Annotated in this window: 54 protein-coding genes, 1 tRNA gene and 1 riboswitch (2 of these 56 only partly in view); of the genes, 44 read left to right on the top strand and 11 right to left on the bottom strand. The window is 62.9% G+C overall.

Going from position 1 to position 57671, the window contains the following annotated elements; translation table 11 throughout:
* Both FFS45_RS16885 and FFS45_RS16890 read left to right on the top strand, forming a co-directional pair.
* A protein-coding gene (locus FFS45_RS16885) for a hypothetical protein (RefSeq protein WP_137955774.1) crosses the window boundary here: on the top strand, nt 1-444 show its 3' portion. Its footprint begins 300 nt before the window's first position; the window shows 444 of its 744 coding nt (coding positions 301-744); the start codon falls outside the window, past its left edge; its stop codon occupies nt 442-444.
* 59 nt (nt 445-503) lie between these two features.
* Entirely contained in the window at nt 504-1172 is a 669-nt protein-coding gene (locus FFS45_RS16890) for a flagellar basal body L-ring protein FlgH (protein WP_137955775.1), read from the top strand.
* A gap of 44 nt (nt 1173-1216) precedes the next feature.
* On the opposite strand, the gene FFS45_RS16895 is transcribed toward FFS45_RS16890, so the two are convergent.
* The 5 genes from FFS45_RS16895 to FFS45_RS16915 all read right to left on the bottom strand — a co-directional run bounded on the left by FFS45_RS16895 (nt 1217) and on the right by FFS45_RS16915 (nt 6045).
* Nucleotides 1217-1960, bottom strand: a complete 744-nt coding sequence (locus tag FFS45_RS16895; protein ID WP_137955776.1) for a response regulator — start codon at nt 1958-1960, stop codon at nt 1217-1219.
* A 113-nt stretch (nt 1961-2073) separates the two neighbouring features.
* Nucleotides 2074-2595 carry a hypothetical protein gene (locus FFS45_RS16900; RefSeq protein ID WP_137955849.1) on the bottom strand — a complete coding sequence of 174 codons (522 nt, stop codon included), beginning with the start codon at nt 2593-2595 and terminating at the stop codon, nt 2074-2076.
* A 160-nt stretch (nt 2596-2755) separates the two neighbouring features.
* Nucleotides 2756-3202 (bottom strand): hypothetical protein, encoded by a 447-nt coding sequence (locus FFS45_RS16905; protein WP_137955777.1) that lies wholly within the window; start codon nt 3200-3202, stop codon nt 2756-2758.
* 321 nt (nt 3203-3523) lie between these two features.
* A complete protein-coding gene (locus FFS45_RS16910) occupies nt 3524-4297 on the bottom strand; it encodes an SDR family oxidoreductase (RefSeq protein ID WP_137955778.1) in 774 nt (257 codons plus the stop codon).
* Complete coding sequence (locus FFS45_RS16915) at nt 4294-6045, bottom strand: ABC transporter ATP-binding protein/permease (protein WP_137955779.1); 1752 nt, start codon at nt 6043-6045, stop codon at nt 4294-4296. Before FFS45_RS16915 ends, FFS45_RS16910 begins: the two co-directional genes overlap by 4 nt.
* A 362-nt stretch (nt 6046-6407) precedes the next feature.
* Nucleotides 6408-6519: riboswitch (TPP riboswitch) on the top strand.
* Between the two features lie 208 nt (nt 6520-6727).
* Here FFS45_RS16915 and FFS45_RS16920 point away from each other — a divergent pair.
* The 29 genes from FFS45_RS16920 to tatC all read left to right on the top strand — a co-directional run bounded on the left by FFS45_RS16920 (nt 6728) and on the right by tatC (nt 28883).
* A complete protein-coding gene (locus tag FFS45_RS16920) occupies nt 6728-7882 on the top strand; it encodes an FAD-dependent oxidoreductase (RefSeq protein ID WP_137955780.1) in 1155 nt (384 codons plus the stop codon).
* Between the two features lie 84 nt (nt 7883-7966).
* Nucleotides 7967-8164, top strand: coding sequence for a sulfur carrier protein ThiS (thiS, locus tag FFS45_RS16925; protein ID WP_137955781.1), 198 nt, complete (start codon nt 7967-7969; stop codon nt 8162-8164).
* 55 nt (nt 8165-8219) lie between these two features.
* The gene (locus FFS45_RS16930) at nt 8220-9035 is read left to right on the top strand and encodes a thiazole synthase (RefSeq protein ID WP_137955782.1); all 816 of its coding nucleotides are present in this window, start codon (nt 8220-8222) and stop codon (nt 9033-9035) included.
* Entirely contained in the window at nt 9032-10156 is a 1125-nt protein-coding gene (gene thiE / locus FFS45_RS16935) for a thiamine phosphate synthase (RefSeq protein ID WP_137955783.1), read from the top strand. Before FFS45_RS16930 ends, thiE begins: the two co-directional genes overlap by 4 nt.
* Before the next feature lie 97 nt (nt 10157-10253).
* Entirely contained in the window at nt 10254-11075 is an 822-nt protein-coding gene (locus FFS45_RS16940) for an ABC transporter ATP-binding protein (RefSeq protein ID WP_137955784.1), read from the top strand.
* Nucleotides 11072-11839 (top strand): lipid asymmetry maintenance ABC transporter permease subunit MlaE, encoded by a 768-nt coding sequence (mlaE, locus tag FFS45_RS16945; protein WP_137955785.1) that lies wholly within the window; start codon nt 11072-11074, stop codon nt 11837-11839. The genes FFS45_RS16940 and mlaE overlap by 4 nt, the downstream gene beginning before the upstream one ends.
* 93 nt (nt 11840-11932) lie before the next feature.
* Complete coding sequence (gene mlaD / locus FFS45_RS16950; RefSeq protein WP_137955786.1) at nt 11933-12478, top strand: outer membrane lipid asymmetry maintenance protein MlaD; 546 nt, start codon at nt 11933-11935, stop codon at nt 12476-12478.
* Nucleotides 12479-12489: 11 nt separating this feature from the next.
* A complete protein-coding gene (locus FFS45_RS16955; RefSeq protein ID WP_137955787.1) occupies nt 12490-13497 on the top strand; it encodes a VacJ family lipoprotein in 1008 nt (335 codons plus the stop codon).
* A gap of 121 nt (nt 13498-13618) precedes the next feature.
* Complete coding sequence (locus tag FFS45_RS16960; RefSeq protein WP_137955788.1) at nt 13619-14248, top strand: ABC transporter substrate-binding protein; 630 nt, start codon at nt 13619-13621, stop codon at nt 14246-14248.
* A complete protein-coding gene (locus FFS45_RS16965) occupies nt 14245-14550 on the top strand; it encodes an STAS domain-containing protein (RefSeq protein WP_171029667.1) in 306 nt (101 codons plus the stop codon). The genes FFS45_RS16960 and FFS45_RS16965 overlap by 4 nt, the downstream gene beginning before the upstream one ends.
* Nucleotides 14551-14719: 169 nt before the next feature.
* Nucleotides 14720-15652, top strand: a complete 933-nt coding sequence (locus FFS45_RS16970; protein WP_137955790.1) for an ABC transporter ATP-binding protein — start codon at nt 14720-14722, stop codon at nt 15650-15652.
* Nucleotides 15649-16416, top strand: a complete 768-nt coding sequence (locus FFS45_RS16975; RefSeq protein ID WP_137955791.1) for an ABC transporter permease — start codon at nt 15649-15651, stop codon at nt 16414-16416. Before FFS45_RS16970 ends, FFS45_RS16975 begins: the two co-directional genes overlap by 4 nt.
* A gap of 14 nt (nt 16417-16430) precedes the next feature.
* The gene (locus tag FFS45_RS16980; RefSeq protein ID WP_074262648.1) at nt 16431-16670 is read left to right on the top strand and encodes a BolA family protein; all 240 of its coding nucleotides are present in this window, start codon (nt 16431-16433) and stop codon (nt 16668-16670) included.
* A gap of 111 nt (nt 16671-16781) precedes the next feature.
* Nucleotides 16782-18044 (top strand): UDP-N-acetylglucosamine 1-carboxyvinyltransferase, encoded by a 1263-nt coding sequence (gene murA / locus FFS45_RS16985; RefSeq protein WP_171029669.1) that lies wholly within the window; start codon nt 16782-16784, stop codon nt 18042-18044.
* Nucleotides 18041-18739 (top strand): ATP phosphoribosyltransferase, encoded by a 699-nt coding sequence (hisG, locus tag FFS45_RS16990; protein ID WP_137955793.1) that lies wholly within the window; start codon nt 18041-18043, stop codon nt 18737-18739. Before murA ends, hisG begins: the two co-directional genes overlap by 4 nt.
* 99 nt (nt 18740-18838) lie before the next feature.
* Nucleotides 18839-20161, top strand: a complete 1323-nt coding sequence (gene hisD, locus FFS45_RS16995) for a histidinol dehydrogenase (protein ID WP_137955794.1) — start codon at nt 18839-18841, stop codon at nt 20159-20161.
* Nucleotides 20162-20279: 118 nt separating this feature from the next.
* A complete protein-coding gene (gene hisC, locus FFS45_RS17000; RefSeq protein ID WP_137955795.1) occupies nt 20280-21350 on the top strand; it encodes a histidinol-phosphate transaminase in 1071 nt (356 codons plus the stop codon).
* A gap of 94 nt (nt 21351-21444) precedes the next feature.
* Complete coding sequence (gene hisB / locus FFS45_RS17005; RefSeq protein WP_117338061.1) at nt 21445-22032, top strand: imidazoleglycerol-phosphate dehydratase HisB; 588 nt, start codon at nt 21445-21447, stop codon at nt 22030-22032.
* Between the two features lie 115 nt (nt 22033-22147).
* Nucleotides 22148-22768, top strand: a complete 621-nt coding sequence (locus tag FFS45_RS17010) for a MarC family protein (protein ID WP_137955796.1) — start codon at nt 22148-22150, stop codon at nt 22766-22768.
* Nucleotides 22765-23406, top strand: a complete 642-nt coding sequence (gene hisH, locus FFS45_RS17015; RefSeq protein WP_137955797.1) for an imidazole glycerol phosphate synthase subunit HisH — start codon at nt 22765-22767, stop codon at nt 23404-23406. The genes FFS45_RS17010 and hisH overlap by 4 nt, the downstream gene beginning before the upstream one ends.
* A 209-nt stretch (nt 23407-23615) precedes the next feature.
* The gene (gene hisA, locus FFS45_RS17020) at nt 23616-24368 is read left to right on the top strand and encodes a 1-(5-phosphoribosyl)-5-[(5-phosphoribosylamino)methylideneamino]imidazole-4-carboxamide isomerase (protein ID WP_137955798.1); all 753 of its coding nucleotides are present in this window, start codon (nt 23616-23618) and stop codon (nt 24366-24368) included.
* A 136-nt stretch (nt 24369-24504) separates the two neighbouring features.
* The gene (hisF, locus tag FFS45_RS17025; protein ID WP_137955799.1) at nt 24505-25278 is read left to right on the top strand and encodes an imidazole glycerol phosphate synthase subunit HisF; all 774 of its coding nucleotides are present in this window, start codon (nt 24505-24507) and stop codon (nt 25276-25278) included.
* Nucleotide 25279: 1 nt separating this feature from the next.
* A complete protein-coding gene (gene hisI / locus FFS45_RS17030) occupies nt 25280-25690 on the top strand; it encodes a phosphoribosyl-AMP cyclohydrolase (protein ID WP_171029670.1) in 411 nt (136 codons plus the stop codon).
* A complete protein-coding gene (locus tag FFS45_RS17035) occupies nt 25687-26052 on the top strand; it encodes a phosphoribosyl-ATP diphosphatase (RefSeq protein ID WP_090693607.1) in 366 nt (121 codons plus the stop codon). The genes hisI and FFS45_RS17035 overlap by 4 nt, the downstream gene beginning before the upstream one ends.
* A gap of 125 nt (nt 26053-26177) precedes the next feature.
* On the top strand, nt 26178-26573 hold the full coding sequence (locus FFS45_RS17040; RefSeq protein ID WP_137955800.1) for a hypothetical protein: 396 nt from the start codon (nt 26178-26180) through the stop codon (nt 26571-26573).
* A 43-nt stretch (nt 26574-26616) separates the two neighbouring features.
* Nucleotides 26617-26982: a histidine triad nucleotide-binding protein gene (locus FFS45_RS17045; RefSeq protein WP_137955801.1), complete on the top strand. Its 366-nt coding sequence runs from the start codon at nt 26617-26619 to the stop codon at nt 26980-26982.
* Nucleotides 26983-27257: 275 nt separating this feature from the next.
* On the top strand, nt 27258-27497 hold the full coding sequence (tatA, locus tag FFS45_RS17050; protein WP_137955802.1) for a Sec-independent protein translocase subunit TatA: 240 nt from the start codon (nt 27258-27260) through the stop codon (nt 27495-27497).
* Between the two features lie 38 nt (nt 27498-27535).
* A complete protein-coding gene (gene tatB, locus FFS45_RS17055; RefSeq protein ID WP_137955803.1) occupies nt 27536-28066 on the top strand; it encodes a Sec-independent protein translocase protein TatB in 531 nt (176 codons plus the stop codon).
* A gap of 34 nt (nt 28067-28100) precedes the next feature.
* Complete coding sequence (gene tatC / locus FFS45_RS17060; protein WP_137955804.1) at nt 28101-28883, top strand: twin-arginine translocase subunit TatC; 783 nt, start codon at nt 28101-28103, stop codon at nt 28881-28883.
* 175 nt (nt 28884-29058) lie between these two features.
* On the opposite strand, the gene FFS45_RS17065 is transcribed toward tatC, so the two are convergent.
* A complete protein-coding gene (locus FFS45_RS17065) occupies nt 29059-30276 on the bottom strand; it encodes a Do family serine endopeptidase (protein WP_137955805.1) in 1218 nt (405 codons plus the stop codon).
* Nucleotides 30277-30295: 19 nt separating this feature from the next.
* Here FFS45_RS17065 and FFS45_RS17070 point away from each other — a divergent pair, with 19 nt between their 5' ends.
* The 9 genes from FFS45_RS17070 (at nt 30296) to FFS45_RS17110 (ending at nt 50251) form a co-directional block, all read left to right on the top strand.
* Nucleotides 30296-31042: a Nif3-like dinuclear metal center hexameric protein gene (locus FFS45_RS17070; RefSeq protein WP_137955806.1), complete on the top strand. Its 747-nt coding sequence runs from the start codon at nt 30296-30298 to the stop codon at nt 31040-31042.
* Between the two features lie 207 nt (nt 31043-31249).
* Nucleotides 31250-31870, top strand: coding sequence for a ubiquinol-cytochrome c reductase iron-sulfur subunit (petA, locus tag FFS45_RS17075; RefSeq protein ID WP_137955851.1), 621 nt, complete (start codon nt 31250-31252; stop codon nt 31868-31870).
* Entirely contained in the window at nt 31871-33250 is a 1380-nt protein-coding gene (locus tag FFS45_RS17080) for a cytochrome bc complex cytochrome b subunit (protein WP_137955807.1), read from the top strand. It abuts the gene before it with no gap.
* 23 nt (nt 33251-33273) lie between these two features.
* Nucleotides 33274-34041 (top strand): cytochrome c1, encoded by a 768-nt coding sequence (locus FFS45_RS17085; protein ID WP_137955808.1) that lies wholly within the window; start codon nt 33274-33276, stop codon nt 34039-34041.
* Nucleotides 34042-34135: 94 nt separating this feature from the next.
* Nucleotides 34136-34747 carry a glutathione S-transferase N-terminal domain-containing protein gene (locus FFS45_RS17090; protein ID WP_006052302.1) on the top strand — a complete coding sequence of 204 codons (612 nt, stop codon included), beginning with the start codon at nt 34136-34138 and terminating at the stop codon, nt 34745-34747.
* A gap of 87 nt (nt 34748-34834) precedes the next feature.
* Complete coding sequence (locus FFS45_RS17095) at nt 34835-35353, top strand: ClpXP protease specificity-enhancing factor (RefSeq protein ID WP_137955809.1); 519 nt, start codon at nt 34835-34837, stop codon at nt 35351-35353.
* 582 nt (nt 35354-35935) lie between these two features.
* On the top strand, nt 35936-37750 hold the full coding sequence (locus tag FFS45_RS17100) for a ShlB/FhaC/HecB family hemolysin secretion/activation protein (protein WP_137955810.1): 1815 nt from the start codon (nt 35936-35938) through the stop codon (nt 37748-37750).
* Entirely contained in the window at nt 37747-49458 is an 11712-nt protein-coding gene (locus tag FFS45_RS17105; RefSeq protein WP_137955811.1) for a hemagglutinin repeat-containing protein, read from the top strand. Before FFS45_RS17100 ends, FFS45_RS17105 begins: the two co-directional genes overlap by 4 nt.
* A 7-nt stretch (nt 49459-49465) precedes the next feature.
* Complete coding sequence (locus FFS45_RS17110) at nt 49466-50251, top strand: hypothetical protein (protein WP_137955852.1); 786 nt, start codon at nt 49466-49468, stop codon at nt 50249-50251.
* Nucleotides 50252-50503: 252 nt separating this feature from the next.
* Here the strand turns inward: FFS45_RS17110 and FFS45_RS17115 are convergent.
* Nucleotides 50504-50579: transfer RNA gene (locus FFS45_RS17115), tRNA-Thr, on the bottom strand.
* Nucleotides 50580-50707: 128 nt separating this feature from the next.
* Between FFS45_RS17115 and FFS45_RS17120 the strand changes: the two genes are divergently transcribed.
* On the top strand, nt 50708-51856 hold the full coding sequence (locus FFS45_RS17120) for a class I SAM-dependent methyltransferase (protein WP_137955812.1): 1149 nt from the start codon (nt 50708-50710) through the stop codon (nt 51854-51856).
* Between the two features lie 38 nt (nt 51857-51894).
* Here FFS45_RS17120 and FFS45_RS17125 read toward each other — a convergent pair whose 3' ends face one another.
* On the bottom strand, nt 51895-53205 hold the full coding sequence (locus FFS45_RS17125) for a TIGR03862 family flavoprotein (RefSeq protein ID WP_137955813.1): 1311 nt from the start codon (nt 53203-53205) through the stop codon (nt 51895-51897).
* A gap of 381 nt (nt 53206-53586) precedes the next feature.
* Between FFS45_RS17125 and FFS45_RS17130 the strand changes: the two genes are divergently transcribed.
* Complete coding sequence (locus tag FFS45_RS17130; RefSeq protein WP_137955814.1) at nt 53587-53796, top strand: DUF1059 domain-containing protein; 210 nt, start codon at nt 53587-53589, stop codon at nt 53794-53796.
* Nucleotides 53797-53858: 62 nt separating this feature from the next.
* Here FFS45_RS17130 and FFS45_RS17135 read toward each other — a convergent pair whose 3' ends face one another.
* On the bottom strand, nt 53859-55145 hold the full coding sequence (locus FFS45_RS17135) for an MFS transporter (RefSeq protein ID WP_137955815.1): 1287 nt from the start codon (nt 55143-55145) through the stop codon (nt 53859-53861).
* Nucleotides 55146-55304: 159 nt separating this feature from the next.
* Here FFS45_RS17135 and FFS45_RS17140 point away from each other — a divergent pair, with 159 nt between their 5' ends.
* Nucleotides 55305-55493, top strand: a complete 189-nt coding sequence (locus FFS45_RS17140; protein WP_137955816.1) for a hypothetical protein — start codon at nt 55305-55307, stop codon at nt 55491-55493.
* 60 nt (nt 55494-55553) lie between these two features.
* Here the strand turns inward: FFS45_RS17140 and FFS45_RS17145 are convergent, their stop codons facing one another.
* Nucleotides 55554-55874, bottom strand: a complete 321-nt coding sequence (locus tag FFS45_RS17145; RefSeq protein WP_137955817.1) for a DNA-binding protein — start codon at nt 55872-55874, stop codon at nt 55554-55556.
* Nucleotides 55875-56265: 391 nt separating this feature from the next.
* On the opposite strand from FFS45_RS17145, the gene FFS45_RS17150 reads away from it, so the two are divergent.
* Nucleotides 56266-57096: an SAM-dependent methyltransferase gene (locus FFS45_RS17150; RefSeq protein WP_137955818.1), complete on the top strand. Its 831-nt coding sequence runs from the start codon at nt 56266-56268 to the stop codon at nt 57094-57096.
* A 36-nt stretch (nt 57097-57132) separates the two neighbouring features.
* On the opposite strand, the gene FFS45_RS17155 is transcribed toward FFS45_RS17150, so the two are convergent.
* On the bottom strand, nt 57133-57671 hold the 3' portion of the coding sequence (locus FFS45_RS17155) for a DUF1415 domain-containing protein (protein WP_137955819.1). Its footprint extends 28 nt past the window's final position; 539 of the gene's 567 nt are visible here — the last part of the coding sequence; its start codon lies beyond the right edge, outside the window; it ends in the stop codon at nt 57133-57135.

Here is a 57671-nt window from a genome sequence, read left to right on the forward strand (position 1 = left end):
TCGCTCGGCATGAGCATGAAGACGAGCGAGAGCCTGACCGTGGCGTGCCGCTGGGCACATCGCTCGGCCGATGGCTGGCAGGTGTCGCAGGCGGTCGTGGACGGTGCACCGGCGCAGGACCATGTGTTGCGTTTCGCGCGGGCCGACGGCGAAACGGCGTTGCGTCTCTACGAGATTTCCTTCGTGGTCGACGATGTCATTGCCGACGATCTGCGCGAGGCGCTCGCCGACCGCTACGGGCCGCCGCGGCTCGTGACGAAGACCACCTCGGCGGCCGGCGGCGCGGCCCCGGTGTACGTCTGGGAAAACGCCGTCAGTTCGATCACCTTGTGCTTTTTGCCGTCCACCCACAACGGCACGCTGACCTATTTGCTGAAAGATCCGGACGCGTGGGTGAAGTCGCTTGTGCGCCAGTGGCAGGCGAGCAGTCCCGAAGCGGGTTGAGGCGCCGCGTGGGTGCCGACACCGATTTGACTCACTTTCCCTCCGGCGGAGGAACCTCTATGACCACGCTACGCCTCATGGCCGCACTCGGTGCGGCGCTCGCTGTAGCAGCCTGCGCAAGCCACCCGGATTCGATCGTCGACACGCCGATGCTGCCGCCGCTCGTCAGCCCCCCGCTCAACGTCAATACGCAAGGTGCGATCTATCAGGCCGGCTCCTCGCTGTTGCTGTACGAAACGCCGCGCGCGCAGCACGTGGGGGACGTGCTTACGATCCGTCTGTCTGAGTCGTATAACGGCAATAGCAGCGCCAATACGACAGCGAGCCGCAACAGCGACATCACGGCGACGGCCGCGGATCAATCGACCAGCGCCGCTGCGCGGCTCGCGCGGCTCTTCAATATCGGCTCGGCGGCGACGGACTTCAAGGGGCAGGGTGCGATGACCGACACCAACGGCATGACCGGCACGCTGGCCGTGACGGTGATCGGCACGATGCCGACCGGTAATCTGCTGGTGGCGGGCGAGAAGCTGATTGCGATGAACGGTAATCACGACCGCCTGAGACTGTCCGGGATCGTCAATCCGAAGGACATCGAAGCAGGCAACTATGTGTCGTCCACCAAGATCGCGAATGCGAAGATCGAGCAGGCCGGCCAGGGGATTGTGAGCGATTCGACTACTGTGGGCTGGCTGCAGCGAATGTTCCTGAGCGTGCTGACGTTCTAGTTCCAGGAGGGCCGCCGCAAGCGTGGCGGCCTTCGCTTCCAGCGTTATGCGTCGGCGAACGGCGCGCAGCGCTCGGCGGCGCCGATTTCCCCATCGGGGACGAACACGTAGCCGCGTCCCCACACCGTTTGCACGTAGCGCGGCTCGGACGGATCGACTTCGATCAGCCGCCGCAAGCGCCAGATCGATACGTCAAGGCTGCGGTTACGGTGCGCCTCGCTGTTGCCATGCAGTTTCTCGAGCAGTTGCGCGCGGGTAAGCACCGTCATGGCGTGCGTGACGAACACCTTGAGCATCGCAAATTCGCTCGAGCGCAGCGGAATACGCTCGCCGTCGCGGCGCAGTTCGCGTCCTGGGAAGTTCACTTCGAAACGTCCGAAGCGATAGGGTGCCCGGTTTTCCGGCGCGCCGGGTGCGATCGCGCCGCGCCGGCGCAGCACCGTGCGGATTCGTGCGACCAGTTCGCTCGGTTCGAACGGCTTGCCGAGGTAGTCGTCCGCGCCGAGCTCGAGACCGATCACCCGGTCGATCACGTCGGCGCGCGCCGTCAGCAGGATCACCGGAATGTCGTCACCGGCCAGACGCAGCGCGCGCAGCGCACTGATGCCGTCCAGCTCCGGCATCATGATGTCGAGCACGACCAGCGCGGGCCGCTCGCTTTGCAGCTTGCGCTGCAAAGCCATGCCATGCTCAAGTACGGCTACCGAGTAGCCGCGTCCCTGCAGATATTCGCGCACGAGATCGCGCACGACGGGATCGTCGTCGACGACCAGAATGGATTGGTTCATTCAACCAATCTTAAGAGATACGCTGGAGTGCTGATAGCGGGTAATGCTTTCGAAACCTTTCCGGGGTAACCGCAAGCAAGCGTCTGTGCAAGGTTTGCGGGCAGCGCGCGACCTCAGTTGATCTGCGAGGTCTGAAGAGTGGGCGGGCGCAACTCGGTCCGGTCGACCACCATCTTGTCGATCATGCCGCCCAGCTTGACCGATGCATTCGAGAAACGGTCCGTGCCGAGCTGGCCCGTCTGATACCGGGCCGTGACGAGAATGTGGCCTTGTTGAAGCAGTGTCAGATCGATCACCGAAAGATATTGTATGGGACTGTCGCTGAACGAACGTCGGCCGTAGTCGACCGCCGCGTTGTAGACGAGGCGGGATTCGCAACTGGCGGGGGCGGTGCCCGGGTTGTAGACGTCCGAGCGGATGCCGCGCCGGTTGAGGGCGAGTTGCAACGCCGGGACGAAATCGCCAACGGACACCGTCTGGTTCACTTCGATGCATACCGCGCTGATGGACGCGGGCCGGCCGTTGACGAAGGTCGGCGACGAGTAGTTCGACGCGATGGCATAGCCTGCCTGGATGACCGAGCCGGTGGCGTCGGCCGCCGTGATCAGCGTCCACGCACAGCCGTTCAATCCGATGCAGAGCGTCGCGGCAGTCGCCCATACGCAGGGCCGCCGTCCCGTCGACCACGACAGGCGTACGGTCCAGAGGGCAGCCGGAAGTAGCGATGAGCGCAAGCCGGTCACGATGCTATACCTCGGCGTGTCGGGTTGGGGGTGGGGCGCAGGACGGACAGGCTTAGCGAGCGACGCGCAGGCGTAGCTCGCTCGCCCCCTGCACGCTGGCCGTGACGTTGAGGCGGCGCTCGCCGGCGGTCACGACGAAATGCTGGCGCGTCGGCGTGTTGAGGTCATGCACCACATTCGGAAAGCAGGCGGCGATGTCCGCGCCGAGCTCTTCGAGCGGGTCCGTGACCACGCCATCGGCTTGCCAGTGCGCGCGCCAATGGCAGTCGTAACTGTGGCTGCTGGCGCGGCAGTCGTCGGCGCTGGCGAGGCCGGGCAACTGCGCGGCCGGTTGGTCACGCAACTGCTTGAAATCGCTGGCCTCGACGATGTGCTTGAGTGCGGGGCAGACGTCGGCAGGCTCGGCGGGCGGCGTCATCTGCGCGGCCTCGGCGGCGAGCGACAGCAGCAGGGCGGCCACACCGGCAGCGGCGGGGCGCACGGAGTGGGAACGGCTCATCCGCGTGAGTCGTTGGGTCAAAAGACGGAAACGGCGAACGAATGACATGGCGAAAAGTCCGGTAACGGTGAGTGTCGTGCGGGCCGCGGGTGTTGGCCCGCACGACTATCGTCGCCGCTGCAGGGTACTTTCAAAGCACGGAACAACCTGAACGGTTCGCAAATGCTTTCGAACTGTTGTCGGGTATTTCAGGATGTTGCACGGGGCTGGCGGGAGGGGTTTGACTTGCCTTTGCCCTGAACCCGATTTGCGCTGGCTTTACTGTGGATCTGTGGCGGCGATTGCTTTGGACTGCCGCACATCCGCGCAGGGCTGTGCCGGTCAGCCTAGCGTGAGTCCGCCGTCGACGTGGATCACCTGGCCGGTGATGTGACGTGCTTCGTCCGAGAGCAGGAAAGCGATCAGCGCGGCGATGTCGGCTGGCTCGGCTACGTGGCCAAGCGGCGTGGCAGCGGCTGCGTGGGTCCAGACGGCGGCGTTGTCGGCGCTGGGGCCGCGGTCCTTGCGCGTGTAACCTGGCGCGACGCAGTTGACGGTGACCCCGTGCGGCGCCAGTTCGGCCGCGGCGGTTCTGGCGAGCGATTCGACGGCGGCTTTGGCGGCGGCCGTCGCGGCAAACGGGGCGTCCGCGCGATATCGGTGAGCGACGAACGAACTGATGGCGACGATGCGGCCGCGCTGCGAGGTTTCAAGGGCGGCTGCAGCGCGTTTGACGAGCGCGGCGAAGGCACCCGGCATGGCGGCGAAGGCTTCGCTGAATGTATCGGCGTCGAGGGTGCCGAGTGTCTGGCGCTGGGCATGGCCCGCGTTGGCGACCAGTTGATCGAGTGCGCCGAAGTGCGCGAGCGTCGTGTGGACGATGTGTTCGGCGGCGCCGCGCTCGGCCAGATCGCCGTAGACGGTGGCGCAGTCGGCGCCCTGTGCGGCGCACTCGCCGGCGACCGCGGCGAGGCGCTCACGCGATGCGGCATCGGCGCCGCGCGCGTGCAGCATCAAGGCTGTGCGAGGCGCGGCAAGACGCCGGGCCAGCGCAGCACCGATGCCGGAACCGGCACCGGTGATCAACACCACGCGGTCGAATGACGGATGGCTCATGCGGCGATCGCTTCACCCGCGCGCTCGACGTCGAGCGTTTCTTCGTGGAACGCCGCGAGCGATTCGCGATGCGCGACGCTGACGATCGCGGCCTTGGGCAGGCGCTCGGTGAAGAGGTGGTAGAGCCGCGCTTCGTTCGCGGAATCGAGCGCGCTGGTTGCTTCGTCGAGGAACAGGTAATCGGGCTTGTGCAGCAACACGCGGGCAGCGGCGAGGCGCTGCTGTTCGCCCGGCGACATGATGCGGGCCCAGTGGCCTGTCTCCTCGAGGCGGTCCACGTAGCCTTCGAGGCGGCAGGTGTCCAGCGCTTCCCGGCACTCGTCGTCGGTGTAGGTGTCCGCGGAGGACGGGTAGGTGAGCGCTGCTTTCAGCGTGCCGATCGGCATGTAGCTCTGCTGCGGGATGAACATCATGCGCGCATTGACCGGCGCATCGATCGAGCCGTCGCCGAACGGCCACAGTCCGGCGAGGGCGCGCATCAGCGTGCTCTTGCCCGAGCCGGAAGGGCCGCGCACGAGCCAGCGTGAGCCGGGGCTGATCGTGATATTGCGGATCTGTGAGAGGGCGGTGCCGTTCGGCAGGGCGAGCGAGAGGCCATCCGTAGTGAGCTTGTCCTCGTCGACGAAGTGCAGGTTGATGCCGCCGTGCGCGGTGGCCGGCGAGATGGATTCGCGCAGATGCGACGCATGCATGACGCGCTTGAATTCGCGCAGACGATTGACGGTCGCACGCCAGTCGACGAGGCTGCCGTAACTGTTGATGAACCACGAAAATGAATCGCTGACGGTGCCGAACGCGTTCTGGATCTGCATCAGCACGCCGAACGTGAAGGCGCCGGCAAAGTAGCGCGGCGACGCCACGACAATCGGAAAGATAATCGCAATCTGGCCGTAGAAGCTCAACACGAAGCTCAGGCGCTTGGTGTACTTCATGACGCGCCACCAGTTATCGCGAATGCGCTGGAAGACATTCCTCGCGCTGGCGCGTTCAGTCTCTTCGCCATCGTAGAACGCGATCTGCTCGGCGTTTTCGCGCACGCGGATCAGGCCGAAGCGGAAATCTGCCTCAACCTTCTGCTGCTGGTAGGTAATCGAAACCAGTGGGTGGCCGAGCTTGTAGATCATGTATGAGCCGCCGAGCGCGTAGAGCGCCGCGACCCACACCATGTAGCCCGGAATGACGACCGGAATGCCGCCGAGCGTCACGCTCAGTGCCCCGGCGAGACCCCAAAGAATGGTGGTGAACGAAATCAGGGTGACGACGGTGGACAACAGATCAAGCGACAGCGACAGCGTGCTGGTCGCAAACGACTGAAGGTCGTCGCTAATACGCTGGTCGGGGTTGTCGGCGAGCCGGTCGCGTTCGATCCGGTAGAAGGCCCCGTCGCCGAGCCACTCTTCGAGGTAGCGGTTCGTGAGCCACTGGCGCCAGCGGAAGCCGAGCATCTGTCGCAGATAACGGCCGTACACGAACAGGATGATCATCGCGAACACGATCACCGTGAAAACGATCATCAGGTGCGGGAAGTCGTGAGTGTCCTTGGCTTGCAGGGCGTTGTAGAACTCGCCATTCCAGGTGTTGAACTTCACACTCAGCCAGACGTTCGCGAGGTTGATCGCAACGATGGTGACGAGCAGCCCCCAGGCGATCTTCCACTCTTCAGAGACCCAGTAGGGCTTGATCAGACTCCACGCGGAGACCTTGTTGTCGGGCTCCGGCGCGCCGGTGGCAGAGGTATTCGGTGTCATGAGCATCCTGATGAAGGGCTGGCCCGAATGGACCAGCCCGCAATGAGCCGCAGCCCACAATGGGCCAGCCCACAGTGGGTTGGCCCACGGCGGTATTACGAGTGTTGCCCGGGCGACAAGCCCGTCAAGCGACCAACCGATTCTGGCGCGAGTGCCTTAAGTGAAAATTAATCACGGGTGACGCGAGGAATCGCGCCGCCGGCGCAGGCACCCGCAGGTACCCTGTTTCTCAACAGTCTTCCGGCTTTCTGTATTGTGCCAGCCCGCTCCTTACGACCACATTTCATCTCATCCGTGTAGTGTTCCCCAAGCGCCCGTCCCCCCGGTTTGCGGCCGTGGCGCCTTTTATGGTCTAATGACCTTCGACGAAACAGGGGTGCTTTGCGTGCGGGCCGTACGCCGCGGTGAGGCTGAGAGAGACCCTTTGCACCCGATCCGGGTAATACCGGCGCGGGAAGTTTCCGGAAGTTAAGCCATTCTTCCATTCCCCCGCCGGGCAGCGGGCGTCAGTAGACGCGCCTTTTGTCCGGCCGGCCTCACCCGCCGGTTTCGTCCTTGGGTACGTGCGCCTGTTGCCGTACGGAAAGGATACGATGACCGCTCATTCTTCAGTTGATTGTTTCGTTCGAGTCGTTTGTTTTGCGACGCTTGATGCGCTTTTGCGCGCGCTGGCGGAGCCGCGATGAACGTGCTCGCTCACACCCAGCCCGATTTCGCCGTGATCGGCGGGGGGCTGTGCGGCCGGCTGGTCGCGTGGCGGCTGGCCGGTGCAGGACACCGCGTTGCGTTGTACGAACGCGGCGATGCCGCCGGTTCGCAAGCCGCGGCATGGGTGGCCGCAGCGATGCTCGCGCCGCTCGCCGAAGCGGCGAGCGCCGAGGTGCTGATCACGCGCCTTGGCGCGACGTCGCTCGATACGTGGCCGCAAGTGCTGGCCGAATTGCCTGAACCGGTGTTCTTTCAGCGCAACGGCACGCTGGTCGTCTGGCATCACGCTGACCGCACAGAGGCGCCACTGTTCGAACGCCGGGTGCGCTCGAACGCGCCGGCCGATCTGCTGGAAGGCGGCTTCGTCGCGTTGTCGGGCGCCCAGCTCGGCACTGCCGAGCCCGCGCTCGCCGGCCGCTTCACGCAAGGCTGGCTGCTGCCGCATGAAGGACAACTGGACAATCGCCAGGTCCTCAGCGCGCTGGCGGCGGGCCTCGCCGAGCGCCGGGTGGAAACGCACTGGAACACCCCGGTGGACGACCACGCCATGCCTCGCGCGCGCGTGACGATCGATTGCCGCGGCCTCGGCGCGAAAGCAGTTTTGCCCACCTTGCGCGGCATTCGCGGCGAAGTCGCCCGCGTCCACGCTCCAGGTATCCGGCTCACGCGCCCGGTGCGCCTGCTGCATCCGCGCTATCCGCTGTATATCGCGCCGAAGCAGGACGATCTTTACGTGATCGGCGCTACCGAAGTGGAGGGGGAGGACATGTCGCCCGTCAGCGTGCGTTCCGCGCTGGAGTTGCTGAGCGCGGCGTTCTCGGTCCATCCGGGCTTCGGCGAGGCGCGCATACTCGAACTGAACTCGCAGTGCCGCCCGACCTTGCCGGACCACCGACCGGCACTCGTGTGGGATGGCGCGCAGACCTTGCGCGTGAACGGCCTGTACCGGCACGGCTACATGATCGTGCCCGAAGTCGCGGACGAAGCTGTGCGCTTCGCCGCTGCGCTGCTCGATGGACGCATCGGCGATGCCGACGCCTTCGCCCACTGGCGGCGCGATGCCCGCTGGAGCGAGCTGTTTCAGCTTGCCCGGCTCGACCCACAGAATTGCTCGCAGGAGCCGGCATGAGCGTTGCGGCCCGTGTCGCTGTCGCCGCCGTGGCGAGCGACAGGCCCATTGATCAGGCCGTCGATTGAACCGTATCTGAACACCATGGACATTCATATCAATCAGAAGCCGTTGTCGCTCCCCGAGGGCGCGACCGTTGCCGATGCGCTCGCTGCCTTCGGCGCGCGTCCGCCATTCGCGGTTGCGCTGAACGGCGACTTTGTGGCCCGTGCCCAGCACGCGGCGCGCGCGCTGCAGGCGGGCGACAAGCTGGACGTCGTGCAACCGGTCGCCGGCGGCTAAACAGGCGTCGCCTGCGGCTGAGCGGCCGCACATCGCCAGAGACAAGGATTTACACATGACCTCTCCCACTCCTGCCGACGCGCTCACGCTGTGCGGCGAAACCTTCGCGAGCCGGGTGCTGCTGGGCACGTCGCGCTACCCGTCGCTGCAGTCGCTGTCGGACTCGATTAGCGCCGCGAAACCAGGCATGGTCACGGTCGCGCTGCGCCGGCAGATGAACGAAGGCGGGGCCGAAGCCGGCTTCTTCGACCTGCTCAAGCGCCACGGCGTGCCGCTGTTGCCGAATACGGCTGGCTGCCAGAGCGTCGGTGAAGCCGTCACGACGGCTCATATGGCGCGTGAGGTGTTCGAAACCGACTGGATCAAGCTGGAGCTGATCGGCGACGACTACACGCTGCAGCCCGATCCGGTTGGCCTGATCGAAGCCGCCGCGCGGCTGGTGAAGGACGGCTTCAAGGTGCTGCCGTACTGCACCGAGGATCTGGTGATCGGCCGCCGTCTGCTCGATGCCGGCTGTGAAGCGTTGATGCCGTGGGGCGCACCGATCGGCACCGGCAAGGGCGTCATCAATCCCTACGGCCTGCGCGTCCTGCGCGAGCGGCTGCCCGACGTGCCGCTGATCGTCGACGCGGGCCTCGGCGTGCCGTCGCACGCCGCACAAGTGATGGAGTGGGGCTTCGACGGCGTGCTGCTGAACACGGCCGTGTCGCAGGCAACCCATCCCGACGCGATGGCTCGCGCCTTCGCGCTGGGCGTCGAAGCGGGTCGCCAGGCTTATCTCGCGGGGCCGATGGCCGAACGTGAAACCGCCCATGCAAGCACGCCGGTGGTCGGCATGCCGTTCTGGCATCAGGATGGGGGCACGACATGATTCGGACCACTACGGGAGCCTCCGCGCAGGCTTCGCCGCTCGCGGGGCGCGAGCTGTTCTGGCCGCCGGCTGACGAATTGAGCGAGGCTGCAGAACGCGTCCGTGCCCGGCTCGGCGAATGGCCGCCCACTCACGCGCCGTGGCGTATCTGCCTGACGGCCCCTGACGACGCCAACGGCGGCGACCTGATTATCGTCGCCGACGCCCAGCAGCACGGCGAGCAGGTGGCGCGCTGGCAAGTGCAGGGCGCAGGCGTGATCGAAGCCGCTGCGGGCCGGGCCACGCTGCACCTCGGCGGCGTGCGCTACGCGCTGGAAGGGCATCTGGCTGAAGACTGGATTGCGGCGCTCGCGGCCTTTCTCGATTGCGGCTTTGATCCACATGACGCACTGGTGCTGGCGCTGGCATGGCGCGACGGCGACGAAACCGCGTCCGCCGACGCATGGCCGTCCGACCTGACGCGCTTTCCGCGCGTGCTCGGTTTGCCCGCCGCCCCCGCGCAGCCGTTCGCGCGTTGCCCGGAGCGCCTCGGGCTCTACCCCGTGCTGCCCACCGCCGAGTGGGTGGAGCGGGTGGTGGGTTACGGCGTGAAGACGGTCCAGTTGCGGCGCAAGACAGCCGAGCCTCATGAACTGGCGCAGGAAATCGCGCGCTGTGTCGCCGCGGGCCGCGCGCACGACGCCCAGGTGTTCATCAACGATCACTGGCAGCTCGCGCTGGAAGCCGGCGCCTACGGCATTCACCTTGGCCAGGAAGACCAGCACAAGGCGGACCTCGCGCAGATTGCCGCGGCGGGCGTGCGTCTCGGCCTGTCGACGCATGGCTACTACGAGATCCTGACCGCGCTGCATTTCCGGCCCAGTTATATCGCGCTTGGCGCGGTCTTCCCGACTACCACCAAAGAGATGCCCACCGCGCCGCAAGGCCTCACGCGTCTCGCCCGCTATGTGCGCCTGCTCGACGGCGTGGTGCCGCTGGTGGCGATCGGCGGGATCGACCAGCAGGTCCTGCCGCAGGTTCTGGCCACCGGCGTCGGCTGTGCGGCTGTGGTGCGGGCCGTCACCGAGGCTGCTGATCCGGCTGTCGCCGTAGCTGCAATGCTCCGAGGGTTTACGCCATAATCGCGGGGTCCGCGCTTTCGGGGACAGGGCGCGTCACGGCAGCTTTTGCACGATGGCCCTATAATTCGGCCTTCTGTGTAAAAGGATTGTCAGCTTCGTGTCTTCCTCCCCCGAGACCCTTCTCGAGCTTCGCGACGTCGACTTCGGTTACGGCGACCGGCTCGTCCTGTCGAACCTGAACCTGCGCTTCAAGCGCGGTCAGGTCGTCGCGGTCATGGGCGGCTCGGGGTGCGGCAAGACCACCGTGCTGCGGCTGATCGGCGGCCTCGTGCATGCACAGCGCGGGCAGATCCTGTTCCAGGGACAGGACATCGGTGCGCAAACGCGCGACGGCCTCTACGCGCTGCGTCGCAAGATGGGCATGCTGTTCCAGTTCGGCGCGCTGTTTACCGACATGTCGGTGTTCGAAAATGTCGCGTTCACGCTATGCGAGCACACCGATTTGCCGGAAGAGCTGATTCGCGATCTGGTGCTGATGAAGCTCAACGCGGTCGGCTTGCGTGGTGCACGCGACCTGTCACCCTCGGAGATTTCCGGCGGGATGGCCCGGCGTGTAGCGCTGGCCCGGGCCATCGCGCTCGACCCCGAGCTGATGATGTACGACGAACCGTTTGCCGGTCTCGATCCGATCTCGCTCGGCATTACCGCAAACCTGATCCGCGCCCTGAACCAGGCGCTCGGCGCCACCTCCATTCTGGTGACGCACGACGTGCCGGAATCGTTCGCGATTGCCGACTACGTGTACTTCCTCGCCAACGGCGGAGTTCACGCCGAGGGCACGCCGGAGCAGCTGCGGGCCTCGACCGACCCGACGGTGCGCCAGTTCATCGACGGTGCGCCGGACGGCCCCTTCAAATTCCACTATCCCAGCAACACGCCGCTTGCGGCAGACTTCGGCATCGGCGGGGGACAGGCATGATCAGTACGATCGGACGTTCGGTGCTCGGCGTGCTGGAAACCGCCGGCTACGCCACGCGCCTCTTCTTGCGGCTCGTGCTCGAATTCTTCCCGCTGCTGCGCCGACCGCGTCTTGTCACGAAGCAGATCCACTTCGTCGGTAATTATTCGCTGGTGATCATCGCGGTGTCTGGCCTGTTCGTTGGTTTCGTGCTCGGCTTACAGGGATACAACACGCTCAACCGCTACGGCTCCGAGCAGGCGCTTGGGCTGCTGGTGGCGCTTTCGCTCGTGCGCGAGCTTGGGCCGGTGGTCACGGCGCTGCTGTTCGCGGGCCGCGCCGGCACTTCGCTCACGGCCGAAATCGGCCTGATGAAGGCCGGCGAGCAACTGACGGCAATGGAAATGATGGCGGTCGATCCGATCAAGATCGTGGTCGCGCCGCGCCTGTGGGCAGGCATTATCTCGATGCCGATTCTCGCCGCCATCTTCAGCGCGGTCGGGATCGGCGGCGGCTATGTGGTCGGCGTGCTGATGATCGGCGTGGATGCCGGCTCGTTCTGGTCGCAGATGCAAGGTGGTGTCGACGTGTGGGCTGACGTCGGCAACGGGGTGGTCAAGAGTATCGTGTTCGGCTTCGCGGTGACGTTCATCGCGCTCTTCCAGGGCTATGAAGCCAAGCCGACCCCGGAAGGTGTTTCACGCGCCACGACCAAGACGGTGGTTTACGGCTCGCTGGCTGTGCTTGGCCTCGATTTCCTGCTGACCGCATTGATGTTCAGCTAAAAAACCGCGCGACATGCTTTCCGCCGCGGGCATACACTTGCCCGCGCCGCGCTGAAGGTGTGGACGGCGCGACGGATTCTCTTTGGGATGACGATGAAAAAGACTGCTCTCGACTTCTGGGTCGGCCTGTTTGTGGTGCTGGGTTTCATAGCGTTGCTGTTTCTGGCGCTGAAGGCCGGCAACATGAGCTCGTTGTCGTTTCAGGCAACCTACCCGGTCAAACTCAAGTTCGACAACATCGGCGGCCTGAAAGCACGCGCCCCGGTGAAGAGCGCGGGTGTGACGGTGGGCCGGGTCGACTCGATCAGCTTCGACACCAATTCGTACCAGGCGCTGGTGACGATCGATCTCGACAAGCAATACCAGTTTCCGAAGGACACTTCCGCGAAGATCCTGACCGCGGGCCTGCTCGGTGAGCAGTACATCGGTCTGGAGCCGGGCGGCGACACTGAAATGCTGAAGGCGGGCGACACGATTGCGATGACCCAGTCGGCCATCGTGCTCGAGAACCTGATCGGGCAATTCCTCTATAGCAAGGCGGCGGACTCGGGCGCATCCAAGCCGGGCGCACCTGCCGCAGCCCCCGCGCCGGCAGTGCCGGCACCGGCCGCGCCCGCTTCGGGCACGTCGGGTCAATAAGGAGAACACGAATGCAGACCATGCGCCTCCGTATTTCGACGCTGGCCTTCGCTGCGGTCACGCTCGCCGGTTGTACGACCGTCCAGACTCCCACCAAGGGCGATCCGCTCGAGGGTCTGAACCGCACCGTCTTCAAATTCAACGACAAGGTCGACCAGTACGCGCTGAAGCCGGTCGCCAAGGGTTATGTGTACATCACACCGCAGCCGGTGCGCGACAGCGTGACGAACTTCTTCTCGAACATCGGCGACGTCTACATTGCGGCGAACAATCTGCTGCAGTTGAAGATCACCGACGGCGTGGAAGACATCATGCGGATCGTCATCAACACCACGTTCGGTGTGGGCGGCCTGTTCGACGTGGCGACGCTGGCGAAGCTGCCCAAGCACGACAACGACCTGGGCCTCACGCTAGGTCACTATGGCGTGCCGGCGGGCCCGTATCTCGTGCTGCCGCTGTTCGGGCCGAGCACGGTGCGTGACGGCGTGGGTTCAATTGGCGAGTACTTCGTCAATCCGTTGTCTTACGTTCATCCGGATGGCCTGAGCTGGGCGCTGTACGGCGTGAACATCATCAACACGCGGGCTAACCTGTTGGGCGCAAGCGACGTGCTGGAAGGCGCCGCGCTCGACAAGTATTCGTTTGTGCGTAATGCGTATCTGCAGCGCCGTAATTACCTGCTGACGCAGGGCAAGGGCGGCAGCGCGTCGCTGCCTGACTACGGCGATAACGCTCCGTTGCCGAAGTACGAAGATGTGGATGGCGCCGCAGCAGCGCCGGCCGCAGGCGGGGCTTCGGCACCGGGTGCGGCTTCTGCACCGGCAGTGACAACGGCACCGGCCACGGCGCCCGCCGGCGCGTCGGCTCCGACTGCCGCTACGGCAGCAGGTGCGACGCCGGCTTCGGGGACATCCGCGTCGCCGCCGCTCGACATGAACGGCGGGCCGGAAAACGATCAGGTGCCCGCCGACCAGATCGTGCCGCCGCGGCTGAATTTCCCGTCGTTCAAATTGCATTGAGGGCGCGAGTCGTAACACCTCGAAACGACTGTAGCGGGTTTGCAGATGGATCGCGGATGAACTCGCGTGTTATTGTCGGCTCCAAGGTGTGCACTGCATTATTCTTTCTGCCAGGTTCAATATGAAAAAATTTTTCCTCATACCGTTTTTTGCCGCGTTGTTTTCGTTTGGTAGCGCCGCTTTCGCGCAAACAGTCGATAGCAGCTCGCCCGATGGCCTGATCAAGACGGTGACCCAGCAGGTGGTCGACGCCGTGCGCAACGACAAGTCGATCCAGCAGGGCGATATTTCCCACATCACGCAGCTCGTCAACGAGAAGATCCTGCCGTACACGGACTTCCGCCGCACCACCCAACTGGCAATGGGCCGCAACTGGCGTACCGCCACGCCCGACCAGCAGAACGCCGTGGTCGAGCAGTTCAAGATGCTGCTGATCCGCACGTATTCGGGCGCGCTCGCCCAGGTGAAGGACCAGCAGATCCAGTACAAGCCGTTCCGTATGAACCCGGACGACACCGACACGGTGGTGCGCTCGGTGGTGATGAACAACGGCTCGCCGGTCGAACTGGACTATCGCCTGTACAAGACGCCGCAGGGCTGGCGCGTGTATGACATCAACGTGCTCGGCGCATGGCTGATCCAGGCATATCAGCAGCAGTTCAACGAGCAGATCCAGCAGCACGGCGTGGACGGCCTGATCCAGTTCCTCACGCAGCGCAATCAGCAACTGGCTGCGGGCAAGCAGTCGTGAGCACAACGGTGAACGCCGAAGTCCGCTCCGTTGCCGGCCGTTTCGAGACCGGCGCGGCGCTGACCCACGCGAGCGCGAAGGCCGCGCTCGCCGCCGGTCTGCAGCGGATCGCGGCGGGCGCGAGCAGCGTCGATTGCACACCGCTCGCGCAGTTCGATTCGTCGGCGCTCGCCGTGCTGATCGCGTGGCAACGGGCTGCCAGGGCGCGCGGCGGCGCGCTCGAAATCATCAATCTGCCGGCTGGTCTCGCCAGCCTCGCGCAAGCCTACGGCGTCGACACGCTTCTCACCGCGCGACATTGACGCTCCACTGACGCGTCAGGCGTCGCCTCCCACCCCCTCGGGTCAAGTCGGGGCTTCCGACTTTGCCCTATAATCAAACGTTTTTTGGGGCTTTCAACAGGCCCCAATTCCGTTCCTTCCAGCATATTGCGCCCCTTTCAGGCGCCGTGATCCAAAGCGGCACACAGTCATGCCAGCCATAGAAATTCGTAACGTCAAGAAGCGCTACAAAGATCTTCAGGCGCTCAAGAGCGTCAGCCTCACGGTGGAAGAAGGCGAGTTTTTCGGACTGCTCGGTCCGAACGGCGCGGGCAAGACGACCCTGATCAGCATTCTCGCCGGTCTCGCGCGCGCCGATGAAGGCAGTATCGCGGTGCGCGGCCACGACGTGGTCGGCGACTTCCGCGGCGCCCGCCGCTCGCTCGGCGTCGTGCCTCAGGAACTCGTGTTCGACCCGTTCTTTACGGTGCGCGAAACCTTGCGCATCCAGTCCGGCTACTACGGCCTGCGCAACAACGACGCGTGGATCGACGAGGTGATGGCCAATCTCGATCTCACCGAAAAGGCCGACGCCAATATGCGCGCTCTGTCAGGCGGGATGAAGCGCCGCGTGCTGGTCGCGCAGGCGCTGGTGCACCGGCCGCCGGTCATCGTGCTCGACGAGCCGACCGCCGGCGTAGACGTGGAACTGCGGCAAACCCTGTGGAAATTCATCTCGCGTCTGAATCGCGAGGGGCACACGATCGTCCTGACCACGCACTATCTGGAAGAGGCCGAGTCGCTGTGCGACCGCATCGCCATGTTGCGGCGCGGCGAAGTGGTGGCGCTCGACCGCACCAGCACACTGCTGCAGCGCTTTGCCGGCATGCAACTGTTCCTGCGTTTTGCGCAGGGCGTGCTGCCGGTCGAACTGCGCGCGCTCGAAGTGGAAGCGGGCGCGGGTAACGGCAATGGCCGCCAGCATCTGCTGCGCCTGTCGAGCTACGACGAGGTCGAGCGGATCCTCGCGCAATGCCGCAACGCGGGTTGCACATTCGAAGAAATCGAGGTGTGCAAGGCCGACCTCGAAGACGTGTTCGTTCAGGTGATGAACGGTCCGGAAGTGATCGAGGGGCTTGCATGAGCGGCTACAGTAGCGGATTCGGTACGCTGTTTTATAAGGAAATCCTGCGGTTCTGGAAGGTGTCGTTTCAGACGGTTCTGGCTCCGGTGATTACCGCGTTGTTGTATCTGACGATCTTCGGCCACGCGCTGCGCGGCCACGTGCAGGTCTATCCGGGCGTCGAATACACCAGCTTCCTGATTCCGGGCCTTGTGATGATGAGCGTATTGCAGAATGCGTTCGCCAACAGTTCGTCGTCGCTGATCCAGTCGAAGATCACCGGCAACCTGGTGTTCGTCCTGTTGCCGCCGCTGTCGCACTACGAGATGTACTTCGCGTACGTGCTGGCCTCGGTGGTGCGCGGGCTGGCAGTCGGCTTCGGAGTCTTTATCGTGACCATCTGGTTCGTGCCGGTGAGTTTCAGCGCGCCTTTGATGATCGTCGCGTTCGCGGTGTTCGGCGCCGGGATCCTCGGCACGCTGGGTCTGATTGCCGGAATCTGGGCCGAGAAGTTCGACCAGCTCGCCGCTTTCCAGAATTTTCTGATCATGCCGCTCACGTTCCTTTCAGGCGTGTTCTACTCGACGCACACGCTGCCCCCGGTGTGGCGCGAAGTGTCGCGGCTCAATCCTTTTTTCTACATGATCGACGGCTTTCGCTACGGTTTCTTCGGGGTCTCGGATATCGATCCGCTCGTGAGCCTGGCCATCGTCGCCGGTTTCTTTGTGGTGCTGGCCGTGGTGGCGATGCGCATGCTCGCCTCCGGCTACAAGCTGCGCCACTGACGAGGAGCTTTCTTATGTTGCCGACTCCCGAACAGGTCAAGCAATACATTGCGGTTGGGCTCGCCTGCGAGCATCTCGAGGTCGAAGGCGACGGTCAGCATTTCTTTGCGACCATCGTCTCGCCGAGCTTCGAAGGCAAGCGCCTGATCCAGCGTCATCAACTCGTGTATGCGGCGCTCGGCGATCGCATGCGCGAAGAAATTCACGCGCTCAGCATGAAAACGCTGACGCCCGCCGAATGGCAAAACGCGTAATCTGGAACGTTAGTGCGAATTACACAAGATAGGCGCGATGCCGGTAGCGGCGCCGCCACAGCAAGCAATGCAGTCCCGGCGCCAGGCCGGATCGATCAGGAGACGACAGGGATGGACAAACTTGTCATTGAAGGCGGCCAGCGGCTGGCCGGTGAGATTGTCGTGTCGGGGGCGAAGAATGCCGCCTTGCCGATTCTGTGCGCCGGGTTGCTGAGCGCGGAGCCGGTTCATCTCGAGAACGTGCCGGACCTGCAGGACGTGCGAACCACGCTCAAGCTGCTCAACCAGATGGGCGTGCGCACCGAAGCGGGCGCGGGGCGTGTGTCGCTCGACGCGTCGAAGGTCGACAACCTCGTGGCGCCGTATGAGCTGGTGAAGACCATGCGCGCTTCGATTCTGGTGCTCGGGCCACTGCTCGCGCGCTTCGGTGAGGCGAAGGTGTCGCTGCCGGGCGGCTGCGCCATCGGCGCGCGGCCGGTCGACCAGCACATCAAGGGCCTGCAGGCGATGGGCGCGGAAATCACCATCGAGCACGGCTTCATTGAAGCGCGCGCGAAGCGTCTGAAGGGCGCGCGCATCGTCACCGACATGATCACCGTCACCGGCACCGAGAATCTGCTGATGGCAGCGGTGCTGGCCGAGGGCGAGACCGTCATCGAGAACGCCGCACGCGAGCCGGAAGTGGGCGATCTCGCGCATCTGCTCGTCGAAATGGGCGCGCAGATCGAAGGCATCGGCACCGACCGTCTGGTGATCCAGGGCGTCGACAAGCTGCATGGCGCGAAGCACACCGTGATTCCCGACCGGATCGAAGCCGGCACGTTCCTGTGCGCGGTGGCGGCGGCAGGTGGCGACGTGATCCTGCGCAAGGTGCGTCCGCTGATCCTCGAAGCTGTGACGGAAAAGCTGCGCGAAGCGGGTGTGACGATCGAAGAGGGTGACGACTGGATGCGCGTGCGCATGGACCAGCGTCCGCATGCGGTGAATGTGCGCACCTCCGAGTACCCGGCTTTCCCGACCGACATGCAGGCGCAGTTCATGGCCCTGAACGCGATCGCCAACGGCACCTCGCAAGTCGTCGAAACGATTTTCGAGAACCGCTTCATGCACGTGCAGGAGCTCAACCGGCTCGGCGCCAGCATCACGATTGACGGCAACACGGCGCTCGTGAACGGTGTCGACAAGCTGTCGGGCGCCAAGGTCATGGCTACCGATCTGCGCGCCTCGGCAAGCCTCGTGATCGCCGGCCTGTGCGCCGACGGCGAGACGCTGATCGACCGCATCTATCACCTGGATCGCGGCTACGACCGGATGGAGTCGAAGCTGACGGCCGTCGGTGCGAAGGTGCGCCGCATTGCGGGGAGCCAGGCATGAGCTCGGTTGCACAAACCTCGTCATCCCCGGCTGTGAGCGCGCCGCTCACGCTCGCGCTGTCGAAGGGGCGCATCTTCGAAGAAACCTTGCCGTTGCTGGCAGCCGCCGGCGTGCAGGTGGCCGAAGACCCGGAAACCTCGCGCAAGCTGATCCTGCCGACAACCGACGCCAACCTGCGCGTCATCATCGTGCGTGCCACCGATGTGCCGACCTACGTCGAATACGGCGCGGCCGATTTCGGCGTGGCGGGCAAGGACGTGCTGCTCGAACACGGCGGCAGCGGCCTGTACCAGCCGGTCGACCTCGATATCGCGCGCTGCCGGATGTCGGTGGCCGTGGCGGCGGGCTTCGATTATGAGAACGCCGTGCGCCAGGGCGCCCGGCTGCGCGTCGCGACCAAGTATGTGGAAACGGCCCGCGAGCATTTCGCTTCGAAGGGCGTGCACGTCGACCTGATCAAGCTGTACGGTTCCATGGAACTCGCGCCGCTGGTGGGCCTTGCCGACGCCATCGTCGACCTGGTCAGCTCGGGCGGCACCTTGCGGGCCAATAATCTTGTCGAGGTGGAGGAGATCATGCAGATCTCGTCGCGCCTCGTCGTGAACCAGGCGGCGCTCAAGCTCAAACGCGCCGCGCTGCGGCCGTTCCTCGACGCGTTCGAACGCGCGTCGCGGCGCGCCGAAGCGGCGGCCTGAGGGCGCCTGACGGTGCCTGATGCGCGCTTGATGCTGCCTGACGTTGTTTGATGTAGCTTGAAGGGGCCTCACGCGCGCCTTACCGAAACGGATACCAGCATGTCTATCAAGATTCGCAAACTCGACTCCAGCGCTCCCGATTTCCAGAAGGCGCTGCACGCGGTGCTCGCGTTCGAGGCGAGCGAGGACGAAGCGATCGAGCGCTCGGTGGCGCAGATTCTGGCCGACGTGAAAGCTCGCGGCGATGCAGCCGTGCTCGAGTACACCAACCGCTTCGACCGTCTGTCGGCGCCGAGCGTGGCTGCGCTCGAACTGCCGATGGCGGAACTCGAAGCTGCGCTGGAAGGGCTCGACCCGCGCCGCCGTGCGGCTCTGGAAGCGGCCGCGGCGCGTGTGCGCGGCTACCACGAGAAGCAGAAGATCGAATGCGGCAGCCATAGCTGGCAGTACACCGAGGCGGACGGCACCGTGCTCGGCCAGAAGGTCACGCCTTTGGACCGCGCCGGCATCTACGTGCCGGGCGGCAAGGCGGCCTATCCGTCGTCGGTGCTGATGAACGCGATTCCGGCGCGGGTGGCCGGCGTGCGTGAAATCGTCATGGTGGTGCCGACCCCGGATGGCGTGAAAAATCCGCTGGTGCTGGCGGCCGCCCTGCTGGGCGGCGTCGACCGCGTGTTCACCATCGGTGGTGCGCAGGCGGTCGGGGCGCTGGCTTACGGCACGGCGAGCGTGCAGGCGGTCGACAAGATCTGCGGCCCCGGCAATGCGTATGTGGCGTCGGCCAAGCGGCGCGTGTTCGGCACGGTCGGGATCGATATGATTGCCGGCCCGTCCGAAATCCTCGTTCTGTGCGACGGCACCACCGATCCGCGCTGGGTCGCGATGGACCTGTTCTCGCAGGCCGAGCACGACGAACTCGCGCAATCCATCCTGCTGTGCCCGGACGACGCCTTTATCGGCCGCGTACACGACGCGATCAACGAACTGCTGCCCACCATGCCGCGCCAGGACGTGATCCGCGCGTCGCTGGAAGGCCGCGGCGCGCTGGTCAAGGTGCGCGACATGGCCGAAGCCTGCGCGATCGCCAACGACATCGCGCCGGAACACCTGGAAATTTCCGCGCTCGACCCGCATCAATGGGGCAAGCTGATTCGCCACGCCGGTGCGATCTTCCTCGGCCGCTACACCAGCGAAAGTCTCGGCGATTACTGCGCGGGGCCGAATCACGTGCTGCCTACGTCGCGCACCGCACGGTTCTCGTCGCCGCTTGGGGTCTATGATTTCTTCAAGCGCTCGAGTGTGATCGAAGTCAGCGCGGAAGGCGCACAGACGCTGGGTGAGATTGCGGCGGAGCTGGCGTACGGCGAAGGACTGCCCGCGCATGCCCGCAGCGCCGAATACCGCATGAAGCAGAGCGGCTGAGCCCATCGGGCATAATCTGACTTAAAACAAGCAGCGCGTTGCCACAATATTGACCAACCGGGGCGGCTCTCGCGCCGCCCTTGCATGACCTGCCCGGCGTGGGCGGGTCCGCCCATTCATGACGACACCTCAAGACATCATTCGCCGCGACGTGCTCGCGATGACGAGCTATCCGGTTCCGGACGCGACGGGCTTTGTCAAGCTCGACGCCATGGAGAATCCGTTCCCCTTGCCGGCGCCGCTCGCGGCGCAGCTCGGCGAGCGTCTCGCCGGTGTCGCGCTGAACCGCTATCCGGCGCCGCGCCCGCAGGCGCTGCTCGAAAAGATCAAGCACGTGATGAACGTGCCGGCCAACTGCGAGGTGCTGCTGGGCAACGGCTCGGACGAAATCATCAGCATGATCTCGATGGCCTGCGCCAAACCGGGCGCCAAGGTGCTCGCACCGGTGCCGGGCTTCGTGATGTACCAGTTGTCGGCGAAGCTGGCGAATCTGGAATTCGTCGGCGTGCCGCTGAAGGCGGATTTCACGCTGGACACCGAAGCGATGCTTGCCGCGATCGCGGAGCATCAGCCGGCCATCGTCTATCTGGCCTACCCCAACAATCCGACCGGCACGCTCTACGACGACGCCGACATGGAACGCATCATCGCCGCCGCCGAGAAGAGCCTGGTGGTGATCGACGAGGCATATCAGCCGTTCGCGCAGCAAAGCTGGCTGTCGCGTGCCGACGCGTTCGACAATGTGGTGGTGATGCGCACGGTGTCGAAGCTCGGTCTCGCCGGTATCCGCCTTGGCTATCTGGTCGGCAGCCCGGCCTGGCTCACGGAATTCGACAAGGTTCGGCCGCCTTACAACATCAATGTATTGACGCAGGCCACCGCCGATTTCCTGCTCGATCACCTCGACGTCCTCGACGCGCAAGCCGCGCAACTGCGCGAGGAACGCACCAGACTGGCGCTCGCGGTGGGCCAGTTGCCGGGCGCCGAAGTGTTCCCGAGCGCGGGCAACTTCCTGCTGGTGCGGGTGCCTGACGCATCCGTTATGTTCGAAACCCTGCTTACCGCACGGGTTTTGATCAAAAACGTGAGTAAAATGCACCCATTGCTGGCAAATTGCGTGCGCCTGACGGTCGGTTCCCCTGAAGAAAACGCGCAATTGCTGGCCGCACTGAAACTCGTGCTGCATTAAATGGCGTGCCGTCGCGCCGCGCACCGCATGGCGGGCGCGGCATTCGGCGTTCCCCCAACTCCCTTTCTTTCATAGTCAGATTCGAGGAATTACCATGCGCCAGGCGGAAGTCGTTCGCGACACTAGCGAAACGCAGATCCGTATCAAGATCAATCTGGACGGCACCGGCAAGCAAAAGCTCGCCACCGGTGTGCCGTTCCTCGACCACATGCTCGACCAGATCGCGCGGCATGGATTGATCGATCTCGACATCGAGGCGCATGGCGACACGCATATCGACGACCACCATACGGTCGAGGATGTCGGCATCACGCTGGGACAGGCGGTCGCGAAGGCGGTCGGCGACAAGAAGGGCATTCGCCGCTACGGTCATTCTTACGTGCCGCTGGACGAAGCGCTGTCGCGCGTGGTGATCGACTTTTCCGGCCGGCCGGGCCTCGAATTCCACGTGCCGTTCACGCGCGCGCGCATCGGTACGTTCGACGTCGACCTGTCCATCGAATTCTTCCGCGGCTTTGTCAATCACGCCGGCGTGACGCTCCATATCGACAACCTGCGCGGCCTGAACGCCCATCATCAGATGGAGACGGTGTTCAAGGCGTTCGGGCGTGCCTTGCGCATGGCGGTGGAGCTGGACGAGCGCGCGGCGGGGCAGATTCCGTCGACCAAAGGTAGCCTGTAAGCGCCCCCCAGGGCCTGTCGCGCCGCGCCAGGACCGCATCTGGGGCGGCCCGGCGTTTTCCAAGAGCAGCAGACTAACCGGACCGGGCGCGCGCCTTGCGTGAGCCCGGCTTGCGATGGATATCCTCAAGTCGTTCATCTCGCTCCTGGCGCTGATCAATCCAGTGGGCGCGATTCCGTTCTTTATGAGCCTGACGGCGCAGCAGTCGGACGGCGAGCGGCGCCGGACCATCCGGATTGCAGCGGTGTCGGTGTTCTTCGTGATTGCGGTGACGACGCTGCTCGGGCAGCAGATCATCAGCTTCTTTGGCATTTCGGTCGGCTCGCTGCAGGTGGGCGGCGGCATCATCATGCTGCTGATGGCGATCAATATGCTGAATGCACAGATCGGCAACAGCCGTTCGACGCCGGAAGAGCGCCACGAGGCCGAGCAGAAGGACAATGTCGCGGTGGTGCCGCTCGCCATCCCGCTCTTGACGGGACCGGGCGCCATCAGCACGGTGATTATCTATGCGGCACACTCGCCTCATTGGTACGACCGGATTAGTCTTATTGTTATTGGCGCCGTGCTGGCCGTGATCTGTTTCTTCTCGCTGCGGCTCGCTGAACCGATCGCCCGCTGGGTGGGGCGCACAGGGATCAATATCGGCACGCGGCTGATGGGTTTGATGTTGTCGGCGCTGGCGGTGGAATTCATCGTCGACGGTCTGAAGGCGTTACTGCCTAACTTGAAATGAAAACTTCGATTGCGATTGTGGATTACGGGATGGGCAACCTGCGTTCGGTCGCCCAGGCGTTGAGGAAGGCCGCGCCGGAAGCGGAAGTGGCGATCGTCGACCAGCCGGAAGCGATCCGCGCGGCGGACCGCGTGGTGCTGCCCGGCCAGGGTGCGATGCCCGACTGCATGCGCTGTCTCGGCGCATCCGGCCTGCAGGAGGCGGTGATTGAAGCGTCGCGCAGCAAGCCGCTGATGGGCGTGTGCGTGGGCGAGCAGATGCTGTTCGACTGGAGCGCCGAGGGCGACACGCCGGGCCTCGGCCTGCTGCCCGGCAAGGTGCTGCGCTTCGATCTCGAAGGCCAGGTGCAGGACGACGGCTCGCGCTTCAAGGTGCCGCAGATGGGCTGGAATCGCGTGCGCCAGACCGTACCGCACCCGCTGTGGGATGGCGTCGCCGACGGCAGCTTCTTCTACTTCGTGCACAGCTATTACGTGGCGCCTGAGAACGCCGCGCATACCTCTGGTGAGACCGTGTACGGCGTGCCTTTTACCTCGGCGGTGGCGCGGGACAACATCTTCGCGACCCAATTCCACCCGGAAAAGAGCGCCGAGGCGGGCCTGCGCGTGTACCGGAACTTCGTGCACTGGAACCCGTGAGCGCTTACTGTCCCCTGTGTTCCGTTCAATCGCGCGCCGCGCGGCTCATGCCCGCCGCTGCGCGGACCCGCGTCCGCTATGCCCGATGCACGCGAACCGGAGTACTGAAAGAGTTGTACTAAACTAGCGAAACGGTGCGCGAGCCGGCCTATCCTGCCGCTCGGCGCCGTCCGACTTTAAACCTTCTTCCCTGACAACACCCGATTGCTATGCTGCTGATTCCCGCCATCGACCTGAAAGATGGTCAGTGTGTACGCCTCAAACAGGGCGACATGGACCAGGCGACGATTTTCTCCGAGGAACCGGCGGCTATGGCCCGACATTGGGTCGACCGCGGCGCCCGGCGCCTGCACCTCGTCGACCTCAATGGAGCGTTTGCCGGCAAGCCGAAGAACGAAGACGCCATCCGCGCGATCATCGAAGAAGTCGGTGGCGAGATTCCCGTCCAGCTGGGCGGCGGAATCCGCGACCTGAACACGATCGAGCGCTATCTGGACGATGGCCTGTCGTATGTGATCATCGGCACGGCGGCGGTGAAGAATCCCGGCTTCCTGCAGGACGCCTGCACGGCGTTCGGCGGCCATATCATCGTCGGGCTGGACGCGAAAGACGGCAAGGTCGCCACGGACGGCTGGAGCAAGCTGACCGGCCACGAGGTTGCCGACCTCGCGCGCAAGTTCGAGGACTACGGCTGCGAATCGATCATCTATACCGATATCGGCCGCGACGGCATGCTGCAGGGCATCAACATCGACGCCACGGTGCGGCTTGCGCGCGCGGTGAAGATTCCGGTGATCGCGAGCGGTGGCCTGTCGAATCTCACGGACATCGAAGCACTGTGCGAAGTCGAAATGGAAGGCATCGAAGGCGTGATCTGCGGCCGCGCCATCTATTCGGGCGACCTCGATTTTGCGGCGGCACAGACGCTCGCCGACAAGCTGCGCGAGTCGGACGACGCCTGACTGAGTGTGCCGGCGCGCGGCGCGACGTGCCGGCCCAGCCGGTTCCCGGCCGGTCCGGCCCGGCAACACGCACCGGCATTGCGCCGCTCGCCTTAGAGCGGCTTCATTAGCGGTATTGGCAAGAATTTGCACGATCATGGCTCTAGCTAAACGCATCATCCCTTGTCTCGACGTCACGGCTGGACGCGTGGTCAAGGGCGTCAACTTCGTCGAACTGCGCGATGCGGGCGACCCCGTCGAAATTGCCCGCCGCTACGACGAGCAGGGCGCCGACGAACTCACTTTCCTCGATATCACCGCCACCTCCGACCAGCGCGACCTGATCCTGCCGATCATCGAAGCAGTCGCCTCGCAGGTGTTCATTCCGTTGACGGTCGGCGGCGGTGTGCGCGCGGTCGAAGACGTGCGGCGCCTGCTCAATGCCGGCGCGGACAAGATCAGCATGAACTCGTCGGCGGTGGCAAACCCGCAACTGGTGCGCGACGCGACCGATAAATATGGTTCGCAGTGCATCGTGGTGGCGATCGACGCCAAGCGCGTGTCGGCTGACGGCGAAGCGCCGCGCTGGGAAGTCTTCACGCATGGCGGCCGTAAGGCGACCGGGCTGGAAGCGGTCGAATGGGCGCGCAAGATGGCCGAACTCGGCGCCGGCGAAATCCTGCTGACCAGCATGGACCGCGACGGCACCAAGAGCGGTTTCGATCTGGCGCTCACGCGCGCCGTGTCGGACGCCGTGCCGATTCCGGTGATCGCCTCGGGCGGCGTCGGCTCGCTGCAACACCTGGCGGACGGCATCAAGCAAGGTCACGCAGACGCGGTGCTGGCCGCGAGCATTTTCCACTACGGCGAGCACACGGTTGGCGAAGCCAAGCGTTTCATGGCAGAGCAGGGCATTTCGGTGAGGTTGTGACGTGGTGAATCCGACAGGTGTCGACTGGCTCGACAAGGTGAAGTGGGACGCGAACGGCCTCGTGCCGGTGATCGCGCAGGAAGCGTCGAGCAACGACGTGCTGATGTTCGCGTGGATGAACCGCGAGGCGCTTGCCAAGACGATCGAGACGGGCCGCGCGGTGTATTTCTCGCGCTCGCGCCAGCGCCTGTGGTTCAAGGGCGAAGAGTCCGGCCACGTGCAGCATGTGCATGAAGTGCGGCTCGATTGCGACGAAGACGTCGTGTTGCTGAAGGTCGAGCAGGTGTCGGGCATTGCTTGCCATACCGGCCGCCACTCGTGCTTTTTCCAGAAATTCGACGGCACCGTCGACGACGGCGACTGGATCGCGGTCGACCCTGTCCTGAAAGACCCCGAACACATCTACAAATGACGCAAATTTCGCAAGACACCCTGCTGCGCCTCGCCGCCATTATCGACAGCCGCAAAGGCGGCGATCCGGACGTTTCTTACGTATCGCGCCTGTTCCACAAGGGCGACGACGCGGTTCTCAAGAAGATCGGCGAAGAAGCGACCGAAGTTGTGCTGGCCGCCAAGGACGTGCGCCAGGGCGGCGCGCCCACTGCGCTGGTCGGCGAAGTGGCCGATCTGTGGTTCCACTGCCTCGTGATGCTGTCGCACTTCGATCTGAGCCCGGCCGACGTGCTCGCCGAACTCGAGCGCCGCGAAGGCACCTCCGGCATCGAAGAGAAAGCGCTGCGCAAAAGCCGCGAGCGCGAACAGAACGGCGACTGAGCGCACCGTACCAGGCTCATCAGGCGCCCTGGGGCCAGGTGAGCCACATGAGCCGCCCGGCCTGCCATAATCTGCTGACACACCATTCCGTTGCACCCCATACCATCTGGAAGGAGGACGCAAACATGGAACAGTCGCAAGGCGCCTACCCGCCGCCGTCTTATCGCAACAACCTCGAATCGGAACGCGAACGCAGCCTGCGCACGCTCACGCACGTGCTGTATGCGCTCTATGCGATCCATTGGTTCACCGGTGGCATCTCGCTGCTGATTGCCATCATCGTCAATTACGTCAAGCGTGACGACGTGGCCGGCACGCCGTACGAGGCGCACTTCCAGTGGCAGATCCGCACCTTCTGGTGGAGCCTGCTCGGCTATGTGATCGGCTTTACGCTGCTGATTGTCATGATCGGAATTCCGATCCTCTCGGCTGTCGGAATCTGGATGTTGTACCGTATCATCAAGGGCTGGTTGTATCTGTACGGTAACAAGCCGCTGCTGAATCCGCGGGCGTGGTTCTGACGTTCGGTCCGGCCGCCTTGCACGTTTGTGTTTCAGGAAACCCATGAGCCACGATTCAAATTGCCTTTTCTGCAAGATCGCTTCGGGCGATATTCCTTCGACCAAAGTCCACGAGGACGACGAGTTCGTCGCCTTCCGCGATATCCGTCCGGCGGCCGAGACGCATGTGCTCGTGATTCCCCGCAAGCACATTGAAACGCTGTCGAACTGCGGCGAAAGCGATGCACCGCTGCTTGGTAGAATGCTTGTATTGGTGTCCCGGCTGGCACAGCAGCTTGGGGTGGCCTACACGGGCGGCGAGACCGGTTTTCGCACGGTGATCAACACCGGGCCGGGCGGCGGTCAGGAGGTGTACCACCTGCATGCCCATATTCTGGCGGGGCCGCGCCCGTGGCAACGCATGGGGTAAGCGCCGGGGCGCCGCGAACCTGCCCGCTGCCGTTGTTTTGGCGTTCGGCGGGCTGGCTGGGCGTTGCATCGTAAAGGATGGATGGGCGAGGGCGTTTTGTGCAGCACTGTAATGACGCCGTAGCGATTCACTAGACACAATCATGCGCAAAGCCGCTGGCAGGGTCTGAAGCAGCGGCGGCAAGGTATAGATGAGGCGTACGCGTCTCGATTCGGGCCGTAAGGCGCAGATAGCCGCCGCGTGCAAACGCGATGTCGGGGTTAAGGAGAGTAGTCATGGGTTCGTTTAGTATTTGGCACTGGCTGATCGTTCTGTTGATCGTTGCACTGGTGTTCGGCACGAAGAAGCTGCGCAACATCGGCACCGACCTTGGCGGCGCCGTGAAGGGCTTCAAGGAAGGCATGAAGGAAGCGGAGACACCCGCGGGCGACACGCAACAGCGTGAATTGCCGCGCAGCGACACGGTCGACGTCGACGCAAAAGAAAAGACGCCGCGTTCGGGCGACTACCGCTAAGCCGCGGCCCAACCGCGCACTGACGGGAACCCCCATTCATGCTGGACCTCGGTCTCACCAAGATGGCGCTGATCGGTGTTGTCGCTCTGGTCGTACTCGGACCGGAGCGGTTGCCGCGTGTCGCCCGTACCGCGGGGGCGCTGTTCGGCCGCGCACAACGTTATATCAACGACGTGAAGGCCGAAGTCACGCGTGAAATCGAACTCGACGAGTTGCGTCGCATGAAGACCGAGTTCGAGACTGCCGCGAGCAATGTCGAAAACACGGTTCACGACACGATGCGCAAGCACGAAACCGAGTTGAACGACGCGTGGAATGCGGGTTCGTCGGTGAGCCCCAGCATTGCCGGCGGCTCGCTCGAGGGCGCCGCGGGTAGTTCGCCGCTGGCCACGTCCTGGCACAGCACACCGGCCGCAGCCCCCAGGCGCAAGAACTGGCGCGTCAAGCAGACGGCCATGCCCACGTGGTACAAGCGTGCCACGGCCCGCCGGACGCGGGTGCAGTCGGGCGCCGCGCGCGTGGCGCGTCATACACCGGTGAGCCTGCGCCGGCCGACGCGCTTCTTCTGATGACCCTAGCGTTAATCTCCTACCGAGGGCCGGTGTGAGCGACCCCCAGCAAAGCCAAAACGAAGGCACTGAAGAGACCTTCATCTCGCATCTCGTTGAACTGCGCGACCGCATCATCCGCGCCGGGATTGCCGTTATCGTGGTGTTCATCGGGCTAGTCTACTGGGCGCCGGATATTTTCCGGCTGCTCGCACGGCCCCTGATGATGAACCTGCCGAAGGACGGCAAGCTGATCGTCACCGACGTCACCGGCTCGTTCTTCGTGCCGATGAAGGTGACCATGATGGTGGCCTTCGTGATCGCCCTGCCGGTCGTGCTGTACCAGATCTGGGCGTTTGTCGCACCGGGGCTTTACCAGCACGAAAAGAAGCTGGTCGTGCCGCTGGTGGGCAGCAGCTACATCCTGTTTCTGTGCGGCATGGCGTTTGCCTACTTTGTGGTGTTCCCGACCATCTTCCGCGTGATGGCGCACTACAACGCGCCGCTTGGCGCGGCGATGAACACCGATATCGACAATTACCTGAGTTTTGTGCTGACCATGTTCATCGCGTTCGGGGTGACCTTCGAGGTGCCGATCGTGGTGGTGCTGCTGGTCCGCATGAACCTCCTGACGGTCAAGAAGCTGCGTCAGATCCGTCCGTATGTGATCGTGGGTGCGTTCATCGTCTCCGCGGTCGTGACCCCGCCTGACGTGTTTTCACAGCTTATTCTGGCGGTACCGCTGATCGTGCTGTATGAGGCCGGGATCATCGCGGCGCGCCTGATTGTCGGCAAGCAGGCGGAAGTGGCCGACGAAGAGGGGCATGCCGCAAGCTGAACGTCGGTGAATGTCCCGGAACGGCGTCCAATACGACGCTAACAGGCTGCTGGCGGTATGAAAAAGCCGGTTCGCAGAATGCAAAAAGGATGCAAAAAAGGGCAGTCCCTGATCGGGCTGCCCTTTTGTTTTGCTGCTCCGTCTTCCAGCTGCGGTCCAGGCATTATTGCTTCGCTTAACCGCCGTCGTCGTTCTGATCGTCGCTGTCGTCAGTAGGCTGCTTGGGCGGCGGCGGGCGCTTGCCGATCATCACTTCCAGATCCATCTCGTGGTTCTTGCGCACCAGATGAATCTTCGCGTTCGTGCCCGGCTTGATCTGGGCGATCAGGTTCAGCAGGCGCGTCGTATCGGTGATGTCCTGGCCGTCCACGCTCACCAGGATGTCGCCCGGCTTGATGCCGGCGCGGTCGGCCGGCCCGTTTTTCAGCACGCCGGCCACGATTGCCCCGGACTTCTGGTCGAGCCCGAACGATTCGGCGATCTCAGGCGTGACGTCCTGCGGTTCCACGCCGATCCAGCCACGCGTGACCGAGCCGGTGGTAATGATGCTCTCCAGCACGCTGCGCGCAGTGGATACCGGTATCGCAAAACCGATTCCCAGCGAGCCGCCCGAGCGCGAATAAATCGCCGTATTGATGCCCAGCAGATTGCCGTTCACGTCCACCAGCGCGCCGCCCGAGTTGCCGGGGTTGATCGCCGCGTCAGTCTGGATGAAGTTTTCGAAGGTGTTGATGCCGAGGTGATTGCGGCCGAGCGCGCTAACGATCCCCATGGTCACCGTCTGTCCCACGCCGAACGGGTTGCCGATTGCCAGCACCACGTCGCCTACCCGGGTCTGGTCCATCCGGCCAAGCGTGATGGTGGGCAGGTTGGTCAGGTTGACCTTGAGCACCGCCAGATCGGTCTCCGGGTCGACGCCGATTACCTTGGCGGTGGTGGTGCGGCCGTCGGCGAGCGCGATTTCGATCTGATCCGCGCCGTCGACAACGTGCTGGTTCGTTAGAATGTAACCTTCCGAACTCACTATGACACCCGAGCCAAGATTGGACGCGGGTTGCTCCTGCTGCCTGCGGTTGTTGTTCTTGTCGCCGAAGAAGTAACGAAACAGCGGGTCTTTTGCCCGAGGGTCGGGCGGCAAAGATCCGTCCTTGCTGGAGAACACATTGACGACCGCGGGGGATGCCTTCTGCGCGGCGTCGGCATAGGAAGCCTGCGCAGGACCGCTACCGATGCCAGGCGCCACCTCCCGCAGTGCGACGATCGGCTCGGAGAGCTGCTTGCCGAATTGCCCTTGTCGCTGCAGCCATTGCGGTTTTAGGGTCGCAATGATGAACATCAGCGCCAACAGCACGGTCACCGCTTGGGCGAAGAACAGCCAAAAGCGTCTAAGCATCTGAAGATTAGAGGTTTATATGGATCGGATCGAACTTGAATTGTACTTGAACAAAGTCCTCGAGACCGCGCGGTTCAAGGACTACTGCCCGAACGGCCTGCAGGTGGAGGGCCGCCGCCGGGTCAACAAAATCGCGACTGGAGTGACCGCTTCATTGGCGTTCCTCGAGGCTGCGCTCGACTGGGGCGCGGACGCCGTGCTGGTCCATCACGGCTACTTCTGGCGCAACGAAGCGCCGCAGATAACCGGCCGCAAATACGGCCGCCTGAAGCTGCTGCTGGCCAACGACCTGAACCTGTTCGCCTACCACCTGCCACTCGACGATCATCCCGAGTTCGGCAATAACGCCCAATTGGGCGAAAAAATGGGCTGGATCGGCGACGTTCGGTTTGGCGAGAACGATCTGGGATGGATGACCACGCTGCCCATGCCGATCACGCTCGAGCACTTCACCGTACAGGTCGAGCAGACGTTGGGCCGCACGCCGCTGGTGTTCGGCGACCCGGAACTGCAATTGCGCCGCGTGGCGTGGTGCACGGGCGCCGCGCAAGGCTATTTCGACGCCGCGATCGAAGCCGGCGCGGACGTCTACCTGACCGGAGAAGTGTCCGAATCCATCATGCATACGTCGATGGAAAGCGGCGTCGCGTTTCTGGCCGCCGGCCACCATGCCACCGAGCGTTTCGGCGTCCAGGCCCTCGGTGCGCATCTGGCGGAATCGTTCGATATCGAGCACCTTTTTATCGATATCCCCAATCCGGTCTGATTAGTGAAGTAAAAAGCGCGAAATACGCAGGGCCCACTTAAAACGAGGTACAAAAAAGTTTCTTATTGGTGGGGGGAAACCCTTGGATATCAAAGACTTCGCATGGTTTTTGGCATTCGGGCCTTGTAAATGGCGACTCCATTCGAGCAAACTAGCGTCGGTAGACGCGACGTGAAGGAAAAATCCAACTCAGAAGTGGGGCGTGTGATGCGAGACAAAGAAGATGAGCTCGTCGACAGCGGCCGGCGTACGTGGCTAATAACGACGACCGTAGCAGGTGGCATAGGAGGCGTTGCCACTGTCGTACCCTTTGTTAGTTCGTTTGCACCATCTGAAAAGGCCAAGGCTGCCGGCGCACCGGTCGAGGCCGACATCAGCAATCTGAAGCCGGGCGATCTGATGACCGTCGCCTGGCGCGGCAAGCCAGTCTGGATCCTCAACCGCACCGACCGGATGCTCGCCGACGTCCAGAAAGCCGATAACGAAGTAGCCGATCCCCATACCGAACATCCCTTCTCGATGCCGTTGCCGGATTACTGCAACAACGAATTCCGCTCACGGCCCGATCACAAGAACCTGTTAGTTGCCGTTGCCGTGTGCACCCATCTGGGCTGCACGCCGACGCCGCGTTTCCAGGAAGGTCCGCAGCCGAACCTGCCGGACGACTGGCCCGGCGGCTTCCTGTGTCCGTGCCACGGCTCCACGTACGACCTGGCCGGCCGCGTCTTCAAGAACAAGCCAGCCCCGCAGAACCTGGATATCCCTCGCTACATGTTCACGTCGGATACCCAGCTCGTGATCGGCAAGGACGAGAAAGGAGAAGCGTAAATGGCGATCGAACACGAAGTGGAGACAACCGGGCTGGCCGGCTGGATCGACCGCCGTTTTCCGATGACGGCGACGTGGAAAAAGCACGTCTCCGAGTACTACGCGCCGAAGAACTTCAACTTCTGGTACTTCTTCGGCTCGCTGGCCCTGCTGGTGCTGGTCAATCAGATCGTCACCGGCATCTTCCTCACCATGAACTACAAACCCGATTCGACGCTCGCGTTCGCCTCGGTCGAGTACATCATGCGCGAGGTGCCGTGGGGCTGGCTGATCCGCTATATGCACTCGACAGGCGCTTCGATGTTCTTCGTCGTCGTCTACCTGCATATGTTCCGCGGGCTGCTGTACGGTTCGTACCGCAAGCCGCGCGAACTGGTGTGGATCTTCGGCTGCGCGATCTTCCTGTGCCTGATGGCCGAGGCGTTCTTCGGCTACCTGTTGCCGTGGGGCCAGATGTCGTTCTGGGGCGCCCAGGTGATCGTGAACCTGTTCTCGGCGATTCCCTTCATCGGGCCGGACCTGTCGCTGTGGATTCGCGGCGACTACGTGGTGTCGGATGTCACGCTGAACCGCTTCTTCGCGTTTCACGTGATTGCGATCCCGCTGGTGCTGATCGGGCTGGTGGTCGCGCACATTGTGGCGCTGCACGAGGTGGGCTCGAACAACCCGGACGGCATTGAAATCAAGGCGAAGAAGGACGCGAACGGCATTCCGCTCGACGGCATCCCGTTCCACCCGTACTACTCCGTGCATGACTTCATGGGTGTGTGCGTATTCCTGCTGATCTTCGCGGCGATCATCTTCTTCGCACCGGAAATGGGCGGCTACTTCCTGGAGTCGAATAACTTCATCCCGGCCAATCCGCTGCAGACGCCGCCGGAAATCGCCCCGGTGTGGTACTTCACAGCGTTCTACGCGATGCTGCGCGCCACCACCGACCCGTTCAAGATCGTCCTGATGATCGTGATCGCGCTGCTCGGGCTGTTCGCGCTCGTGCGGGCGCGCGGCAAGTGGAAGGTGGGGTTGCCGGTGCTGGCGGTGCTGGTGCTCCTCGCGATGTTCTTCACCGAATCGAAGTTCTGGGGCGTGGTGGTGATGGGCAGCGCAGTGGTCTCGCTGTTCTTCCTGCCGTGGCTGGACCGCTCGCCGGTCAAGTCGATTCGCTACCGGCCGTTCTTCCACAAGGTGTTTTACGGCATCTTCGTGCTGGCTTTCCTGACGCTGGCGTTCCTCGGAACCAAGCCGCCGTCGCCCGCCGCGACCCTGATCGCGCAGATCTGCGCGCTGATCTACTTCGCGTTTTTCCTTGGCATGCCGTTCTGGACGCCGCTTGGCACCTTCAAGCAGCCACCCGAACGGGTGCGGTTCAAGCCTCACTAATCGCGGGCCAAGGAGACATGAAGATGAGAAAAATACTTTCGAGGCTCATGGTGATCGGGGCCGCATCACTGACGCTTGCACTGGCGTTGCTGGCCGCGCCGGCCTACGCGGACGACAATTTCCCGCTCGACCGCGCGCCCGATAACGCGGACAATTTCGCTTCTTTGCAGCACGGCTCCAAATTGTTTGTAAACTACTGCCTGAATTGCCACAGCGCGAACCTGGTGCGCTACAGCGCATTGACCAGTTTGGGCATTTCACCGCAGGAAATTCAGACAAACCTGCTTTTTACGACCGATAAAATCGGTAACACGATGTCGGTGGCAATGAAGCCTGACGACGCGAAAGCGTGGTTCGGCACGGCGCCGCCGGATCTGTCGGTGGAAGCACGGGCGCGCAGCCGGGACTGGCTGTACACGTATCTGCGCAGTTTCTATCGCGACGATACGCGGCCAACCGGCTGGAACAATCTGGTGTATGAAAACGTGAGCATGCCTCACGTGTTGTGGCAGCTTCAGGGGCAACGTACGGCGAAGTTCGACGACGTAGTCGACGAAAGGAGCGGGGAAACCGTCCATAAATTCGTCGGCTACCAGCAGATCACGCCGGGAACGGTGTCGTCGGTAGATTATGATTCGGATGTGGCCGACCTCGTGTCGTACCTGTCCTGGATGTCCGAGCCGACTCAGCAAACCCGCCACCGCCTTGGCGTGTGGGTGCTGCTGTTCCTCGGTATCCTGAGTTTTCTCGCCTGGCGATTGAACGCTGCGTACTGGAAAGATATCAAATAATCACGCCATAACTGGCGTGGGGCCGGCGCAAGGAAAGACCTGCTGGACGGTTTTTCCGCGTGCTGGCCCTTCAGCTTTTTGAGGAAACGTAAACATGATGGTTCTGTATTCCGGCACAACTTGCCCGTTCTCCCAGCGTTGCCGGCTGGTGCTGTTCGAAAAGGGCATGGACTTCGAGATCCGCGACGTCGACCTGTTCAACAAACCGGAAGACATCGCTGTGATGAATCCGTATGGTCAGGTGCCGATTCTCGTCGAACGGGACCTGATTCTGTACGAATCGAACATCATCAACGAGTACATCGACGAACGCTTCCCGCATCCGCAACTGATGCCGGCCGACCCGGTGCAACGCGCCCGCGCGCGCCTGTTCCTGCTCAACTTCGAGAAGGAACTGTTCGTGCACGTCGGCACGCTCGAAAACGAGAAGGGCAAGGCGGCCGAGAAGAATCACGAGAAAGCACGCCTCGCGATCCGCGATCGCCTGACGCAGCTCGCGCCGATCTTCCTGAAGAACAAGTACATGCTCGGCGAAGAATTCTCGATGCTCGACGTCGCGATCGCGCCGCTCCTGTGGCGTCTGGATCACTACGGCATCGAACTGTCGAAGAACGCAGCGCCGCTGATGAAGTACGCCGAGCGGATTTTCAGCCGCCCGGCCTATATCGAAGCGCTGACGCCGTCGGAAAAGGTGATGCGTCGTTGAGTTTGGCTCGAGGGCGAGGGCGCCGCGCGCAGCCGGTGAGTGTCTGCGCGTCAGCGCGCGGCGCCTTGCCCAGTAAGAGGACTGTTGATGCAAGAGATTTCCACGAAGCCTTACCTGCTGCGCGCGCTCTACGAGTGGTGCACGGATAACGGCTATACGCCGCACATCGCGGTACGGGTCGACAATCAGACGCGGGTGCCTCGCCAGTTCGTGCGGGACAATGAAATCGTGTTGAACATCAGTTTCGAGGCGACCAGCCAGTTACAGATGGGCAACGAATGGATCGAATTCAGCGCGCGGTTTTCGGGCAAGTCGCACAAGATCGAAGTGCCGGTCGCCAACGTGCTGGCGATCTACGCGCGTGAGAACGGCCAGGGGATGGCGTTCCCGGTCGATTCGGCGGGCGGCGAGGCGACGGATTCCGGCGCTGACGACGATGCCGCGGACGAAGCGATCACGCCGGTGAAGGCGGGCGGCACTGGGCCGCGGGCCGTTGAGGCGGAGCCTGTTGCTGCAACGAAAGCCGAGGATACCGACGAGACGCCTCCTCCCGATGACGATGGGTCGAAGGGCGGTGGCCGGGGGCATCTGAAGGTGGTGAAGTGAGCTGAGGCCGCAGGCGCGGTTTGGTCGGCAAGCGTGTCGCCACCGCGTTAGAAAAAGTGATTGATGGTTGTGGGATAAACGGGTTACGCGATGTTTGCGTAACCCGTTTGTTTTTCTGGCGTCGATTGATTCGAGTCTGGTCGTTCGCGTGCCCCGAAACTCGATATTGCATTTGCGTGACATTTGTTTGCGCCAGTGCTCAAGAAGGCGTCACGTATTTAATAAGGGCAGGCGCGGTAGAAAAAATGCTTTATGCATCAATGGGTAACGAACTACACGACATGGCTGCCGCTAAATTCAAATATCAGAAAGGCAAGTCTTCGTTCCAGGCATCGCGATAAAAATCAGGTTTGATTCGGAACAAGTTTCTGTGTAACAATTAGAAACATTTAGTAACTTCCGGTGCCGACGGAATGGCATATCCGGTTGGATATGCGAAATGCATCGCCACGGGGTGTTTGGGGTAAAGCCCCGAATACGGCTATGCAGCGGGTAGACCGGAATCTCGCCGCACAAACAATAAGCGCAACTGTTCGTTCATCCGGTTAAAGACGGACAGGCACAACCACAGCGGTACGGGGAATGAAGAAATACAGCTACCGGCTTGCCTTTCGCAAGCTGCGGGGAACTATTTGCGTGCCGCGGCGAACGCTGTGGAGATTGGCGCTGTTGTGCGGCTCGTTGCTGGCGGTTTCGCACGCGCATGTCGCGCACGCGCAAGCGGCAAGCACACTCGGCGAGCAGGAACAGCGACGGCGGGCACAGGAACAGGCCACCCAGCGCGAACGCACGCTCAATGCGCCGAACGTCGAACTTCAATCTGCCGGGCGTCCCGAAGTCGATGATGGCAAGGTGCCGGTCGAATCACCGTGCTTCAAACTCGACTCGCTCACGCTCGAAGTACCGCCGGGTTTAAGTCCGGTAGTCGAGGCCGCCGGCGCACGCGCTCTCTCGCCCAATCCTCTGTTTCCGGGCGGGTTGACGTTCGCCAACGATTATCTGCAGCGCTACCGCGGTCAGTGTGTGGGCCGGGACGGGCTCAACCTGATCGTGCATCGCGTCATGGCGCGCGTCATCGAGGCGGGCTATTCGACGACACGCGTCGTCATCGCCCAGCAGGATCTGTCCGCCGGCAAGCTGAAGCTCGAACTGATTCCGGGCGTCATCAGTGCGATTCGCTTCGCCGACCCGTCGACGTATGGCACGTGGCGCAATGCGTTTCCGACCGGTCCCGGGGATCTGCTGAATCTGCGCAGCCTCGAGCAAGGTCTCGAGCAGATGAAGCGCGTGGCGAACCAGGACGTCGACATGCAGATCGTGCCGGGGCCCTCGGCCGGCGAAAGCGATGTGGTGATTACGGTCAAGCGTCAGAAGCCGTGGTCGCTTGCCGTGAGCGCTGACGACAGCGGTCTGAAATCGACCGGCCGGTATCAGGGGACGATGAGCCTCACGATCGACAACCCGCTCGGCGTGTCCGACATTTTTAACATCAGCTACAACCACGACATTGACGGGCACCCTGGGCAATATGGCACGCATGGCGACAGTGCCTATTACTCGATTCCCTGGGGCAACTGGACCTTAACCGCGACGGCTAGCCAGTACGACTATCACCAGCAGATCGCCGGAGCGTTCAGCACGCTGGTGTCGAGCGGCACGTCGAAGAACTTCGACGTCAAGACGGAGTACCAGTTCTATCGCGACCAGGTACAGAAAAATTCGCTCGAATTCCGTGTGGGCAAGTACTTCGGCGAAGCGTTCGTCAATGGCTCGGAACTCGATGTCCAGCATCGCGACAACAGCTTTGCGGAGATTGGCTGGGAGCACAAGCACTACTTCGGCGCCGCGCAACTGGACAGCACGCTTGCCTACCGCTGGGGCGTTCCCTGGTTTGGCGCGCAGCCGGATCTGCCGGGTGTCGGCGGCGGCACGCCTACCTACTACTACCACATTGAAACGTTCAACGCGACGTTGAACGTGCCATTCGCGATCGCAGGCCTGCCGTTGCGCTATACGACGACGGTGAGTGCGCAGAACTCGCCGAGCCTGCTTTATCCGACCGAGTATTTCTCGATCGGCAGCCGCTACACGGTACGCGGCTTCGACGGCAATACGATGCTCGCCGCGGAAAAGGGCGCCTTCATGCGCAACGATCTGGAGTTGCCGATCCGGCAGACGGGGCAGGCCTTATACGTTGGCCTCGACGGCGGCGAGGTCTTTGGTCCCGAGGCACACAACCTGCTCGGCCGGCGCCTCGCCGGCGCAGTGGTCGGTCTGCGCGGCAATCTCTATCAGCACGTCAGCTACGACGCTTTCATTGGCGGCCCGTTGTATCAGCCCGCCGGCTTCCCGAACCACTGGCCGGTGGCGGGCTTCACCGTGAGTTTCCAGCTATGAACAAGAATATCTATCGAGTCATTTTCAATGCCGCTCGTGGTCTCTGGACGGCGGTGCAGGAGACGGCAGCGGGTTCTGGAAAGGGGCGCTCCGCCGGCACGACTCGTCGCGCGCCATTGATGCGAGCCGGTGCGGACTTCGTCGACATGCTGTCGATGCGGCACGTCGCATTTGCTGCGCTGTGTGCGCTCGGCATGCAACCGGTACTGGTCGATGCCCAGGTCGTCGCGGCACCTGGATCGGGTAGCAGGCCGATCGTCGGCGTGACCGCGAACGGCTTGCCAATCGTCCAGATCGCCACGCCGAACGGCGCAGGCGTCTCGAACAACCCGTACACGCAGTACAACGTCGGTTCGCAAGGCCTGATCCTGAATAACTCGCCGGGCAATGTGCAGACCCAAATGGCGGGCTATGTGGGGGGCAACCCGAATCTTGGCGCGGGAAGCGCTCGCGTCATCGTGAACCAGGTCGTGGGCGGCAATGCGAGCCAGTTGCTGGGCTACACCGAAGTGGCAGGCCAGCGGGCCGAGGTGGTCATCGCCAATCCGGCTGGCATCTACTGTAACGGTTGCGGCTTTATCAACACGAGCCGCGGCATCCTGACGACCGGCACACCGGTCTTCGGCGGAACAGGCAGCCTGGATGCGTTTCACGTGACGGGCGGCCAGATCCAGGTCGGATCGGCGGGGCTCAACGGAAGCAATGTCGACGAGGTCGACCTGATCGCGCGCAGCGTGGCCGTCAACGGCAAGATCTGGGCGGGACAGTCCCTCAACGTCGTGGCAGGCAACAACGACGTGCGCCATAGCGACCTGAGCGCGCAATCGCTCGGCCCGGATGGCAACAGTCCGGCTGTGGCGATCGACGTTGCCCAGCTCGGCGGTATGTACGCGGGCAAGATCACGCTCGTGGGCACGGAAACCGGCGTGGGCGTCAATAGTGCCGGCACGATCGCGGCGCAATCCGGCGATGTCCAGTTGAGCAGCCAAGGCAAGGTGACGCTGTCGGGAAAGACCAGTGCTAGCGGCAATGTGGCGATCTCCGCCGCGAGTGATGTGTCGAACAGCGGTTCCGTTTATGCGACGCAGAGTACGACGCTGAATAGCCAGGGGCAGGTGAGCAACAGCGGAACGATCGCTGCGCTCGGCAGCACGGCCGTCACGGGTGCGAGCATCAATTCGACCGGCTCGCTAGGCGCCGGTATCGACGCCAACGGCAACGTCGCGGGGACCGGCAGTCTGTCGGCTACGGGCACCGGGGCTGTGATTGCCACCGGCCAGGAAATGGCGGGCGGCAATCTCACACTGTCGGGCAGCAGCCTGAACATGGGGGGTGCCCAAACGTTGACCAAAGGCAGCGCGTCCCTGACGGCAACGGGCGCCGGTGGCGACACGGGCAACATCGTTCATACGGGTGGCTCGCTGCAAGCGGGCGGCAGCCTGACGGTCAATGCCGCGGGGACCGTCACGAACGATCAGGGGCAATTGGGCGCCACCCAGTTGAGCGTGACGGCAGGCGGTATCTCGAACCGTAGCGGTACGCTGTCGCAAACGGGGGCGGGTGATACGACGTTGACTGTGTCGGGCGCGTTCGACAATACCGGCGGCACGGTGACGACGAATGCACAAAACACTACGGTTCGCGCGGGCAGCGTGACCAACGCGAGCGGCACGATCAGTCACGCGGGCACGGGGACGCTGAATGTCCAGAGCGGCGCGCTCAACAACACTCAAGGCAATATCGCCACGAACGGCGTAGCGACGATTGCGGCAACGGGCATCGAGAACGGCTCCGGCTCGATCACGTCGGCGCAGGCGCTCAACGTGGCGTCGAACGGCGACATCGACAACACAGCGGGCCGGTTCGAAGCGGCCGGCGCGGTGAACGTGTCGGGCGCGAACGTGCAGAACACGGCCGGGCGCATCGTGTCCGATAACAGCAATGGCCTCACGCTCACGGCGAGCGGCCAGATCACGAATGCGGCGGGCACGACGGCGCAGGGTGCGTCGGGCGGTGTGATTGGCGGTAACGGCAATACGACGGTCAACGCGGCTTCGTTGACCAATAGCGGGACCGTCACGGCCGCGCAGAACCTGGGGGTGACGACTTCGGGAGCGCTCGACGACAGCGGCGGATCGATGAGCGGCGCGACGCTCGAGGCGAATGCGGCGTCGCTCACGAACGCGAACGGGACGATCAGCGCCAATACTGTTTCCCTAACCGCCCCGCAGCTCGACAACAGCGGCGGGAAGATCACGGCGAACCAGATCAATGTAAGCGCCACGAACCTGACGAACCACAACGGCGTGCTTACCCAGCTCGGCTTGGGGGCGATGGATGTCAATGTCAGCGGCACGCTCGACAATTCAAGCGGCGGCGTGCTCCAGACCAACAGCACGAATCTGACGCTTGCGCCGTCGACGTTGAACAACAATGGCGGCACGATCACGCATGCCGGGACCGGCACGCTGACGATCAACTCAGGCAGTGGCACGGGAGCATTGACGAACGTCGGCGGCAAGATCGTGACGAACGGCATGGCGAACGTGTCGGCCGGCAGCGTGGACGACACGGGCGGCGCCATCACCGGACAGACCGGATTGAATGCGACCGTTGCCGGTGCATTGAACAATACGAACGGACAGCTCGAATCGAACGGGAACCTGGGCGTTACAAGCGGCTCGACCGTCACGAACACCAACGGGACAATCGCCGCGGCGGGTAACGGGACCGTGCAGGCGGCTTCACTGACGAACGGCGGCAGCATCACCGCAGGGCAGAATCTCAACACCACTGCCACAGGCACGCTGGACAACAGCGGCGGGACGCTGAGCGCGCAGACCGTCACGGCTGGCGCCGCGTCGCTCAAGAATGCGAACGGGACGATCAGCGCCAACACCGTTTCGCTAACCGCTCCTCAGTTCGACAACAGCGGCGGGAAGATCACGACGAACCAGCTCGGCGTCACCGCGACGAACCTGACGAACGAAGGCGGGTCGATCACGCAACTCGGAACCGGCGCAATGGGGCTCGGCGTGAGCGGCACGCTGGACAACTCCAGTGGCGGTGTGATCCAGACCAAAAGCACGGACCTGACGCTCGCTTCCGCGTCCGTGAACAACAATGGCGGCACGATCACGCATGCCGGGACCGGCACGCTGACGATCAACTCAGACAGTGGCACGGGAGCATTGACGAACGTCGGCGGCAAGATCGTGACGAACGGCATGGCGAACGTGTCGGCCGGCAGCGTGGACGACACGGGCGGCGCCATCACCGGACAGACCGGATTGAATGCGACCGTTGCCGGTGCATTGAACAATACGAGCGGACAGCTTGAATCGAACGGCAACGTGAGCGTCGCGAGCGGTTCGGCGATCACGAACACGAACGGCACGATCGCCGCGTCGGGCAATAACACGGTGCAGGCCGCGTCGCTCACAAACGGCGGGAGCATCACCGCCGGGCAGAATCTCAATACCACGGTCAGCGGCACGCTCGACAACAGCAGCGGGACGTTAAGCGGGCAGACCATCACCGCGAACGCCGCGTCATTCAAGAACACGAGCGGGGTCGTGAGCGGCAACACGGTGTCGATGGCGATTGCGCAGCTCGACAACAGCAATGGCCGGATCACCACGAATCAGTTCGGCGTTACCGCGACGAACCTGACGAACGAAGGTGGAACGATCACGCAGCTTGGAACCGGCGTGATGGGACTCGGCGTGAGCGGTACGCTCGACAACTCGAACGGCGGCGTGCTGCAGACCAACAGCACGGATCTCACATTTGCCTCCGCGTCCGTGAACAACGACGGCGGCACGATTACGCATGCCGGCACTGGCACGCTAACGATCGATCCAGCCAACGGCACGGGATCGCTGGCGAACGTCGGCGGCAAGATCGTGACGAATGGCCAGGCATCGGTGTCGCTCGGCAGTCTCGACAACACCGGGGGCAAGCTGGCTTCGCAGGGTGTCATGTCTGTGAACGTTCAGGGTACGCTGAACAACACGAACGGACGGCTGTCGTCGGGAACCGGACTGAGCGCTTCGAGCGGCGGTGAGCTGATCAATGCCGCAGGCGTGATCGGCGCGGGTGGTGCCGTGACGGGCAGCACGCTGAGCCTCATTGCATCGTCGATCGACAACACGGGCGGCGCGATCACCAACCTCGGGAACGGTGCGACGACGCTCAACGGTGGCAACCAGATCACCAACAGCAATGCCGGCGGTGCGTCCGGCATGGGTTCGATCAGCGGCAACGGTAACGTGACGCTGAACGCGGCGTCCGTCTCCAACACGCAGGGCGGGCAGTTGAGCGGCGCGAACCTGCAGATTAACGCAGGCAATCTGGACAACACCGGCGGCAAGATCGGCAATGCCGCCAACACGACCGGCGACGTCGGCATCTCGACGGGCATGCTGACTGCCACGAACGGCCTGATCAATGCATCGAGGAATCTGTCCATCACCGCGAATACGCTCACGGGCGGCGGCACTTACAGCGCGGTCAACAATCTCTCTCTGAACCTGCAAGGCAACTTCACCACCTCGCCGAACTACAGCTTCAGTGCGGGCGGCAATCTGACCTTCACGCTTCCCGGCACGTTCAGTAACAGTGGTGCGCTGTCCGCCGTGAGCGGCCTCAGCATCAACGCGGGCGACATCCAGAACTCGGGGATGCTGGAGGCCGGCGGCCTGCTTGCCACGCACTCCAACACGCTCACCAATACGGGCACGATTGTGGGCGGCAGCGTGTCGCTGAATGCGACACAGACCCTGTCGAATCTCGGTACGAGCGCGCTAATCGGCGCAACGGACAGCTCCGGCACGCTTGAATTGCTCGCACTGGACATTGAGAACCGGGACGACACGACTGCTTCCGATACGCAGGCGACCACTGCGATCTATGGTCTCGGCAAGGTCGTGCTGGCCGGCGGCAAGGATGCGAATGGCAATTACACCAACGCGAATCTGGTCCACAACCAGTCGGCGCTGATCCAGTCGAGCGGCGACATGCAGATTGACGCCAATCAGGTGACGAACACCCGGCGCGTGATGACGACGGGTGGTTTTACGTCATCGGTTGATCAGGCGCTGCTTGATAGCCTCGGCATCAGCACGTCTGGTTGCATTGCCCTTCACATGGAAGCCTGCAATCCCGGTCACCCATACGTGGGCTGGGTGGACCTGAGCAATGACGACCTCCGCAAGCAGCTCGCGAGTTTCCCTGGCGGGGTGTACACCGTCCCACCCAACGGCGGCCAATGGAACAGCGGATATCAGTACACGACTTATACGGGCACCGCGGTCGCCAATACGATCGCGTCCATCAGTCCGGAGTCGCAGATTCTCGTCGGCGGCAACCTGAATGCTTCGTCGGTCGGGACGTTCCAGAACTACTGGAGCCAGGTGGCCGCCACGGGCAACATTACGTCGCCCGCGACCATTGACCAGAATAGCTGGCAAGGACAGACCGCACCGCAAGTGCAGGTCACGTATTCCGGGCAGTACCACTACACGAACTACGACCATAGTATCGGGGACTGGATGTTGCCGTTCGGCAATGCCCCCTTCGTCGGCTCCAATCCCGGCGGCTATACCCAGGCGGCGCCGGCCGACATTCACACGTACGCGCTGCCGGGCTATGAATCCAGCTTCACGGCAGGCGGCACGCTCAGCGGCACGGGCGTGACCATCAACAACACAGCGGGCAACTCCGGCGTCACGCCGCTCGGGCTTTTGCCGGGGCAGACGGTGTCGGGCACCGGCGCCGGCTCTGTGAGCGGCACGATCGGTCCGCGCGGCGTGGCGGTGATCGGCGCAGGTCTGGTGAGCGGATCGGTCGGCACGGGCGGCGCCACGCATCTGAGCGCGGTGGCAGTTCAGGGTGGCCGTCTCGTCAACAGCGGTCTCGCGAACTTCAACAATCCGACCATTGCCGCTGCAGCGGCGGTCAACGTGCTCAACAACATCACGGTGCCCACAGGCGGGCTCTTCAGCCAGGATACCGCGCCGAACGCGCCCTACCTGATCGAGACCAACCCGGCCTTCGCGAACCAGCAGCAGTGGCTATCGAGCAATTACTACTTCCAGCAGATGGGCATGAACCCCGGTCAGATGCAGATGCGGCTGGGCGACGGGTTTTATGAGCAGCAGCTCGTGCAGAACCAGGTCCTGTCGATGACCGGGAAGTCGGTACTGACGAACTATGCGAACACACAGGACGAGTTCAAGGCATTGATGACCTCGGGCGCCGAGCTCGCAAAGTCGCTCGATCTGGCGCCTGGTACGAGCCTCTCACCTGCGCAGGTGGCGCAGCTCACCAGCAACGTCGTCATCATGCAGACGCAGGTCGTCGACGGGCAGTCGGTGCTCGTGCCGGTGGTCTATCTGGCGAAGACGAGCCAGGAGAACATGGGTAACGGCCCGGTGATCGCCGCGACGAACATCGATCTGCAGAACGCGCAGTCGGTCACCAACAGCGGCACGATCAAGGCGGCGAACAGCTTCGCGATCAGCGGACAGAGCATCGACAGCTCGTTCGGCACGCTGCAGAGCGGCGGGCAGATGTCGCTGGTGACAACGGGCGACGTGAACCTCACGTCGGCGACTCTCAACGCCGGCAGCCTGGGGCTGCTGGCGGGCGGCAACCTGGTTCTGGACACAGCGGCAAAGACGCTCAACCAGGTCAGCGACAGCGGCGCGACGCGCGTCACGACGACGCTTGGCCCGGTTGCAAGCATCAATGTGACGGGTGATGCGACGATCACGACCGGCGGGAACTTCGAGCAGGACGCGGCGGCGCTGAACGTCGGCGGCACGCTTGGGATGAATATTGGCGGTAACTGGAATCTCGGCGTGCAGCAGACCGGCGAGACCAAGGTGGTGGCTCGCGCGAACGGCATATCCGATACGCACGTCGTGAGCGACACGGGCAGCAGCGTGCAGGTCGGGGGCGTGTCTTCGATCAAGGTAGGCGGCGACCTGACGGCGACCGGCGCGAACATCGACCTGGGCGGCGGCGGTGTGGTTGTGGCCAAGGGCAATGTGACGCTGCAGGCGGCGACAGCGACATCGACGGTCGACAGCAACAGCTCCGGCAGCGACCACCACGGCAGCTACTCCGCAACACTGCACACGTCCGACGACACGGTAACGGGTACGACGCTCAAGAGCGGCGACAGTCTTGCGGTCGTGTCGGGCAAGGATATCAACATCACCGGCAGCACGGTTGATCTCACCAAAGGCACCGCAATGCTGATGGCGTCGGGGAACGTGAACGTCGGCGCAACGGCGGAGACACACGTTTCGAACAGCTACCAGACCGGCAGCCACAGCGGCGTCGCGAGCCACACGAGCTCGGTCGATCAGGTCGACCAGAGCGCGACGTATGCGGACGGCAGCACGATTTCGGCCGATAGCGTGTCGGTCATAAGCGGCAAGGACATCAATGTGACCGGCAGCAGCATCGTCGGCACGAACCTAGTCTCGCTCGCTGCGCAGGGGAACGTGAACATCACGGCTGCCACCGACACGTCGCAGGACACCGAATTTCACCAGGTGAAGCACTCCGGACTGTCGGGCTCTGGTGGCCTCGGCGTCACAATCGGATCAAGCGAGCAAAGTGACCACTACAACGATAGCTCGGTGACGCAGAGCCAGTCGCGCAGCACGGTCGGCAGCTTGGCGGGCAATGTGTCGATTTCCGCTGGGAAGGACGTCCATATCGGCGGCAGCGACGTCGTCGCCGTGAAGGCAGCGGACGACGTGGCGGGTAAGACGGGCAACATCAGCATCACTGGTCAGAACGTCACGATCGATCCATCGCAGGACAGTGCGCAGTCGCATGACCAGCAGGAGGCCCATTCGAGCGGCCTGACGGTCGCCGTGACCGGGACGCCGCTTGACACGGTTCGGAACCTGAAAGCAGATGCCTCGTCCGGCAACGCATACCAGCGCACGCAAAGCGTCCTGACCGAAATCGGCGCGAGCGCGGCCGACACGCCCTCCGTGTCGGTGTCATACGGGCACAGCAGCAGTTCGAGCACGACTGACATGTCGAGCCTGACGAATGCGGGCAGCACGATCCGGGCTGGCGGTAACGTGTCCATAACCGCCACCGGCGGCGCCGTGAAGGACGCCAACGGCCAGCCGATTGACGGCGATCTCTCCGTAATTGGCTCGACGATCAACTCCGGCGGCACCGTTTCGCTGTCGGCGAATCGCAACGTGACGCTGCAGGCGTCGACCGATCAGCTTCAGCAAAGCACGCAATCTAACAGCTCCAGTAGCGGCATCTCGCTTGCGACGCCGAGCCTGGGCGATGTGGTGCGCTGGGTCGGCGGAACCGCGAACAGCGGCGGCACGAGTCCTTCACCGTACAACGCGAGCCGCAGCAGTTCTGACGGCACGCAGGCGCAGAGCACGCAGACCGCGACGGTGGTGACCGGCAACAGCGTGATCGTGAAGAGCAAGACCGGCGATATCAACGTGATCGGGTCGGGCATCAGCGGGACAGAGGGCGTCGATCTGATCGCCTCGCAGGGTGCGATCAACGTGCTGGCCGGTACGGAGACGAATACGAGCCACCAGGAGTCCAGCAGTCATCAGGTGGGGGACCTGGGCAGTAATGGCACGGGAACCGGCTTTAGCGTGGGCGTGGCGAACAGCCACTCTGTGCAGGATACGGCCGGGCAGACGCAGAGCACGATCCGCAGCCAGGTTGTGAGCAAGAGTGGTGACGTGACGCTGAGCGCGAACCAGGACGTCACCGTGCAGGGTTCGGACCTGTCGGCGGGCAAGGATCTCATGCTGATCGGCAAAGACCTGAATTTCGATCCAGGCAACGATGCGACGCAAAGCAGCTCGAGCCAGAGCTCAAGCCAGTTCGGTGTGACGCTCGCGCTGGGCGGCACGGTGGGCAACGCGGTGGCGACGGTCAATCAGGCGATGACCGCGCAATCGAGCGCGGCGAACAATCCGCGACTCGCCGCACTCGAGAAGGCTGAGGCAGGACTGGCAGTCTATGGCGCGTACCAGGCAGCGACGGCCAACGCGGCAACTTCGCCGGCGCTGATCAAGGCGACCGTCAGTGTTGGTGGCGGCAGCAGTCACAGCGAATCGCAAAGCAGTGCCACGACGACTGATGGCAGTACGCTTACCGCCGGCGGAACGGCGACGCTGATTGCTACCGGTAGCGGTGCGAAAGACGCGAATGGTAACGCCACCGATGGGGATATCAATTCCGTCGGCACGCAGATCACGGCGCAGAACGTGACGCTGAATGCGGCGCGCGATATCAATCTGCAGAGTGCGCAGAACACGACGCAGAACACGAGCAGCAACAGCAGCAGCAGTGCGAGCATCGGTGTCGGCGCGAGTCTCGGCGGCACGCAGAACGGCTTCACGATTGACCTGGCCGCAAGCGGTACGAAGGGCGACGCGAACGGCCATAGCGTGACGAACGAGAATACGCAGATCACCGCGTCAAACACGCTGTCGATCACGAGTGGCCGGGATACGAATCTGGTGGGTGCTGACGTGTCGGGTAATACGGTTGATGCGAACGTGGGCCGTAATCTCACGATCACCAGCCCGCAGGACACGAACACCTACAACAGCCAGCAGTCGAGTGCGGGATTCCAGGCGAGTATCTGTGTGCCGCCGATCTGCTACGGGCAGACGGTGAGCGGTAGCGTGAGCGCGAGCGACCAGAAGATCAAGGACAACTTCCAGTCGGTGAACCAGCAGAGCGGGATTTATGCGGGCACGGGCGGTTATGACGTCAATGTGGGGAACCATACGCAGTTGAACGGCGGTGTTATCGCGAGCACGGCGTCGGCTGATAAGAACTCGCTTTCGACGCAGACGTTTGGTTTTACGAATCTGCAGAACACGGCTGACTACTCGGGTTCGATAGTCGGAGTGGCGCTATCGGGCAGCAGCGCGTTAACAAGTGGACAGAGCAGTCTGGCGGGCGGGCCGCCGCTGTCGCAGACGGGCAATAGCGCGAGTGGCACGACGTACGCCGCGGTGAGTCCGGGCACCATCACCGTCCGGGGAGATGCGGGAACCGGTCGGGACAGTACTGCGGGCTTAAGCCGTGACACCACGAATGCAAACGGTTCGGTGCAGAACACGTTCAATGCGCAGAACGTCTCGAACAATATGGCAATCCAGCAGGCGTTCGGGCAACTCGCGACGTTCGCGGTGGGGCAGGCTGCTGACAAACTTGAGGCAAATAATCCGCTGTTTGAGGAAGGCGGGGCTGGACGTGATGCGTTGCACGCAGCGGTGGCTGCGATCAGCGCAGCAATAACGGGTGGCAACATTGCCGGTGCAGTAGGAGGTTCAATTGCCGGTGATGAATTGCAGGCGCTGGCCAAGCCAATCATCGATCAGGCGGTGAGCCAGTTGCCGCCGGGCGCGCAGGAGGCGGCCCGCAACGTGCTGAACGATATTGTGGCGACCGCGGGTGGGTCGCTGGGCGGAGCACTTGCTGGCGGCGGTTCGCAAGGCGCGATCAATGGGGCAGGGTCGGCTGCGAACAATGAGATGTACAACCGGCAGCTCGACAAGAGCGAAAAGAATCTTATTGCCAACAAGGCGAACGGAGACCTGGTAGAAGAGCGGAAGCTGACGCAGGCGGCATGTTACGTCGTGCAGTGCTGGGCGCAATACTCGCCGAATGATCCACAGTGGCTGGCAAACTATGTGAGCCCTCAGGATGCGCAGGATCTTGGGTCAGAGTTGAGATGGGTTTACAGCCAACAGGTTCCGGGCGGGTCGTTTGATTACACGTTACCGCAGCAGGCTGTCGACTTTGGGGCAAGCCAGATTGACAAGTTTGTGCGCGGAGTGCAACAGGCTGGGCGGGACGCGTTGAACCTGCCGCACGACATTGCGAACACGCGTGTCGCGCCGCCGGGCAATGTGCAGCAGGGGGATGCGAATCCGCAAATCGACATAACGGGTGGTGGTAACGACGGGACGCCACCGACCGGGACGGCGGTGGTGACGCCGAGCGTGGTGCCTTGTGGACCGGGTCTGTTGTGCCCGACGGTGAGTGTCTCGCCGGTGGTGACGCCCGGGGCACCGATTCTAGCTAGTGGGGGAGACGGTGGCGATGACTCTGGTAATCAGGCATCGAACGGGAAGCCATCGTCGGCTAGCCCATCCGGCACAAACAGTGCTACAACGCCTCGTGTCTCGAACGGCGTGATGCTTAATCCTGCTTTGCCTGATCCTTTGGCGGGTCTGGGCTATGAGCCGACAATTTTGAACTCAACCAATCCCAATATTGCCAACTCTCAGCTCAACGGATATGTTGAGGAACTGAAACTGGCTAATCAGGTCGCGGAGTTACCTGGGCAGACTGTGGTGGCGTACGGAGACGCGGTGGGTACGCATGGGGCCGACGTGGTATCGGTAGACACAAGTGGTAATGTTTCACTTTGGGACAACAAATTCCGCAGCAGCAGTCAGTCGATACAGTCATCGACAACGTTTACGCCAGGCTCGGACGCAATGAATAATGCAATTAATAAGGCGGTAAAGGAAATAGAGAGTTCGAATTTACCGCAATCCACCATTAATAATGCGCTTCAGAATCTACAGGATGGGAATTTCACTGCTAATACAGTCGGATCCGGCAGTGTGAAAAACTCGATGCCAGTGAGATTCTGTGGCGGAAAGCCTTGCTAAGGAAGAGATGAGATTCGATCCGGAAAAAACGAGGGAGACCAAGCTGCGTCGAGATAGTGCGTCGCTGAAATTTCTGTTGGATACCCAGCACGATGCGAGTCGACCCATGGGAAATGTGGCTCAAAACCAAATAGGAGAAGTTATCAACGCTTGTTTAGTCGGCCTTCATAAGGAAGTTTTTCCCGTTGTGCATCGATCGAATGAGTGGCTGGATCGGGCCATCGAAGAAGATGAAGAATTCGGTGTTGATAAAAATCTCCATCGCAGAACTCTGCATTGGGCCAGAGGCATTGGCGAATGGCTTGAGACCGGCTGGAACGCGGAAGGATCCTGGGACAACGCTCGTGTATTTGAAGAGGCGGCTTGGCGCTATGAAAAGCGGCCTTGGCCAGCAAACGAAATCGTCAAGTCAGGTTTGGGCGATTACATGGCGTTCGCTTATCTCGGTGGGGAGTGCAACGGTGGCTTCGACGCAGGAATTGACACTTACGAGCGCTGGGTCGGCCCGAGAAAACTATCGTTAAATGAGATTTTGACACCCTATGAATTTGGCTATTTACTATGCCTGCACCGTGAACAGCAACTGTTCGACGAAGCGGCGTTATTTGCTGCAGGACGAAGAATGCTGCAGGCAAACTTGGAAGAAACGTGGTTGGGAGCGGGGCAGTACATAAGAGCGGCTACTTGGTTGAAGATTGTCTACTGCGATCATGATTCGAGCTTGACGCCCCTCGAGATACTACTGCGTGCTTACGACAATATGCCAAAAGTGCCTCGCCCCAAATTCTTGTGATTAACAGCAAGCCACAAACGGTGGGGCTACCTCGGGCGGCTGTAAATCGCTAGCGAATGCACTAGGAGCCGTCCGCGAACATGCCGTCCTACGGTGGCGCCCATCCTTGATGTCCCATATTGACCCGCACACGCGGCGTTGGCGGATCGGCGCATCAATCGAGTTGGATCGACACGAACCCAAAACACCCCGCCCACTTCCCCAAAAGCAAAAAGCCCGGTCACCAGGACCGGGCTAAGTGCTTGAATCTATTGGTGCCCCCTGTCTGATTCGAACAGACCACCTCATGATTACAAGTCAAGTGCTCTACCAAATGAGCTAAGGGGGCTAAAGCAGCGCGCTATTATAAGCCAAGAAGAAGCGTAGTGCTACCTGCTTGGCCCCACCCCGGCGCCTCATCCGTTACCATGTACATCTATTCGATATCCCTGTCATATCGAATCCCCACCTCGCTCAATGACCCAACACCCTACGCAACACCCCACTCAGGCGCCGACCATCACCTGGCCCGAAGCCGACGGCCCGCGCACCGCGCGCTGGCGCTCCGAAGCGGCGGTACCACCGCCCAAGCGCGTCATCGTAGCGGACGACCGCACCACGGCAGATAGCGCCTATCGCCTCGCCTGCGAAGGCACGGCACTCCTATGGCAAGGCGACTTCCAGAATGCCCGTCAGCTTTTGCAGGCGGTGACGCGTCGCGTCGAGCGCAAGCCGCGCAAGCAGGCCGAGACGCTGATCGACGCCTTCAATTTCCATCGCCAGGCGCAGTCGCAACGCGCACGCACGCTGGGCATGATCCTGATCCCGCTCGACGCCGCCTACGCGATCCCCTTGCGCCGCGCGCCGGAAGTGGCCCAGGCCTGCGCGGAGACTTATGGCCCGCCGTCCGATGAGGCATCGGTGGTGTCGTTGCGCGAGCTGCTCGGTCTGATCGGCGCTCATGAGTGGCGTAAGAAGGGCGTGGAGATTCCCGTACTCGGCGAGCGCATTCACCCGCACTACGGCGTGTTCTCGCCGGTGCGCGGCGAATACGTCGACCTGGTGGCGCGCACACCGCTGCCGTCGCTGAACAAGGCGTTCGATATCGGCACCGGCACCGGCGTGCTCGCCGCCTTGCTGGCCAAGCGCGGTGTGAAGAAGATCGTCGCGACCGACCAGGACCCGCGTGCACTGGCTTGCGCGCAGGAAAATCTTGCACGCCTTGGTTTCGCCCAGCAGGTCGAAGTGGTCGAGGCCGATCTGTTCCCGGAAGGCCGCGCGCCGCTCGTGATCTGTAACCCGCCGTGGGTGCCGGCACGGCCGGCGTCGCCGATCGAATACGCCATCTACGATAACGACAGCCGCATGCTGCTCGGTTTCCTGAACGGGCTGGCGGATCATCTGTCGCCGGGCGGCGAAGGCTGGCTGATTTTGTCGGATTTCGCTGAACATCTGGGTTTGCGCACCCGTCAGTTTTTGCTCGATGCCATCGAAAAAGTCGGCCTCACGGTGGTCGGCCGCGAAGATATCCGTCCACGGCATCCGAAGTCCTCGGATGAAACCGATCCACTGCATGCCGCACGCGTCGCAGAAGTGACCTCGCTGTGGCGCCTGAAGGCGCGCTAGGCGGCTGAGAGTGTGCTGGAGAGCGCGGAGAACCGCGCTCAGCGTCCGGTTTCAGCAAGCCAGGCCAGCACCCCGCGCCCCGCAACCAGTCCGCTCGCAAAGCACGCGGTCAGCAGATACCCGCCGGTCGGCGCTTCCCAATCGAGCATTTCGCCGGCGCAGAACGCGCCCGGCAGATGCCCGATCATCAGGTGCGTATCGAGCGTCTCAAACGGGATGCCGCCTGCGCTGCTGATCGCCTCTTCAATGGGCCGCGCACGTACGAGCTTCAAAGGCAGCGCCTTGATGGTTTGAGCGAGCAGCGTTGCATCGGTAAATGCCTCTTTCGGGAGCGCTTCGTGCAGCAACCCGAGCTTCACCCCGCCCAACCCAATGCGGCTTTGCAGATGGCTCGACATCGAGCGCGAGCCGCGCGGCCGGGTGACTTCGTCCAGCATGCGTTGTTCGCTGAGTCCCGGGGCGAGATCGAGCGTGATGGTGACCTCGCCGTCTGCCAGGATCCGCTCGCGAACCAGTGCCGATAGCGCATACACCAGACTGCCCTCGATACCCGATTCGGTTACGACGAATTCACCTTGGCGATGCTGGAGGTTGCCGTCCGTGTCGGTCAAGGTGATCGCTACGGGCTTCACCGGCTGTCCGGCGAAGCGCTCGCGGAAGTACTCGCTCCAGTTTGCGTCGAAGCCGCAATTCGCCGGGCGCAGCGGCGCAACCGGCACGCCACGCGCGCTCATCAACGGCACCCATGCTGCGTCCGAGCCGAGGCGCGGCCAGCTTGCACCGCCCAGCGCGAACACCACGGCATCGGCGCGCACCTGCTGCTCGCCAGTGGGCGTCATGAAGCGCAGTGTCTGCTGCGCGGTGCGTCGAGTGGTGTCTTCGTGCCCTACGTCCGTAGCGTTCCCGAAGTCCGGGCTTTCCCAGCCTACCCATTTGTGCCGCATGTGAAAGCGCACCCCCGCTTCCTTGAGGCGATGCAGCCAGGCGCGCAGCATCGGCGCCGCTTTCATATCGGTGGGGAACACGCGGCCTGAACTGCCGACGAAGGTTTCGACGCCGAGATCGCGTAGCCAGGCTCGCAACGAATCCGGTCCAAACGCATCGAGCAGGGGCGCAATCTGTTCGCGCCGCGCGCCGTAGCGCCCGAGAAACGGCTCGATCGATTCAGAGTGCGTGATGTTCATGCCGCCTTTGCCCGCCATCAGGAATTTGCGTCCCACTGACGGCATGGCGTCGTACACGTTGACCCGCACGCCCTGCTGGGTGGCTAGCGCTTCCGCCGCCATCAACCCGGCGGGGCCGCCGCCGATGACAGCGACACAAGCGGAATCGGGCGAGGTGGTGGACATTCGGTGCATCCAGGTCAGATGAGGGTGAGGGTGAGGGCGTGAGCAGGAGAACAGCGGTTTGCGCGGCCAGATTGCCACGGCCGGTGACGCAAAGCCCGCTATTTTCACACTGCACGCGGTTAGGCCGCAAACCTGGACCGTCCCGCTGCTGCGATGCTCGGCGAGCAGCAGATCGCATCTGCACTTGTCCGTCGCAATCGCGCTATGCAATCCACATGCGCGACCTATACTTTACGAACCCCTTCCAATGGGCGCGCTCCCGCGTCCTTTCCCAGCGCACATTCCGCTTGCTCCCTGCACTGCAGATCCGTCGACCGGTCCTACGGTCGACGTCGGCGGCTTGCGCGCATTCATTGGCGCCATTGATCTGAGGAGACTGTCATGACTCGCAAGTACATCGATTGCCGCGAATTCCCGAGCGAAATGGGTTGCTCGATCGCGCTGTCGGCCGATTCCGAAGGCGAGCTGCTCGAAGCGGCCGTGCAGCATGCCGTTACGGTTCACAAACACGCGGACTCGCCCGAACTGCGCTCGCAGTTGAGGTCACTGTTCCACGACGGCACGCCGCCGGTCGATGCGCCCCGCGCGTGAAGCATCGGCAATATCGCCAGTACCGGCGCGCCGCGAGGCCTGGACCCGCGTGACCCGGCCGATCAAACCGGCGCGCGCGCCGTCTCAGTCTCGCGACGTCCACCCGGGCTGGTCGGCAGCGGTTCGATCCGGCCCACGATCACCAGATAACTGAACGCGCCCAAAAAACAGAAGCCGCCGGCGACGATCAGCGGAATCGTGAACGAGCCCTTGGTCAAGGCGACCATCACGCCGGTAAACGTGGTGATGACGATGCCGGCCAGATTCGAGGCGAAGTTCTGAATGCCGCTGATCGACGCGACATGATCCTGGGTCGGAGCGACATCAGCCGGGAGCGACCAGATGCTGGCGGCCGCGAAAGCGAGGCTGCCGTAGGCGATGCCGAAGCACGCCAGCATCAGATACACGTTCGAGGTGAACGCCGACAACGTGATCACCGACGACATCAGCATCCCGCCCACCATGCAGGTCTTGCGTGACGCGGTGAGGCTCCAGCCGCGCCGGTAGAGCGCATCGGAGACGAAGCCGCCGAGCCAGCCGCCGGGGATCGAAATTAGCGCAGGAATCATCCCGAGCGTGCCAAGCGATTTCAACGAGAAGCCGCGCGTCTGCACAAGGTAGCTTGGGAACCAGGTGATGAAGAAATAGATCACGAAGTTCAGGCAGAAGAAGCCCAGCATCATGCCCCACAGCGTGCGGTGGCGAAACAGCGAGGCCCAGCTTGCGCGCGGCTCGCCGCTGCGCGCTTCGCGTGGCGGCACGACGTCTGTGGCGCCGGTCATGTCGCCGTGGGCGGGGCTGCGGTAGATTGCCAGCCAGCCGACGATCCACACCGCACCGAGCAGGCCTGTGGCGATAAACGACGCTTTCCATCCAGCCGTGCTGATGATCAGCGCGACGAGCGGAATCGAGAGCGCCGAACCGACCCGCGAGCCGCTATCGAAGATGCTGGTGGCGATTGCCCGCTGCGCCGGCTTGAACCACTGAGCGACCAGTTTCGCGCAGGACGGGTACGCTCCCGCCTCGCCGATGCCGAGCATCAGCCGGCAACCGAACATCGCGCCGACGCTGCTCGCCACCGCCGTAGCCGCCGTGAACAGTGACCACCAGCCGACAGCGAGCGGCAAGGCAATGCGCGCGCCAACCCGGTCGATAAACCAGCCGAACGGCATTTGCATGAACGCATAGGTCCAGAAAAAGCCGCTCAGGATCAGGCCCATCTCCGCTGGCCCGATGCCGAGCGCCTTTTCGATCTGCGGTGCGGCGACCGCGAGATTCGCCCGGTCGACGTAATTCACCGCAATCGCCAGAAAACATAGAAAGATCACGACCCAACGCATTTTCCTCATAACAACGTCTCCTCCAGGGGCGGCATCCGTCGTGTGGATCATGCAGTCCGCTGCGATGCCGGCTGGCGGTGCATATGTCCTGAGCGTCCCGCTCTGCCGGCGGGATTGCATTGCGTGCATACTGAATCGGCCTGACCAGTTGCCGATAATAGGAGTGCTGTGCTCACCTGGTCAAATCCGGCCGCGCAGCAGACCGCGACGCGCAAAGACGGCCCGCCGTCCGGGCGCGAGCCGGTTCAGGCGCTCAAGGCGTTAGAGGTGCTGTGCAAGGGGACGACGGATGAAATGGCAAACGGGCACGTGCCGATTGCCGTGGACCGTGGGGTTCAGCCAGAGAGGAGGGCGTAATCGTGCGCTAATGCACGCGGCCGCAGCGCAGGCGCCGCGACCGCGCGTCGGTTCCGGGCGTCAGCCCGGATATTCCTCGTCGACCTTGAGTCCGGCGAGCTTGAAAATCACCCGCAGCGTTTGCGGTTTGATATCGCGCCGTGAGGCGAGCGTCGTCATCACGAAGTCCAGTACCTTGGCGTACTTGAGCATCGTGAGGCAGGTCTCCAGGTCGACGCTGCCGTCGCGCATCAACTCGGCAAGACGCAGCATCTCCACCGAGATATCGCGCGCCATTTCCAGTTCGAGTTGCTGTTTCTCCGTCCACGCGGGCGTGGCTGTCAGCTTGGCTAACAGTTCCTGAAACTTCTGTTCGGCGTTGCCGTTGGGTATCGTATCCATTGCCGCCTCATTTTCTTCTGAGCGCGCTTCCAGTTAAGATCGCGGCGCACTGCAGGTTACGTAACGTTCGGACCCGTGTTCCGGTCCGACCTCCCCCACACCCTTGCGGTTCACCTGATCGAGCTGGCAGCCGGCGGGGTGTTTATGTTCTCCATGCGGCCTGCCACGGGGCTTCGGCTGCATGCTTGCCTTCCTGCGCGTTTCTCGTTTCGTCGTGCTTCGCTTCGCGCACTAATTTCAGAGCAGGAAGTGTTCCAGGAAAACACGATGCGCGCTTCGGCGGCGGCGAAGAATCGGTCGCTATGCCGCGCTTTGGGTAAACTGGCAGTAACTTTTCTCTTTTTCCGTCGCCTGTCGCACGTTCGCCGTGCAATCGATGACGGTCCGTACGATGTCGAGCAAAACTCACGAAATTCGCCCCAACCAATCAGTCGAACTGCTGAAGGAGCTGCATATCCTCACGCGCGACGGCAAGATGAATCAGGACAGCCGCCGCAAGCTCAAGCAGGTCTACCACCTGTTCCAGTTCATCGAACCGCTGCTGAAAGATCTGAAAGAAAGTCAGGGCGACCTGACCCTCGTCGACCACGGCGCCGGTAAGTCCTATCTTGGTTTTATCCTGTACGACCTGTTTTTCAAGGAGCAGCAGGATAAATCGCACATCTACGGTATCGAGACGCGCGAAGAACTCGTGGCGAGTTCGGAGGCGCTGGCGGCGCGGCTGGGCTTCAAGGGGATGTCGTTTCTGAATCTGTCGGTGGCGGAGTCGATTTCGTCAGACCGTTTGCCGGCGAAGATCGATATCGTCACGGCGCTGCACGCGTGCAACACGGCAACCGATGACGCAATTCGCTTCGCCCTGCAAAAGCACGCTAAATACATCGTGGTGGTGCCGTGCTGTCAGGCCGAAGTGGCGGGCGTGCTGCGCCAGAACAAGAGCAAGTCGCTTGGCAACGCGTTGACGGAGATCTGGCGTCACCCGTTGCACACGCGTGAGTTCGGCAGCCAGATCACCAACGTGCTGCGCTGTCTGCAACTCGAGGCGCACGGTTATCAGGTGAGCGTGACCGAACTGGTGGGCTGGGAGCATTCGATGAAAAACGAACTCATCATCGCTCAATACAAGGATTTGCCGCGCCGCCGCCCGGCGGAGCGGCTCAACGAGGTGATGGATACACTCGGGATTGCTGAGTTACGCGAGCGCTTCTTTGTGGAGGCCTGAGGGCTCGCAGCAGTGACGCGGACCGGCGGACGGGGCTTACTCGCTGGCCGGCTCGCTCATCCACTTCTCCCAACCGGCCAGGCCGAGCCGCCGCAGCGTCTCCTGATTGCGCTCGTAGATATCGGCGGCGTCCGGAAACGCCTCCACGGCGCGTTCGATGCTGGCCTCGCGCAGCAGGTGCAGGATCGGATACGGGGCGCGATTCGTATAGTTTTCGATATCGTCAGCCTCGCTGCCCTCGAACTGGTACTGCGGGTGAAAGCTCGCGATCTGCAGTTCGCCTTCAAGGCGCAACTGCGCGAGCAGGCGATCCGCAAAAAACAGACAGTCGTTGTATTCGAGGAAATCGGCCAGCGCGTGCGGCAGGATCAGCAGCGTCGTGTCGATCTCGGCGGGGTCGGTCTGTTCGAGCGTTTTCAACTCCGCCTCGAGATCCATCAGAACCCCTTCCAGATCCGTCGCTTCGCTGATTGCGTAGCGGATTTGCCCCTTCACGTGCACGGCCTTGGCGAACGGGCACAGGTTCAGGCCAATGACCGCGCGGGTTAGCCAGTGGCGGGTCGACGCGAGAATGG

Source organism: Burkholderia sp. 4M9327F10 (genome assembly GCF_005503145.1).
Classification (GTDB): Bacteria; Pseudomonadota; Gammaproteobacteria; order Burkholderiales; family Burkholderiaceae; genus Paraburkholderia.

Excerpts from the sequence above, each read along its gene's own strand:
- FFS45_RS17105 (WP_137955811.1), top strand. The coding sequence starts at position 37,747 with ATGAACAAGAATATCTATCGAGTCATTTTCAATGCCGCTCGTGGTCTC.
- FFS45_RS16905 (WP_137955777.1), bottom strand. The coding sequence starts at position 3,202 with ATGAGCCGTTCCCACTCCGTGCGCCCCGCCGCTGCCGGTGTGGCCGCC.
- FFS45_RS16920 (WP_137955780.1), top strand. The coding sequence starts at position 6,728 with ATGAACGTGCTCGCTCACACCCAGCCCGATTTCGCCGTGATCGGCGGG.
- FFS45_RS16890 (WP_137955775.1), top strand. The coding sequence starts at position 504 with ATGACCACGCTACGCCTCATGGCCGCACTCGGTGCGGCGCTCGCTGTA.
- FFS45_RS17110 (WP_137955852.1), top strand. The coding sequence starts at position 49,466 with ATGAGATTCGATCCGGAAAAAACGAGGGAGACCAAGCTGCGTCGAGAT.
- FFS45_RS16970 (WP_137955790.1), top strand. The coding sequence starts at position 14,720 with ATGCCAGCCATAGAAATTCGTAACGTCAAGAAGCGCTACAAAGATCTT.
- FFS45_RS17085 (WP_137955808.1), top strand. The coding sequence starts at position 33,274 with ATGAGAAAAATACTTTCGAGGCTCATGGTGATCGGGGCCGCATCACTG.
- FFS45_RS17070 (WP_137955806.1), top strand. The coding sequence starts at position 30,296 with ATGGATCGGATCGAACTTGAATTGTACTTGAACAAAGTCCTCGAGACC.
- FFS45_RS16960 (WP_137955788.1), top strand. The coding sequence starts at position 13,619 with ATGAAAAAATTTTTCCTCATACCGTTTTTTGCCGCGTTGTTTTCGTTT.
- hisB (WP_117338061.1), top strand. The coding sequence starts at position 21,445 with ATGCGCCAGGCGGAAGTCGTTCGCGACACTAGCGAAACGCAGATCCGT.
- FFS45_RS17150 (WP_137955818.1), top strand. The coding sequence starts at position 56,266 with ATGTCGAGCAAAACTCACGAAATTCGCCCCAACCAATCAGTCGAACTG.
- petA (WP_137955851.1), top strand. The coding sequence starts at position 31,250 with ATGCGAGACAAAGAAGATGAGCTCGTCGACAGCGGCCGGCGTACGTGG.
- hisH (WP_137955797.1), top strand. The coding sequence starts at position 22,765 with ATGAAAACTTCGATTGCGATTGTGGATTACGGGATGGGCAACCTGCGT.
- FFS45_RS16980 (WP_074262648.1), top strand. The coding sequence starts at position 16,431 with ATGTTGCCGACTCCCGAACAGGTCAAGCAATACATTGCGGTTGGGCTC.
- FFS45_RS17080 (WP_137955807.1), top strand. The coding sequence starts at position 31,871 with ATGGCGATCGAACACGAAGTGGAGACAACCGGGCTGGCCGGCTGGATC.
- FFS45_RS17045 (WP_137955801.1), top strand. The coding sequence starts at position 26,617 with ATGAGCCACGATTCAAATTGCCTTTTCTGCAAGATCGCTTCGGGCGAT.
- hisD (WP_137955794.1), top strand. The coding sequence starts at position 18,839 with ATGTCTATCAAGATTCGCAAACTCGACTCCAGCGCTCCCGATTTCCAG.
- FFS45_RS17100 (WP_137955810.1), top strand. The coding sequence starts at position 35,936 with ATGAAGAAATACAGCTACCGGCTTGCCTTTCGCAAGCTGCGGGGAACT.
- hisG (WP_137955793.1), top strand. The coding sequence starts at position 18,041 with ATGAGCTCGGTTGCACAAACCTCGTCATCCCCGGCTGTGAGCGCGCCG.
- hisC (WP_137955795.1), top strand. The coding sequence starts at position 20,280 with ATGACGACACCTCAAGACATCATTCGCCGCGACGTGCTCGCGATGACG.
- mlaE (WP_137955785.1), top strand. The coding sequence starts at position 11,072 with ATGATCAGTACGATCGGACGTTCGGTGCTCGGCGTGCTGGAAACCGCC.
- FFS45_RS17065 (WP_137955805.1), bottom strand. The coding sequence starts at position 30,276 with ATGCTTAGACGCTTTTGGCTGTTCTTCGCCCAAGCGGTGACCGTGCTG.
- FFS45_RS16930 (WP_137955782.1), top strand. The coding sequence starts at position 8,220 with ATGACCTCTCCCACTCCTGCCGACGCGCTCACGCTGTGCGGCGAAACC.
- FFS45_RS17035 (WP_090693607.1), top strand. The coding sequence starts at position 25,687 with ATGACGCAAATTTCGCAAGACACCCTGCTGCGCCTCGCCGCCATTATC.
- thiE (WP_137955783.1), top strand. The coding sequence starts at position 9,032 with ATGATTCGGACCACTACGGGAGCCTCCGCGCAGGCTTCGCCGCTCGCG.
- mlaD (WP_137955786.1), top strand. The coding sequence starts at position 11,933 with ATGAAAAAGACTGCTCTCGACTTCTGGGTCGGCCTGTTTGTGGTGCTG.
- FFS45_RS17010 (WP_137955796.1), top strand. The coding sequence starts at position 22,148 with ATGGATATCCTCAAGTCGTTCATCTCGCTCCTGGCGCTGATCAATCCA.
- thiS (WP_137955781.1), top strand. The coding sequence starts at position 7,967 with ATGGACATTCATATCAATCAGAAGCCGTTGTCGCTCCCCGAGGGCGCG.
- FFS45_RS16910 (WP_137955778.1), bottom strand. The coding sequence starts at position 4,297 with ATGAGCCATCCGTCATTCGACCGCGTGGTGTTGATCACCGGTGCCGGT.
- tatA (WP_137955802.1), top strand. The coding sequence starts at position 27,258 with ATGGGTTCGTTTAGTATTTGGCACTGGCTGATCGTTCTGTTGATCGTT.
- FFS45_RS17125 (WP_137955813.1), bottom strand. The coding sequence starts at position 53,205 with ATGTCCACCACCTCGCCCGATTCCGCTTGTGTCGCTGTCATCGGCGGC.
- tatB (WP_137955803.1), top strand. The coding sequence starts at position 27,536 with ATGCTGGACCTCGGTCTCACCAAGATGGCGCTGATCGGTGTTGTCGCT.
- FFS45_RS16895 (WP_137955776.1), bottom strand. The coding sequence starts at position 1,960 with ATGAACCAATCCATTCTGGTCGTCGACGACGATCCCGTCGTGCGCGAT.
- FFS45_RS16975 (WP_137955791.1), top strand. The coding sequence starts at position 15,649 with ATGAGCGGCTACAGTAGCGGATTCGGTACGCTGTTTTATAAGGAAATC.
- FFS45_RS17120 (WP_137955812.1), top strand. The coding sequence starts at position 50,708 with ATGACCCAACACCCTACGCAACACCCCACTCAGGCGCCGACCATCACC.
- FFS45_RS16955 (WP_137955787.1), top strand. The coding sequence starts at position 12,490 with ATGCAGACCATGCGCCTCCGTATTTCGACGCTGGCCTTCGCTGCGGTC.
- FFS45_RS17040 (WP_137955800.1), top strand. The coding sequence starts at position 26,178 with ATGGAACAGTCGCAAGGCGCCTACCCGCCGCCGTCTTATCGCAACAAC.
- FFS45_RS16915 (WP_137955779.1), bottom strand. The coding sequence starts at position 6,045 with ATGACACCGAATACCTCTGCCACCGGCGCGCCGGAGCCCGACAACAAG.
- FFS45_RS17130 (WP_137955814.1), top strand. The coding sequence starts at position 53,587 with ATGACTCGCAAGTACATCGATTGCCGCGAATTCCCGAGCGAAATGGGT.
- hisA (WP_137955798.1), top strand. The coding sequence starts at position 23,616 with ATGCTGCTGATTCCCGCCATCGACCTGAAAGATGGTCAGTGTGTACGC.
- hisF (WP_137955799.1), top strand. The coding sequence starts at position 24,505 with ATGGCTCTAGCTAAACGCATCATCCCTTGTCTCGACGTCACGGCTGGA.
- FFS45_RS17090 (WP_006052302.1), top strand. The coding sequence starts at position 34,136 with ATGATGGTTCTGTATTCCGGCACAACTTGCCCGTTCTCCCAGCGTTGC.
- FFS45_RS17095 (WP_137955809.1), top strand. The coding sequence starts at position 34,835 with ATGCAAGAGATTTCCACGAAGCCTTACCTGCTGCGCGCGCTCTACGAG.
- FFS45_RS17135 (WP_137955815.1), bottom strand. The coding sequence starts at position 55,145 with ATGAGGAAAATGCGTTGGGTCGTGATCTTTCTATGTTTTCTGGCGATT.
- murA (WP_171029669.1), top strand. The coding sequence starts at position 16,782 with ATGGACAAACTTGTCATTGAAGGCGGCCAGCGGCTGGCCGGTGAGATT.
- FFS45_RS17145 (WP_137955817.1), bottom strand. The coding sequence starts at position 55,874 with ATGGATACGATACCCAACGGCAACGCCGAACAGAAGTTTCAGGAACTG.